General features: G+C 63.1%; 45 protein-coding genes, 11 pseudogenes and 3 other annotated features (2 of these 59 cut by a window edge). Of the genes and pseudogenes, 23 read left to right on the top strand and 33 right to left on the bottom strand.

Annotated elements, in window-relative coordinates; all coding sequences use genetic code 11:
• From LEL84_RS15180 to LEL84_RS15140, 9 genes are all read right to left on the bottom strand, one after another.
• A protein-coding gene (locus LEL84_RS15180; RefSeq protein WP_226512029.1) for a lipopolysaccharide biosynthesis protein crosses the window boundary here: on the bottom strand, positions 1-476 show its 5' portion. It extends 808 nt beyond the left edge of the window; 476 of the gene's 1284 nt are visible here — the first part of the coding sequence; it begins with the start codon at positions 474-476; the stop codon falls past the left edge of the window.
• Entirely contained in the window at positions 473-1459 is a 987-nt protein-coding gene (locus LEL84_RS15175; RefSeq protein ID WP_226512028.1) for a glycosyltransferase family 2 protein, read from the bottom strand. The genes LEL84_RS15180 and LEL84_RS15175 overlap by 4 nt, the downstream gene beginning before the upstream one ends.
• A gap of 42 nt (positions 1460-1501) precedes the next feature.
• Positions 1502-2332, bottom strand: coding sequence for a family 16 glycosylhydrolase (locus LEL84_RS15170; RefSeq protein WP_226512027.1), 831 nt, complete (start codon positions 2330-2332; stop codon positions 1502-1504).
• Positions 2333-2519: 187 nt separating this feature from the next.
• Positions 2520-4733 (bottom strand): hypothetical protein, encoded by a 2214-nt coding sequence (locus tag LEL84_RS15165; RefSeq protein ID WP_226512026.1) that lies wholly within the window; start codon positions 4731-4733, stop codon positions 2520-2522.
• 2 nt (positions 4734-4735) lie between these two features.
• A complete protein-coding gene (locus LEL84_RS15160; RefSeq protein WP_226512025.1) occupies positions 4736-5920 on the bottom strand; it encodes a DegT/DnrJ/EryC1/StrS family aminotransferase in 1185 nt (394 codons plus the stop codon).
• The gene (gene rfbF, locus LEL84_RS15155) at positions 5917-6684 is read right to left on the bottom strand and encodes a glucose-1-phosphate cytidylyltransferase (RefSeq protein ID WP_226512024.1); all 768 of its coding nucleotides are present in this window, start codon (positions 6682-6684) and stop codon (positions 5917-5919) included. Before rfbF ends, LEL84_RS15160 begins: the two co-directional genes overlap by 4 nt.
• The gene (locus tag LEL84_RS15150) at positions 6681-7715 is read right to left on the bottom strand and encodes an NAD-dependent epimerase/dehydratase family protein (RefSeq protein ID WP_226512023.1); all 1035 of its coding nucleotides are present in this window, start codon (positions 7713-7715) and stop codon (positions 6681-6683) included. Before LEL84_RS15150 ends, rfbF begins: the two co-directional genes overlap by 4 nt.
• Entirely contained in the window at positions 7712-8818 is a 1107-nt protein-coding gene (locus LEL84_RS15145) for a glycosyltransferase family 4 protein (protein ID WP_226512022.1), read from the bottom strand. The genes LEL84_RS15150 and LEL84_RS15145 overlap by 4 nt, the downstream gene beginning before the upstream one ends.
• 3 nt (positions 8819-8821) lie before the next feature.
• Complete coding sequence (locus LEL84_RS15140; RefSeq protein ID WP_226512021.1) at positions 8822-9673, bottom strand: glycosyltransferase family 2 protein; 852 nt, start codon at positions 9671-9673, stop codon at positions 8822-8824.
• A 714-nt stretch (positions 9674-10387) separates the two neighbouring features.
• On the opposite strand from LEL84_RS15140, the gene LEL84_RS15135 reads away from it, so the two are divergent.
• Entirely contained in the window at positions 10388-11680 is a 1293-nt protein-coding gene (locus tag LEL84_RS15135) for a TetR/AcrR family transcriptional regulator (protein ID WP_226512020.1), read from the top strand.
• On the opposite strand, the gene LEL84_RS15130 is transcribed toward LEL84_RS15135, so the two are convergent.
• From LEL84_RS15130 to LEL84_RS15100, 7 genes and pseudogenes are all read right to left on the bottom strand, one after another.
• Positions 11668-12627 (bottom strand): phosphotriesterase, encoded by a 960-nt coding sequence (locus tag LEL84_RS15130; protein ID WP_065631354.1) that lies wholly within the window; start codon positions 12625-12627, stop codon positions 11668-11670. The two genes, LEL84_RS15135 and LEL84_RS15130, sit on opposite strands and share 13 nt — an antisense overlap.
• 123 nt (positions 12628-12750) lie before the next feature.
• A complete protein-coding gene (locus tag LEL84_RS15125; protein ID WP_058253433.1) occupies positions 12751-14190 on the bottom strand; it encodes a purine-cytosine permease family protein in 1440 nt (479 codons plus the stop codon).
• Positions 14191-14932: 742 nt separating this feature from the next.
• Positions 14933-15457 (bottom strand): annotated as a pseudogene (locus LEL84_RS15120) (IS630 family transposase); the annotation flags it as partial.
• 34 nt (positions 15458-15491) lie between these two features.
• A pseudogene (locus tag LEL84_RS15115) lies at positions 15492-15800 on the bottom strand (integrase core domain-containing protein); the annotation flags it as partial.
• Positions 15801-15804: 4 nt separating this feature from the next.
• Positions 15805-17004: an IS30 family transposase gene (locus LEL84_RS15110; protein WP_101819295.1), complete on the bottom strand. Its 1200-nt coding sequence runs from the start codon at positions 17002-17004 to the stop codon at positions 15805-15807.
• A 283-nt stretch (positions 17005-17287) separates the two neighbouring features.
• A pseudogene (locus tag LEL84_RS15105) lies at positions 17288-18261 on the bottom strand (IS3 family transposase); the annotation flags it as partial.
• 49 nt (positions 18262-18310) lie between these two features.
• Positions 18311-18793: pseudogene (locus LEL84_RS15100) on the bottom strand (IS630 family transposase); the annotation flags it as partial.
• A 29-nt stretch (positions 18794-18822) separates the two neighbouring features.
• Here LEL84_RS15100 and LEL84_RS15095 point away from each other — a divergent pair.
• The 7 genes from LEL84_RS15095 (at position 18823) to LEL84_RS15065 (ending at position 25286) form a co-directional block, all read left to right on the top strand.
• Positions 18823-20121 carry an LLM class flavin-dependent oxidoreductase gene (locus tag LEL84_RS15095; RefSeq protein ID WP_068970850.1) on the top strand — a complete coding sequence of 433 codons (1299 nt, stop codon included), beginning with the start codon at positions 18823-18825 and terminating at the stop codon, positions 20119-20121.
• Entirely contained in the window at positions 20118-21212 is a 1095-nt protein-coding gene (locus tag LEL84_RS15090; protein ID WP_004022072.1) for a hypothetical protein, read from the top strand. Before LEL84_RS15095 ends, LEL84_RS15090 begins: the two co-directional genes overlap by 4 nt.
• Positions 21213-21482: 270 nt before the next feature.
• Positions 21483-21800, top strand: coding sequence for a transposase (locus LEL84_RS15085; RefSeq protein ID WP_004022138.1), 318 nt, complete (start codon positions 21483-21485; stop codon positions 21798-21800).
• Positions 21761-21889: a sequence feature (AL1L pseudoknot), on the top strand. Its footprint overlaps the gene before it by 40 nt.
• Positions 21803-22543 carry an IS3 family transposase gene (locus LEL84_RS15080; RefSeq protein ID WP_159369739.1) on the top strand — a complete coding sequence of 247 codons (741 nt, stop codon included), beginning with the start codon at positions 21803-21805 and terminating at the stop codon, positions 22541-22543. Its footprint overlaps the feature before it by 87 nt.
• Positions 22544-22712: 169 nt before the next feature.
• Complete coding sequence (locus LEL84_RS15075; RefSeq protein WP_101819295.1) at positions 22713-23912, top strand: IS30 family transposase; 1200 nt, start codon at positions 22713-22715, stop codon at positions 23910-23912.
• Positions 23893-24264: an integrase core domain-containing protein gene (locus tag LEL84_RS15070; RefSeq protein ID WP_065632759.1), complete on the top strand. Its 372-nt coding sequence runs from the start codon at positions 23893-23895 to the stop codon at positions 24262-24264. The genes LEL84_RS15075 and LEL84_RS15070 overlap by 20 nt, the downstream gene beginning before the upstream one ends.
• Positions 24265-24662: 398 nt before the next feature.
• A complete protein-coding gene (locus LEL84_RS15065) occupies positions 24663-25286 on the top strand; it encodes an acyl-CoA dehydrogenase family protein (protein ID WP_226512019.1) in 624 nt (207 codons plus the stop codon).
• A 67-nt stretch (positions 25287-25353) separates the two neighbouring features.
• Here LEL84_RS15065 and LEL84_RS15060 read toward each other — a convergent pair.
• Positions 25354-25596: pseudogene (locus tag LEL84_RS15060) on the bottom strand (MMPL family transporter); the annotation flags it as partial.
• A 4-nt stretch (positions 25597-25600) separates the two neighbouring features.
• Positions 25601-25726: pseudogene (locus LEL84_RS15055) on the bottom strand (TetR family transcriptional regulator); the annotation flags it as partial.
• Between the two features lie 108 nt (positions 25727-25834).
• Between LEL84_RS15055 and LEL84_RS15050 the strand changes: the two are divergent.
• Positions 25835-26311 (top strand): PaaI family thioesterase, encoded by a 477-nt coding sequence (locus tag LEL84_RS15050; protein WP_004020623.1) that lies wholly within the window; start codon positions 25835-25837, stop codon positions 26309-26311.
• 5 nt (positions 26312-26316) lie between these two features.
• Here the strand turns inward: LEL84_RS15050 and LEL84_RS15045 are convergent, their stop codons facing one another.
• The gene (locus LEL84_RS15045; RefSeq protein ID WP_004020622.1) at positions 26317-27342 is read right to left on the bottom strand and encodes a helix-turn-helix domain-containing protein; all 1026 of its coding nucleotides are present in this window, start codon (positions 27340-27342) and stop codon (positions 26317-26319) included.
• Between the two features lie 99 nt (positions 27343-27441).
• On the opposite strand from LEL84_RS15045, the gene LEL84_RS15040 reads away from it, so the two are divergent.
• The 6 genes and pseudogenes from LEL84_RS15040 to LEL84_RS15015 all read left to right on the top strand — a co-directional run.
• The gene (locus tag LEL84_RS15040) at positions 27442-27762 is read left to right on the top strand and encodes a 2Fe-2S iron-sulfur cluster-binding protein (RefSeq protein ID WP_004020621.1); all 321 of its coding nucleotides are present in this window, start codon (positions 27442-27444) and stop codon (positions 27760-27762) included.
• Between the two features lie 26 nt (positions 27763-27788).
• Positions 27789-29180, top strand: a complete 1392-nt coding sequence (locus LEL84_RS15035) for a cytochrome P450 (protein ID WP_004020620.1) — start codon at positions 27789-27791, stop codon at positions 29178-29180.
• Positions 29177-30376: an NAD(P)/FAD-dependent oxidoreductase gene (locus LEL84_RS15030; protein ID WP_014928948.1), complete on the top strand. Its 1200-nt coding sequence runs from the start codon at positions 29177-29179 to the stop codon at positions 30374-30376. The genes LEL84_RS15035 and LEL84_RS15030 overlap by 4 nt, the downstream gene beginning before the upstream one ends.
• Positions 30373-31044, top strand: a complete 672-nt coding sequence (locus tag LEL84_RS15025) for a transglutaminase-like domain-containing protein (RefSeq protein ID WP_004020618.1) — start codon at positions 30373-30375, stop codon at positions 31042-31044. Before LEL84_RS15030 ends, LEL84_RS15025 begins: the two co-directional genes overlap by 4 nt.
• A gap of 111 nt (positions 31045-31155) precedes the next feature.
• A complete protein-coding gene (locus tag LEL84_RS15020; RefSeq protein WP_172622077.1) occupies positions 31156-32169 on the top strand; it encodes a BtrH N-terminal domain-containing protein in 1014 nt (337 codons plus the stop codon).
• Between the two features lie 300 nt (positions 32170-32469).
• Positions 32470-32817: pseudogene (locus tag LEL84_RS15015) on the top strand (transposase); the annotation flags it as partial.
• A gap of 142 nt (positions 32818-32959) precedes the next feature.
• Here the strand turns inward: LEL84_RS15015 and LEL84_RS15010 are convergent.
• Positions 32960-33781 (bottom strand): annotated as a pseudogene (locus tag LEL84_RS15010) (IS256 family transposase); the annotation flags it as partial.
• Positions 33782-33812: 31 nt separating this feature from the next.
• A protein-coding gene (locus tag LEL84_RS15005; protein WP_226512018.1) for an IS3 family transposase occupies positions 33813-35095 on the bottom strand; the annotation gives its coding sequence in 2 pieces (ribosomal slippage) (positions 33813-34807 and positions 34807-35095; 1284 coding nt in all).
• Positions 34689-34817, bottom strand: a sequence feature (AL1L pseudoknot). It overlaps the preceding gene by 129 nt.
• A 148-nt stretch (positions 35096-35243) precedes the next feature.
• Here LEL84_RS15005 and istA point away from each other — a divergent pair.
• Positions 35244-36485 (top strand): annotated as a pseudogene (gene istA, locus LEL84_RS15000) (IS21 family transposase); the annotation flags it as partial.
• 63 nt (positions 36486-36548) lie between these two features.
• Positions 36549-37313, top strand: coding sequence for an IS21-like element helper ATPase IstB (istB, locus tag LEL84_RS14995; RefSeq protein WP_004021756.1), 765 nt, complete (start codon positions 36549-36551; stop codon positions 37311-37313).
• 56 nt (positions 37314-37369) lie between these two features.
• Here istB and LEL84_RS14990 read toward each other — a convergent pair.
• From LEL84_RS14990 to LEL84_RS14950, 9 genes and pseudogenes are all read right to left on the bottom strand, one after another.
• Positions 37370-37876, bottom strand: a pseudogene (locus LEL84_RS14990) (transposase); the annotation flags it as partial.
• A gap of 243 nt (positions 37877-38119) precedes the next feature.
• Entirely contained in the window at positions 38120-41161 is a 3042-nt protein-coding gene (locus tag LEL84_RS14985) for an RND family transporter (RefSeq protein ID WP_033206569.1), read from the bottom strand.
• An 86-nt stretch (positions 41162-41247) separates the two neighbouring features.
• Positions 41248-41874 (bottom strand): TetR/AcrR family transcriptional regulator, encoded by a 627-nt coding sequence (locus tag LEL84_RS14980; protein WP_004021759.1) that lies wholly within the window; start codon positions 41872-41874, stop codon positions 41248-41250.
• A 300-nt stretch (positions 41875-42174) separates the two neighbouring features.
• On the bottom strand, positions 42175-42927 hold the full coding sequence (locus LEL84_RS14975; RefSeq protein WP_004021760.1) for a TetR/AcrR family transcriptional regulator: 753 nt from the start codon (positions 42925-42927) through the stop codon (positions 42175-42177).
• An 85-nt stretch (positions 42928-43012) separates the two neighbouring features.
• Positions 43013-43918 (bottom strand): alpha/beta fold hydrolase, encoded by a 906-nt coding sequence (locus LEL84_RS14970; RefSeq protein WP_226512017.1) that lies wholly within the window; start codon positions 43916-43918, stop codon positions 43013-43015.
• Positions 43908-44981 (bottom strand): ferredoxin--NADP reductase, encoded by a 1074-nt coding sequence (locus LEL84_RS14965; RefSeq protein WP_004021762.1) that lies wholly within the window; start codon positions 44979-44981, stop codon positions 43908-43910. The genes LEL84_RS14970 and LEL84_RS14965 overlap by 11 nt, the downstream gene beginning before the upstream one ends.
• A complete protein-coding gene (locus LEL84_RS14960) occupies positions 44978-45847 on the bottom strand; it encodes an SDR family NAD(P)-dependent oxidoreductase (protein ID WP_004021763.1) in 870 nt (289 codons plus the stop codon). Before LEL84_RS14960 ends, LEL84_RS14965 begins: the two co-directional genes overlap by 4 nt.
• 47 nt (positions 45848-45894) lie before the next feature.
• Positions 45895-47415 (bottom strand): flavin-containing monooxygenase, encoded by a 1521-nt coding sequence (locus LEL84_RS14955; protein WP_004021764.1) that lies wholly within the window; start codon positions 47413-47415, stop codon positions 45895-45897.
• 161 nt (positions 47416-47576) lie between these two features.
• The gene (locus LEL84_RS14950) at positions 47577-48545 is read right to left on the bottom strand and encodes an AurF N-oxygenase family protein (RefSeq protein ID WP_004021765.1); all 969 of its coding nucleotides are present in this window, start codon (positions 48543-48545) and stop codon (positions 47577-47579) included.
• A gap of 133 nt (positions 48546-48678) precedes the next feature.
• Between LEL84_RS14950 and LEL84_RS14945 the strand changes: the two genes are divergently transcribed.
• The 6 genes and pseudogenes from LEL84_RS14945 to LEL84_RS14920 form a co-directional block, all read left to right on the top strand.
• Complete coding sequence (locus tag LEL84_RS14945; protein WP_004021766.1) at positions 48679-49017, top strand: DUF4873 domain-containing protein; 339 nt, start codon at positions 48679-48681, stop codon at positions 49015-49017.
• Between the two features lie 82 nt (positions 49018-49099).
• Positions 49100-52132, top strand: a complete 3033-nt coding sequence (locus tag LEL84_RS14940) for an RND family transporter (protein WP_014928953.1) — start codon at positions 49100-49102, stop codon at positions 52130-52132.
• A 239-nt stretch (positions 52133-52371) separates the two neighbouring features.
• On the top strand, positions 52372-52689 hold the full coding sequence (locus LEL84_RS14935; RefSeq protein ID WP_004022138.1) for a transposase: 318 nt from the start codon (positions 52372-52374) through the stop codon (positions 52687-52689).
• Positions 52650-52778, top strand: a sequence feature (AL1L pseudoknot). (Overlaps the previous gene by 40 nt.)
• Positions 52692-53432: an IS3 family transposase gene (locus LEL84_RS14930; RefSeq protein ID WP_014928955.1), complete on the top strand. Its 741-nt coding sequence runs from the start codon at positions 52692-52694 to the stop codon at positions 53430-53432. Its footprint overlaps the feature before it by 87 nt.
• 169 nt (positions 53433-53601) lie before the next feature.
• Positions 53602-54801, top strand: coding sequence for an IS30 family transposase (locus tag LEL84_RS14925; protein ID WP_101819295.1), 1200 nt, complete (start codon positions 53602-53604; stop codon positions 54799-54801).
• A 4-nt stretch (positions 54802-54805) separates the two neighbouring features.
• Positions 54806-55096: pseudogene (locus tag LEL84_RS14920) on the top strand (IS3 family transposase); the annotation flags it as partial.
• Positions 55097-55215: 119 nt separating this feature from the next.
• Here the strand turns inward: LEL84_RS14920 and LEL84_RS14915 are convergent.
• The 3 genes in view from LEL84_RS14915 to LEL84_RS14905 are tightly spaced (at most 29 nt apart) and all read right to left on the bottom strand, a layout consistent with a single transcriptional unit that may run on beyond the window.
• Positions 55216-56856 carry a long-chain fatty acid--CoA ligase gene (locus tag LEL84_RS14915; protein ID WP_014928958.1) on the bottom strand — a complete coding sequence of 547 codons (1641 nt, stop codon included), beginning with the start codon at positions 56854-56856 and terminating at the stop codon, positions 55216-55218.
• A 29-nt stretch (positions 56857-56885) separates the two neighbouring features.
• Positions 56886-57614 (bottom strand): hypothetical protein, encoded by a 729-nt coding sequence (locus LEL84_RS14910; protein WP_223258800.1) that lies wholly within the window; start codon positions 57612-57614, stop codon positions 56886-56888.
• A 6-nt stretch (positions 57615-57620) separates the two neighbouring features.
• Positions 57621-57671 carry the 3' portion of an MlaD family protein gene (locus LEL84_RS14905; protein WP_004023297.1) on the bottom strand. It continues 906 nt past the right edge of the window, so 51 of the gene's 957 nt are visible here — the last part of the coding sequence; the start codon falls outside the window, past its right edge; it ends in the stop codon at positions 57621-57623.

The raw sequence follows: 57671 nt of genomic DNA, 5'->3' as shown, positions 1-57671 counted from the left end.
ACGGCGGCCACATTGACGATCGGAAGCCAGCGCGAGGCGTGCAGTCCGATCAGAGCGGCGTCCTTGAGTACGAACAGCGCCATGACGACGGACCCGCAGGCCACCAGCACGACGGTCGCCACCCGGTTCTCGAGCATGTCGCCCGCGATCATCCCGCCCATCACGCCGAAGACGGCGGCCGAGCCGATGGTGATGAGCAGGCCCTCGAGCAACCGTTCGCGACGTGGGCAGTCGGGCGTCGACAGCATCGCCTTGTAGGCACTTCCCACCCCGTACGCGGTGATGGTGCCGACCGTCGTGACAAGTGACAACAGCGCGGTCTGGATGCCGAGCGCATGTGGAGGGATGACCCGGGCCGAGACCACCCAGAAGAGCATTCCCGCCCCAGCCGTGACGAAGAAGCTCGCCACCACGGCGACGGAGTCCACCGTCATCGCCCTCGAGCCGAGCATCACCGGCCTGCTCACGATGCTCATGTCTGAGGACTCAACGCGCTTCGCGCCTCGGTCAGCATCGCGAAGAGGTAGCCCAGAGCTGCTGCGACGACGGTCCCCGCGAGAACGGTGCAGCGTCCGAGTCCTCCGGGATCCGTCCGGCGCTTCTCGGCCGTCACACTGTCACGAAGGTAATGCAGGACGGCCGCCGGGACCGTCCTGGCGAGATACGAACGCTCCGAGCTCGTGGCGTCCGCTGCCCCGACGAGGCCACTGATCTGTCGTTTGGAGACGCCCTCGCCGAACGACCGCCGCAAGACGTAGCGGACGTTTGTCCTGGCGCGGCTCACATGGTGTCGCACACGGACATCCGGGTCGAAGATGATCTTCGCAGCCGGGTCAGAACGGGCGATCCGGATACACAACTCGGTCTCTTCGCAGCCCACCGGCAGCGTGCCCACCCGTCCGAGGTCGGTGTCGAATCCCCCGACGTCGAGCAAGGTCCGGCGACGGAACGCCATGTTGCACCCCATCAGGTTGCGGACCGGCGCCGGCGCGGTCGGCAAACCCGCGTAACTGCATCCCACTGTCCAGTCGCATTCCCGGGGAAACCAACGGGGTCGGTCGCCGGGCCACACCGGCTCCGCGTATCCGCCCACCGCCGCAACATCCGAATCGGTGAACTGCCCGGAAAGTCGCCGGCGCCAGCCGGGTTCGACGACGGCATCGTCATCGACGAACCCGACGATCTGACCGGAGGCGAGACGGGTGCCGCAGTTGCGGGCACCGGAGAGACCGCGCTTCTCGTCGTTGGCCACCACCCAGATCAGGGGCTTGAGCGACGAGGCGAACTCCCGCCTCGCCAGGTCGAACAGCTCGTCGTTGTGGTCGATCACCACGATCAGTTCATCGTCGTCGGTCAGTTCGCGTTCGGCGGCGTCGACCGATCGGATCAGGTCAGCCCATCGGTCGGTGGTGTAGGCACAGATCACCACCGACAACTTGCCGATGTCACTATTTCCCATCAATCCTCTTCAGTTCCGGTCGAAGTCTTCGGTCGTGCAGTGTCATTCCTCGTACGACCACACCGCAGCCCAGTCCACGAGAACGCGGCCGCGGTTGTTCCCGTCGCCTCTCGTCTCGGTCTGCAACTGCCAGCGCATCGGAGTGGCCGGGACCCACTGCGTGCTGTCCAGAACCACGGTGTCGTCTAGCAGGTACCGCACACGCCCCGGCGACCATTCGATGGTGTAGGTGTGCCAGTCGGTGAAGCGCGCCCCGATGTTCCGGGACGGGATCTTGCACCCGTCGCAGGAACCTTCGCCGGCGAAATGCTGCCATCCACCAACGGTTCTCGACAGCCAGCCTTCGGGGAAGTCGAGTTCGCCGTCCCGCGGCCACTGTTCCGATTGCGGCCACAGGAGCCATGCGACGTAGTACTCGTCGAGGTCTGGTGTGTCGACACGCATCCGGACCGAGTAGCGCCCGTAGGTCTGGTACTGGCTACCGGTGTCGAGTATCGGTGATGCACTCGCCCCTGCCGGAACCCCGTCGACGTTGTGCAGATCGAAAACGAGGTACCCGTTGTCCACACTCAGTACCTCATCCGCTCGATACGGCCGACGGTCGAAGGTGTCCGGGAAACACCGCGGATAGGTCAACCACTGCTGACCTTCCGCGCCGGTGTACACGACGTCGTACGGGGAGCACTCGTTCGCCCAACTCCCCACCGGCGCATCACGATCGAAGTCGTCGAAGAACACCTGCTTCCAGCCGGGGAGGTCCCCGCGAGGAAACCCCCGCGCCGGTGTCATCCCACATCCGACGATCGGGGCGAGGAGAACCACCGTCAGCAGTTGCAGGAATGTCCGGAACCAACCACCTCGCGCACGCGTCATATCCGGCCCACCATGTAGAGCAGGGCGGAAGCGCAGGCGATCGCCGTGGTCGTGATCGCCACGACGGTGATGACCTGTGACACGCGATCGGTGGACACCGCTCCCCGTGGAGGGACCCGATGCTCGCGCCGAACGGTAGCGGCTACGAAAAGAGCTGCGGCCGTGACGAACAGCAGGACGGTCGCGATCATGGCGCGGTCTCCAGATCGACGTCGGGCGCCCCCAGACGCTTCAGCACGTGGACCTCTCCGTCGTCGTAGGCGGAGACGAAACCGTCCCGTTGCACCATCAGCGCGAGTTGTCGGGCGACCTCGTCCGGGCTGATCCCGTACCGGTACTGCAACAGCTTCTCGTCCTCCTCGGATACCAGCAGATAGTCGATGTCCTCAGCCGCAGTGCATTCCGCCAACTCGCGCTGTTCGGCGATGCACGAGGCCCCGATGTCGTAGGCCCGCGGCAGTCCGATCGTCGAGCCGTGCCCCCAGTACGCGATCGCAGACGACGGCGCCTGGGCCACCAGCTCGTCGGAAACCCGCACGGTGGCCGGCCGCGAGTACTCGAACGAGGTGTTGAGCGCACGATTGGAGACCCCCAACACCGCGACCACGAGAGTGACTGCGACCGCACTGATCGCGAACACGGTGGCGGGCAAGCGCGCGGGACCTCGGATTCGACGCGCCGCACCGTCCACGGCTAGCGCGGCCAGTGCGGCCAGCGCGGGTGACGCATACAGGAAGCACCGTACGAGCACCTCGCCGCCGTAGCTCTGCACCACGACGAGCGCGAACGGGACCAGGGACAGGACGGCGAGGGGTGATCGGAATCGGCTCTTGCCGAGACGGAACCAGCCGATTGTGGCCACCAGGAGGAGCAGGGCGGTGCCACCGATCCTGAGGTACTGCATCCGACCGTAGACCGGATCCCCGGTGATTCTGTCAGACAGCGCGGAGCTGACACTCGCGGTGACGTCGCCGATCTCGGTCAGGATCTGATCGAGGTGCCCCAGCCAATACCCGCTCGCACCGAAGGTGAACCACGCACTGAACAGGAGCAGCCCGGCCAGCCAGAGCAGTTTGTGTCGTGTGGACCCGACGAGGGCGAGCCCCGCCAGGGCGGCAATGGTCACCATCGGGGTCAACTGGTGACTGACCACCATCGCGGCGACGAGGACGATCATAACTCCCTCGACCGCGTATGAGAATCCACGTCCACGACCACGTGGTCGTCCTGGCACGCGTCGCCATGCGCGCCAGAAGCCGACGGGCGGGAGGGGTGAGACCCTCAGCTGCCAGATCAGCACAGCCACGATCGTCACGTACAACTGCATCGCGAGCGCCTGGGGCGCAAAGTAATCCTGCTGATACCAGTTGAAGAGAATGTAGATGGTGATGGTCCCCCATCCGACGCGCGCGCTTCCGGACACGCTGTGTCCGAGTGCGTACAGGGGAAACATCAGCAGAGTTCCGAAGATCAGCGACGCGCTGGTGAGGAAGACCGTGCTGTCGTCGAGCCCACCCGTCCTCATCACATGCGCCGCGCCCGCGAAGAAGCCACTCCAGCTGATCCGGCCGTCGACCGCGGGCGGCAGCGCGCCGAGCTCGGAGTACCAATCGGTCAGGAACCGGTGCACGTAGGCGGTCGGGAAAGGCGGTGTGCCACTGGACCATGCGACCGGCATGCTCATGTAGACGATGAGCATCACGTTGGTCGCGGCGAGACCCGTCCGGTGCAGTCGGCGTCGACGATACTCCCGGAACAGGGCCACGCAGAGCGCAGCCAATCCGATGAAGTAGGTGATCCCGAGAATCGGTACGAGCCCGTACACACCTGCCTGCTCGGGATGCAGTCGGGCGACGGCGATCAGGAAGAGGACGAAGGCGGCCACCAGCAGTGCCGCGGTGACCCGATCGAACGTCCGGACCGACGTGATCACCGCCGACGCCGCCGCTCCCGCGCCAGCGCGCAGGTCGGACGACGGATGCGGGCATCGCGCTCTGATGATTACCCCGGTTGCGACGGCAGCGATCACGAGGATGACCCCCTGCGCGAGCAGCGGATGCCAGAAGCCGGCGAGGAGCGAGGCCAGCCCGATGATGGCGGTCGTGCTCAACGACAAGGCGATGGCGACGCTCGGCAGCAGTCCATTGCGCGGCCACCCGAACAGCCCCGCGATCGGTAACCCGGGGAGAACCAGGGTCACACTCACCACCACCACGGCACGGAGCCCCTCGGGCAGGAGCGGAGCCACCCCGGACGCCGTCAGAACGCACATCAGCGTCAAGACCGCGATCGCGATCATCGACAGGAGCGCGACGACGGCCGGTGCCCGGTCAGGAATCGAGTGCGCAGCCGGCGGACGCGGTACCGCCCGCGCGATCGCGCCCTCGAGTCGGTGAACCACGCCTATCCGCCCGTGCCCCGACCCGAGCCGATCGCGGGACGGTAGAAGGAGGTCACCGCGGAGACAACCCGGTCGAGATCCGCTTCGCTCATATACGAGTGCAGCGGAAGGGTCAGCACCCGGTCGGCAGCGTCTTGGGTCACGGACAAGTCACCGCGTCGGCTGTTTCGGTAGTAACTGAACTCATGCGCCCCCTGGAAATGAATCCCGGTGGCGACCCCGGCGGACTTGAGGTGTTCGACCAATCGGGCGCGTTCGACGCGACCGCCGGTCCTGATCACATAGATGTACGGAGCTACGTCAGACCAGTCCGTGTCGAACAGCTCGAGCTCGGGGATGTCGGAGAATGCCGAATCATAGAACCGACAGTAGCTTTGGCGATTGGCGACGAATTCGTCGACCCTGGCCAGTTGGGACAGACCGATCGCGGCGGGCACCGAGCCCAGATGGCACCGGTAGCCCTGCCGCACGACGTCGAAATCCCAGTTGCGCTGGTTCCGGTATCGCGCGTCGGTGTCGGAGTCGATACCGAGATGCCGAAGCTCACGAAGCACCTGCAGGTCAGCCGGATCGGAGGTGACGATCGCCCCGCCCTCGAGCGTCGTGATCATCTTGACCGGTCCGAAGCTGAAACATGTGATGTCACCGTGTGATCCGATACGGCGACCCGCCCGGACGCTCCCGAACGCGTGCGCCGCGTCCTCGATCACCCGCAGCCCGTGCTCGCGCGCAATGGCCATCAGCTCATCGAGATCGCACGGGAAGCCGAGGTAGTCGACCACCAGGATCGCCTTCGTGCGAGGCGTGATCAGCTCGCGCACACGCTGCGGGTCGATGTTGAGGTACCGGGGTTCGACGTCACAGAAGACCACCTCGGCTCCGGTCCGTGTCAGCGCCTGATGACCTGCCACGTAGGTGAACGACGGACAGATCACTTCGTCGGACGGGCCGAGTCCGATCAGCCGGGCCGCCAGATGGAGGGCTTCGGTACACGAATTCGTGGACACGACAGTTCTTTCGGACGCACCGAGGTAGGTTCCGACTTCTTCCTCGAACTGTTTGCTGAGTGCACCCATGCCCAGCCATCCGGCCGCCAGGGCATCGACCGCAGCCTGCTGGACATCCTCGCCCAGGTAGGGGCGGTAGACGGGCACCGTCGAGGTGGCTCGATCCATCGACATCGTCATGACCAGCACCTCCAAGGCGCCTCGCCGCGCTCCCAGAGATCGTTGAGGAAGACCTTGTCCCAGATGGTGTCCATCCCGCGCCAGAAGCCGTCGTGCTGGTAGGCCGACAACTGGCCTTCCGCCGACAAAGTCTCCAGCGGTTCCTTCTCCAGCAGGGTGGCGTCGCCCGCGATGTAGTCGAGGATCTTCGGCGACGAGACGAAGAACCCGCCGTTGATCCAGCCGCTGCTACCCTGCGGCTTCTCGACGAACCTGGTCTGCGGCGACGAGACGTCGAGGGTGCCGAACCGCCCGGGCGGCTGCACGGCCGTCACCGTCGCGATGCTGCCCGACATCTCGTGGTGCGCCAGCACCTTTCGGATGTCGATGTCGGCGACACCGTCACCGTAGGTGAACGAGAACGTCTCGTTGCCGATGTGCTCGCGAGCGCGGAGAAGCCGTCCGCCGGTCATCGTATCGAGCCCGGTGTCGAGGAGGGTGACGCGCCACGGCACGCCGTTCGACGAGTGGTTCTCGATCGCACCGGTGCCCAGATCCACGGTGACATCGCTGGCGTGCAGGAAGTAGTTGGCGAAGAACTCTTTGATCATGTAGCCCTTGTAGCCCAGCAGCACAACGAAATCCGTGACGCCGGCGGCCGCGTAGATCTGCATGATGTGCCAGATGATCGGGCGTCCGCCGATCTCGACCATCGGTTTCGGCCGGTCGACGGACTCCTCACTGATCCGGGTGCCTCGTCCTCCGGCGAGGATCACCGCTTTCATGACCGATCACCCGTCCATCGCAGATCGGCGTCGAGCGCGTCGGCGTCGAGGAGCTCGCGCAGGACTCGCAGCCGGACGAAGTCGTTTCCGTTGAACTGGTCCGCGCTCAGGCCCGCGTCGACGTAGGCGGCGTGGATCTCCGCGATGCCGGTGGCCAGGGTCCACTGGGGCGAATAGCCCGGTAGCGACGTCTCGATCTTGGTGAAGTCGACGACGTAGTTCCGGATGTCGGCGACGACGTCGTCGGCGAAGGCCACCTCGCAGTCGGGCACGATGTCGGCGACCATCTTCGCCACATCCCGGATCTGGTGGTTGTCGCTGTTGCGACCCACGTTGTAGACCTCGTTGTGTACGGTCGCCGGTGGCGCCTGCAAGACTGTGACGATCGCGTGCGAGATGTCGCGGACATGGACGAGCGGTCGCCAGGCGGCGCCATTGCTCATCAGCAGTACCTTCCCGGACGTGACGGCGTGCCCGACGAGGTTGTTGACCACGACATCCGTGCGGAGGCGACGGGAGATCCCGTACGCGGTGGCGTTCCGGAGAAAGGTGGGGCAGAAGGCGTCGTCGGCCAGCACGCTGATCGCCTGTTCGGCAAGGACTTTGGATTCACCGTACGGAGTGACGGCCTCCATCTCGGCATCCTCGGTGAGCGCACCCTCCGCGCCGGCCCCGTAGAGGCTGCACGACGACGAGAAGACGAAGCGGGCAACTCCGGCCGCCTTGGCGGCCCGGGCGATGCCGACACTGGCCTCGAGATTGATGTCGTAGGTGAGCTCCGGGTTGAGTTCGCTGACCGGATCGTTGGACAGTGCCGCCAGGTGCACTACGGCGTCGAAGCCTGCCAGATGCTGCTGTTCGACATCACGGATGTCCATGTCGAGCGTGGGTACGCGCAACGGTTCCGTGCGGAAATCGCGGTCCCGATAGTAGTCGGTGTCGAGCCCGACGACGTCGTGTCCGGCGTCGACGAGCATGGGGACCAACTCGGCTCCGATGTAACCGAGATGTCCGGTGACGAGAACCTTCATCCCCGTCCTCCTGTTCGTTGGCTGTCGAGGTGCCGAGTCGGCGCCTCAGTGAACACCGGGGCGATCCCGGCGTAGATGTGTCTGATCTGTTCCGTCATGCGGACTTCGCTGAAGTCATCTGCCACGGCGAAAGCTCTGTGCGCGAGTCGGTCCCACGACGTCTTGTCGGTCAGCACGTCGTTGATCCGGTCGGCACGGTCGTCTGCGTGCGGGTCGATGGCGACACCGCACGACCTCTCGTTCACGATGTGTGCAATCTCGCCGCACGGGGTTGTCGCCACCGGCGTGCCGCTGGCCAGTGCCTCCAGCGCCGACAGCGGTAGTCCCTCCCACCGCGATGTGAGCAGGAACATCCGGGACAGGGCAACCTGTGCGCGTGTATGCGCGTGCGTGTCCCCGACGCTGATCTGGACCACGTCCTCGAGACCCAGTTCTCGGCGTCTTCGGAGGAAGTCGTCCTGCAGCGGGCCCCTACCGGGAGAGATCCACAGGCAACGAAGACTCTCCCGCCGCTCCGAGACTTCCTTCACCAGTTCGAGGAACAGCAGCGGGTCCTTCTGCTCGTCGAACCGCGCGACGTTCACGAGATCGTATGGCCTGTCCTCATAGGCGGCCACCGTGGCGGCCAGCTTCCGTACTCCGTTGTGCACGACCGAGACCCGATCAGCAGTCACGTGCGGGAAGTTCGCGAGCAGGGATGCCCGGACCGCACCGGACACCGCGACGATCCGCTGCGTGCGATACGACAGGCCGCGATGGTCGGTGAGCACGTTGTGTACGTGTTCGACCGTGGCGGAACCACGTCCGAGCGCAGCTGCGATCAGTCCGAGAAATCTTTGCTGACAATGGATCACGTCGGCGGATCGCAGTACGCGGAGTGCTGCGGAGTCGGTGAGACGAAGCCGTCGGATGCCGGCATCGGCGAGCCGATGGTCCCATTCACCGGTCGCCAGCGACAGCACGTCGACCTGATGCCCCTGGCCCGCGAAGTGGGTCGCGACCTGCAGGATGAAATGACTCACCCCGCCGGGGCTCATCCGATCCGTCATCACCACGATCCGACCACGCCGCTCACCGACGTCGTCGACCTTGATGGAGGTCACGGGTCAGCCGGCCGGGTGACCCGAGGAGGCCTGGGCGGCGCCTCGATGATTGCCATCAGGACGTATCGCCGCCGGCCGCTTGCCACCTCGCGCCTGCCACACAGTGCGCAGCACACGTCGGCCGTCGGAGATCGCATTCAGATTGGAATGCCCTGTGCGACGGGGCATTTCCAGGCTCGGAACCTCAGCGATCCGCAGGCCGGCCTGCACCGCGCGGACAGTCATCTCGGCCTCGATCTCGAAGCCGGTCGCCTGCAGATCCAGAAGATCCAGGTATCGCCGATGGAAAGCGCAGAAGCCGTAACACAGATCGGTCAGCTCGGTTCGGTACAAGCTGTTGAAGAACGCGAGCAACCCGTAGTTGCCCAACCGCCGGAACCGGGTGATGTCGAGTGACCCGCCCCCGCCCATGAACCTCGAACCCTTGACGAAGTCGTAGCCGTTCTCGAGGAAGTGCAGGAAATGCGTGATCTCCTGCGGGGCCATACTGCCATCGGCGTCCATCATGACGATCATGTCGGACGTCGCGGCGGCGAAACCGGTGCGCAACGCACTACCCTTGCCAGGTCCGCTCTGTTGCACGATCTTGATGTCTGGACGGCAGCTTCGCGCGGTGATAAGTGTTGCGTCAGTGGAGTTTCCGTCGATGAGGATGATCTCGTCGATCCGCTTGGGGATCTGTTCCAACACCCAACCGATGTTCCGTGCTTCATTGCGGACCGGAATGATGAGGCTCACCGTGGATGTCGTCGGGCCGAGATCTCGGTACCCAACGAATGATCCATTGCTGAGTCGATGCTGGGCATCTGTTGGTTGCGCCGCAACAGTTGCGGTCCCGTTGTTCTGGCCGGTCATTTCGATCACTGTGTCCATTCCCGCGCACGGTCCAACCACACGTGTGTGTACGAGACTTCCCCCCGGAAGCATCGACTGAACGAGTCGAGCGAGTGCGCGTTCTGAAGTAGAGAGACAGGGCCGTCCTCCCCGACGACCCAATTCGCACACTAGCAGAGGATTGGCGAGATGGGGAGGCGTACAGCGCACCTGTGGAGCTTCGCAAAGTGAACGGATTCCGAACTCGGAACGCGCCGCAGCGCAACCGAACTCGTGCTTGGCCTATGTACCTGACGGTACGGACAGGCATCCTCCAGCCGCGGAGCACACGTCCCGGGTTAATGGCCGATACACGTGGTAACGCACTACATTCCGGCCGCGAAGACGGGATGAAACCCCAGCACAGCGGCCGGTCTTCACACGAGGTCGGCGGATTCAGTGAGTCGCCGTTACACGCGCTGCGTCGTCGATCCGCGACTCACAGCTGGGTTCGAAGCGTCGTCCGACGACCGCGGTCTGCGGCCCCGAGCCGGAGACACACGCCTACCGCCGCGTGGCAAGAGTCGTTCGGTTTCGATCTCAGATTCGCGAGTGTGATACGCGGCACTGTTGGGATCCATCCGGCGGGCTCCAACGAATGAAAAGTGACCCCCGAGGTCGTCAGACACGAGCAGGAAAGGCTGCCGGCGCGCGATGAACTCACCTACACCTCCGTCTCCGTCACGGTTGGTGCCGATGTCCGCGCCTCGAGCCGAGAAGCCGGGGCGCCCCCCGGAACCGCGGGTCGAGCAACTCATCGCGGAAGCGACCGCCCTCTTTCAGGACGCCGGCTACCGGAATGTAAGCGTCGAGGAGATCGGCGCCGCCGTCGGACTGACCGGGCCGGCGGTGTACCGGTATTTCCCGACCAAGCAGGACATTCTGGCGAAAGCGCTGGCGACGCAGGTGCAGGGGGTACGCGCACTCCTGACCCAAGCCGAGGAGCGCAGCGAATCGCCGGCGGAACAGCTCGGCGTGTTCTTCGACCTGCTTGCGACCAGGGCGGCGCACGGCGACGTCTCGACACTGTGGACCCGCGAGCGACGCCATCTGCACCGATCCGGTCTCGACGACATGGACGCGCACCACCGCACGCTGATCGACGCATTGGCGTCGAAGTTCGACACCACCGAGGCCGGCATCGACGCCCAGACCGCGAAACTTCGCGCGACCGCGGCGGTCAGCGTGTTCTCGAGCACCGCGGCGATGCGGGGTTCGCTCACCCCACGACGGCTCACGCAGATCCAGCGGGCGGTCGTGGACTCGATCCTGAGCTGTCCGCTTCCCCGCGGGGCACAGTCCCGCGCGCGGTTCGCCGATGGATCCAGCCGACGGCCCGCTGCGCGGCGTGATCGGATACTCGCCGCCGCGACCCGGATGTTCTTCGCGCGCGGATTTCCCAACGTCCGAATCCACGAGATCGCCGCCGGAGCGGATGTGTCGCCGGCGACGGTCTACCAGGAGTACGCGGGAAAGACCGACATCCTGATGACCATCATGCGTCGAGGTCTCGAGAATCTGCACTGGATATCCGTCGACGCACTGGCGGAGTCCTCGGCGGTCGAAGCGCTGGACGTCCTCGTGGGTGTGTTCCTCGACTACTCGCTCGGCCCGAACGGTCGAGTGTTGGCCATCGCCCTCCAGGACATCGTGTATCTGCCGGAAGCAGACCAGGTCTCACTTCGCCGGACGGCGTCGGACTACACCGCCGAGTGGACTGCCGCCATCCTGGCCCGTTCACCGACCCTGACGCACGCCGACGCCAACGCGCTCACGCAGGCACTTACCGGATTCGTCTACCAGGTCATCTCGTCGCCGGAGCTCCGCTCGCGGCCGGGCATCGAAGGCGAGTTCCGCGCGCTGGCATCCGCCATCCTGAGCCCGGTCGAACTCTGTGGCGATCCCGGTACCCAGGGCCGGAGTCCGCGCCGACTCGCAGATGTTCCGCGAAGCCAAGTGGTCCCCGCACCGCGCCGCTACTCGAAGTAACGTCGCGGCACGTCGACGAGCATGGTCGTGATGTCGGCCTGGCTCACCCCGGCTTCGCGCAGCGCGGGCAACACGTCCTCGCTGATGTGCCGGTAGTTCCACTTCGGGAGTGCCTGTTTCTTGGCGTCGTGGTCGAACCAGTCGATGAAGCAGGCGGCGTCGTGCGCCAGTGCCATGCGGTCGGCGTAGCCGCGCTTGCACAGTTCGGCGACCGTGTTCACGCGCTCGTCGAACGGCAGGAGAAGGTCGAGCCCAAAACGATCCATGCCGAGGATGGAACCGGCGTCGGCGAGCTTCATCAGGTAGTCGAGGTCGACGCTGTCACCGGAGTGGCCGATGACCACCTTCGTCAGGTCGGCCCCTTCCTCGGCGAAGATCTTCTGGGCGACCAGTCCCGACTGACTGTGCGGATCGGTGTGCACGGTGATGGGCGCGCCGGTCTGGGCGCTGGTCTGTCCCACCGCGCGCATCACGCGCTCGACACCCGGTGTCAGTCCCTGGGATTCGATGGCGCACTTGAGGAAAGCCGCCCGCACACCGGTGTCCGCGATGCCCTCGGTGAGATCCTTCGTGAACAGGGTGACCAGCGGCTCCGGGACGTCGAAGAGCATTCCCGGTCCCGCGTAGTGGAATTGGAACGGGATGTCGTTGTAGGTGTACAACCCGGTCGCGACGACGATGTTGAGGTCTATCTGTTCGGCAATCCGCTGGATGCGTGGGATGTACCGGCCGAGACCGAGAACCGTCGGGTCGAGGATCGTGTCGATCCCGAGTTCCTTCAGTTCGGTCAGGTCGCGGACAGCTTCGGCGACCTTCTCGTCCTCGTCCCAATCGTCCTGATAGTTCTGCCGGAACTCCTCGCCGACGACGAACACATGCTCGTGCACCAACACGTTCCCGAGGTCAGCGGAATCGATCGGGCCGGTCGCGGTGTGGACGGTGGCCATGGAACCTCCTCACCAGGAGGCCGCGTTGCCTCCACTGCGCCGAACCCTAGTCGACGACCTGATGCGGCAGGCGGCTTTCGCCCGTCGTCGCCGCCGACCGCCACGGCTCTGGCGGGACGGGCTTCAGGCAGCGCGTGGCGCGGTGAGTTTCTCCATGGTCCAGTAGGAGGTGCCGGCAACGACTGCCCCGGCGAGCCACGACAGGTCGATCCCGCCCAGTGCGACCGCAACCGGCCCCTGCAGTGCCGGCAGCATCCCGTACATGAACATCCAGGTCGCGGTGACACCGAGAGCGAGTGCGACGAGGGCGGTCGGCCGGACCATCGGCAGGACGCTGTCCGCCGGTGTGGCGAACAGACTCTCGGCGTCGATCTGTTGCCGCGCGATCAGGAACCAGTGCACGAGAACAACGCTGCCCCAAGGGCTCAACCAGCCGACGATCGACACCAGCCAGAAGTCGATGGTGGTCGCGAAGTCGCTATTGAGCACGAAGTAGACGACGACCGCCATCGCCACGACGCCGATGATCAGGTTCAGCACGCGCCGGTCGACGCGGATGTCGAGCGCCTGCGTCGACACCGTGCACGTGTAGATGTTGAGGATGTTGGTCGCGAGCGGTCCGTGGATCACCAGCAACAGAACCGGCAGTGCGAGAACGCCGTAGGCGTCGACGATGATCTCACCCGGGTCGGCGGAGTCGCTCAATGTCGCCAGGGACGCACCCAGCACTCCGAGCCAGACGACCGGGATGAACTGCCCGAGTGCACTGGCGAGAAACAGCCTGCGCGACGGGACGTCCCGGGACACGAAGCGCGAGTAGTCGCCGGCGTAACCGATCCACGTCAGACCCCAGCCGATGCCGATCGCGGTCATCACCGCCGTGATCGCGCCGATGTGGGCCGATCCCGTGAGCTCCGGAGCGGTCGTCTGTCCCCAGTCGACGTCGAGGCCGACCCACGCGACGACGGTCATGACGAGCAGGATCGCGACCGTCGGAGGCACCGTCCATCGTTCGAACGCGGAGATCACCCGGTACCCGAACCACGCGATCGTCACCTGCATCCCCATGATGACCGCGGCCACGACGATCCGTGCGGCGTTGTTGTCGAGGTCCGGGTCGACGAGTCCCATCTCGCCGAGCAGCGCCATCACCAAGTCGAGAACGATCCAGGTGTTGACCGCGCACCAGCCCATGCAGACCAGGGCCTGGACGGCGGCGGGAACGTAGGCGCCGCGGCGTCCGAAGACGGCTCGCGACAGCACCATTCCGGTGACCCCGGTGCGCTGACCGATGACGACGAAGACGCCGAAGATGGTCATGCCGATGGCATTGCCGACGACGAGGACCGCCACCGTCTCCCACAGCCCGAGGCCCATCGTGACGCCGAGTGCACCCAGCACCCAGTTGATCGGCGCGATGTTCGCACCGGCCCAGATCCAGAACTGTCCGCGCACGTCATGGGTCTTCGCGGACTCGGGGATCAGTTCGAGTTCGGCCTCGGCCTGCGGGCCCGAATGGCCCGGTCCGGGTGCCGACGGGGTCGCGGCGTCGAGTGCGGTCATGGAGTCCGTCCAGGAAGTGTCGGCCCCCGATTGGGCGGGGTGCGTTCGGGCATGGCGCGCGACGATGCGCAGTGCATCCATGGTGGTCGCACCGCCCGTCGCGCGATACCTACAGAACGTTCGCACTCCTCGGGTACGGAACGGACAGAATGTCACACCTTCGGCGTTTCTCGCACAGCCAACTGGACTGTCCGGGCTTCTCGCGCTGACCGATCTGGAGGGCGATGCGTTGTTCGGCGGCGTCGGCGATGCGTAGCTGTTCTTAAGCCCGGTAGGCCAGGGCGACGTCGTGGTCGCGGCCGGTTTGGGCGTCGGCGGCCGCCGGGGTTGTGGCGCACGAGGGTTCCGAGGTCACGGCGGCATTGTCTGCAGGGGTGGCCCTGGGTGTCGGTGGGGATCGCGCAGCCGGGCAGGGCGCAGCGGGGGAAAAGTTCGGCGGTGATGGTCACGATGGTTCCTCGAGGTGGCGGGTGTGAGCGGGGCCGGGGCGCTGGGCCGCGACCGTGAGAGGTCGCGGCCCACCGCTGGACGGGGTCTAGTCGGGTGGCACGTCGACGGCATCGGTGTCCCCGGCGATGACCTTCTCGACGTCGGAGAGGGTGTACTCGTTCCGCAGGATCAGCTTGGAGAACGCCTCGACGGCCGAACGGTTCGTGATTGCTCCACAGTTTCGTCATTGATGACGAAATGACCTGATTTTCTCCAAGATTCGCCGATAACCTACGTTATGACATAATTCCCGCTAGTGTTCTGAGTCATTAATTCGTGTGCAGTAGTGGGCGATGGAGTCGAGGATCTGGTCAGCGGTCTTGACCCACACGTAGGGGCGGGGGTTGTCGTTCCAGGTCTCGATCCATGCTCTGATGTCGGCGTTGAGCGCTCTCACGGTGCGGTGGGTGGAGCGTTGGAGCTTCTTGGTGGTCAGTTCGGCGAACCAGCGTTCGACGAGGTTCATCCAGGATGAGCTCGTCGGGGTGAAGTGGACAACGAATCGTGGGTGCGAGGTCAGCCATCGTTTGACCGCGGGCGTCTTGTGGGTAGAGGCGTTGTCCATGACCAGGTGGACGTCGAGCTCGTCGGGCACCTCGGCGTCGATCTTGCGGAGAAACCCGATGAATTCTGTTGCCCGATGCCGTGAGTGAAGCGAACCGATCACTTTTCCCGACGCGATGTCCAACGCCGCGTACAGACTGGAGGTGCCGTTGCGCACATAGTCGTGGCTGGCCCGTTGCGGGGTGCCCGGGAGCATGGGAAAGATCGGCTGGGTGAATCACCCTAGGGTTTTGTGCCGCCTCCAGTGTGGGCTGGTCCTCGGGGCCGAGGCCAGCGTAGTGGAGCGTTTCGAACTCGGTCGGGGGAATCTGGCCGATACTCGAGTGCAGCCTGCTGTTGTTGTACCAGTCGACCCAACCAGCGGTCGCGAACTCGACGTCGGAGATCGTCCGGTACGGGCCGGAGTGGAAGATCGTGGTCCGGATGCACTCGGTCTTGTACAGCCCGTTCACCGACTCGGCCAGAGCGTTGTCGTAGGCGTCTCCGACCGACCCGATCGACGCGGCGATGTCTTCGAGCCGCAGCCGCTCAGTCAGTGTAACCGATGTGTACTGGGCGCGTTCAATCGGTCGATGCAACACTGGGTTGTTGTAGCGAGTGTAGTTGTTCGCCAAAGACTTCGGCGGGAGTTTTCCATCCAAGGACTTTTCTAGGACGGTTGTTGAGGGTGTAGGCGATGGCCTCGAGGTCCTCAGCTGACCACCGCGACAGATCAGTTCCCTTAGGAAAATATTGGCGCAGAACACCATTGGTGTTCTCGTTGGATGGTCGCTGCCACGGTGAGTGCGGATCGGCGAAGAACACCTGCGTTCCGGTGTCCATCGCGAACTGGGCGTGAGCGGACAGTTCCTTGCCGCGATCCCACGTCAACGTTTTGCGCAACTGCTGCGGCAGCGCGGCGATCGACGCTGTCAGTCCTGCATTCATCGCGATGGCACCGTAGCCACCGAGTGCGGGCCCGTTCTTCACAGGCGGCTGCTCACCCCAGCCCTGCTGGCGTGGCAGATGCACCAGAAGTGTTGCACGACTACGACGTTCAACGATCGTGCCGATCGCCGATCTCCCAGTTCCGATAATCAGATCACCCTCCCAGTGCCCGGGGACGGCACGGTCCTCGGCCTCGGCAGGGCGCTGACTGAACACGACATCGGAGGTGACGTGACCCTGCGGCTTGTTGCGCGAGCGGGCCCGCGGCTCCCTCAGTGCACGTCCGGTGCGCAGGCACGCGACCAGCTCACGTTTGAGCGCGCCGCGGCCCTCGATGAACAGGGACTGGTAGATCGCCTCGTGACTGATACGCATGGATTCATCATCGGGGAAGTCGACCTTCAAACGCTGGGAGATCTGCTCTGGACTCCACGCCAGCGACCACCGCCGGTTGGCCCGGTGCGGTTTGTTAAGCCCCTTCCATGGCGGTGGCGTGGGGCCCGCAGCGATCGTGCCATCGGGACGGCGGACAACGCCGGCCAGGCGGTCCTGTACGTACTCCCGCAACTCGACGTGGGCCACGAGCTTCGCTGTTTTCGGGCGCTTGGCGGCCTGCTGGGCTTTCCACTGCGCCACCAACGCCCGATACTCGAGCTTCCCGCTCCTGGTTGCGGCGTTGCGCCGTAGCTCACGCGAGATCGTGGCCGGACTCCGCCCGATCCACCGTGCGATCTCACGCACCCCACGATCCTGGGCGCGTAGCAGCGCGATCTCTTCCCGTTCGGCGAAGGATAGATAGCGGCCCGAAGGCTCATCCAGACTCAGCGGCCTCATGCCGCCAGCGTGGCGGAACCAGCGTGTACCCACCGGCACCGACACACCGACAGCGATCGATGCCTGTGCCGTGCTCACCCCCGTCGCGACCACCCGCCAAAACTCACGTTGCACCTGCCGCGACGGCTCCGGCCGCCCCGGCGATCGCATCGCCGGCCGAAGTGCACGATCAGCACGCCACTGCCGACGAACACCTACCGCCACATCGCTGGTCCTCCGACTCCAGTCCGCCGTAGCCACCGCAAACACCTCCATGATCATGGTGTTGCGACGACCAGTTGAATCCGCCCTGACTTCCAGCATCCGAATGATGAATCAGCTCAGCAGCTTTCACCGGATGACCCTCTCGTTTCCGCTGCCACAGCGCCATCCGAAGCGGGACCGTCACCAGCTCCACCGTCTTCGACGTCGAGGCGTGCCACGCCACGATCCGACGTGAGAACACGTCGATGATGAACACCACGTACACCCACCCCGCCCACGTCCGGCAGTAGGTGAAATCGGTCACCCACACCCGGTTCGGCTCGACGGCACTGAACTGTCGATTCACCAGATCCTCCGCACGTACACCATCAGCGGACCGCACGGTCGTACGGACTCCCTTGGACCTTCGAATCCCGTTGTGGCCTAGCACTTTCATCGCTCGATCAACGGCGCCATAGGACACCCCGGGCAGTGTTGTCCGATGCAGATGGGCGCGCATCTTCACCCGCCCGTAGAGGCCCTCCGGAGTCATCTTCCGCCGGCCGTCGTCATCGGTGCGCCAGACCACGGTGCGCACCGCATCGACGACGTGGGCATCGGAGACGGTCCGAGCGGCAGGCGTGCGTGTTCGCGATGCCCGGTAGGTTCGTGCGGCAATCATGCAGCCCTGCTCACGCAAGACCCGACAGATCGACTCGACCGCAAAACCGTTGGCGCGCATCTGATCTATGAACGCCACGATCATCGGTTGCGGCGGTCGAGTTCCCCCGCGAAGAAAGTCGTCGCCGCTTTCAAAATGGCAACGTCCTCTCGCAATTGCTTGTTCTCCGCCTTGAGTCGCTTGATCTCAGCGGACTCCTTCGACGTGGTCCCCGACCGGGCGCCGGCATCGACCTGGGCCTGCACGGCCCACCGACGTACCGTCTCCCCACCGACACCGACCTGCTTGGCGATCGCCTCTGCCGCGGCAGTCAACGACGTGTACTCGCCGCCGTGCGCCTCCGGCAAACGCAAGGCCCTCGAACGGACCTCCGGATCGATCTTCTTAGGCATGTGCTCATCCTTCCTGACTCAGAAGGAAGCGGCATCAAACCAGGGGTGATTCACGGACCTTCTCGGTGAACAAGGGATCTCTCGACAGCTTCCACGAATCCTGTTTGTGCGGAGCCAATCCGAACGCCCGCCACACACGCGACACGGTTGACTGTGACATGTCGAGATGCTCGGCCATCGCCCGCGTCGACCAGTGTGTCGCATTCTTCGGAGTGGTCTCGAGAGTCGCGGTGATCAAGTTTTTGATCTGCTCGTCGTCGACGGTGCGAGGTCGCCCAGGCCGGGGTTCGTCGAGCAACCCCTCGCAGCGGTGCTCGACGAACCGGCCTCGCCAGCGCCGCACGGTACTGCGATTGAGGCCGAGTCGTTGTGCCACTTCAGTATTCGAACCGCCATCAGCGGCGGCGAGAACGATTCGTGAGCGCATCGCCAAACCCGAGGCCGTCGTTCGCCGACGCGCCCACCCTTCGAGCTCACGGCGCTCGTCATCAGTCAGAACAATATCCACTGCTCGCGGACCCCGGGTTGCCATTCCCTAGCCTAACAACCGAACGGAAATTAATGACTCAGGACACTAGATCCGCAGCAACTAACGATTTTCTTTCCGGTGCATACTATAAGAAGATCGCTCAGACCCTTGAACGCGGAAAGTTTGATCTTCTTTTCCTTCCGGATGCTCTCGCAGTCGAGGACAGCTACGGCCATGATCTGCAAACAGGCGTCGGACTGGGCGGCCAGGGCGCGATCGCACTCGAGCCCGCCACGGTGGTGGCGACGATGGCCGCCGTGACCGACCGGTTGGGACTTGGAGCCACCATCTCCACCACGTATTACCCGCCGTTTCACGTCGCCCGTATCCTGGCAACGCTGGATAACCTGTCCGACGGGCGGGTGTCGTGGAACATCGTGACATCGCTGAACGATTCAGAGGCAAAGAACTTCGGAATCGATGCTCATCTTGAACACGACACCCGTTACGACCGCGCGGACGAGTTCGTCGAGGTCGTACGTAAGCTGTGGAACTCGTGGGACGATGATGCGCTGCTGTTGGACAAGATCTGCGGCCGGTTCGCTGATCCTAAGAAAGTTCATTACGTCGATCACCGTGGTGACTGGTTCGACGTGCGCGGCCCCCTGCAAATCCCCCCTTCAAGTCAGCGCGAGCCAGTACTCCTCCAGGCCGGATTGTCGCCTCGCGGTAGACGTTTCGCGGGCCAGTGGGCCGACGCCGTGTTCAGCATCTCGCCGACGCTGGAGATGATGCAGCGCACGTACCAGGACATCAAGGGGCAAGTGAGTGCCGCGGGTCGCAACCCCGACGCCACGAAGGTTTTCACAGCTGTCATGCCCATACTTGGGGAGACCGAGGCGATCGCACGCGATCGCCTCGAATACATCAACGGTCTCGTCCACCCCGAGGTCGGTCTGTCGACGTTGTCGAGTCATAGTGGAATCGACTTGTCCGCCTTCCCCCTAGACGCGAAGTACTCCGACATCGTCGCGAGCTTGGGGGACGCGCACATCCCCACCATGCTCCACATGTTCTCCACGGTTGCGAGCGACGGCGAGGATCTGACACTGGCCGACCTTGGAAAGCGTTATGGCACGAACGTGGGTTTTGTCCCGCAGTGGGGAGGAACGCCCACCCAGATCGCCGACAGACTGGTCGAGTACTTCGATGCGAGAGCGGCTGATGGGTTCATCATCTCCGCCGCCTATCTGCCCGGCGTTTACGAGGACTTTGTCGACCAGGTGGTGCCGCTGTTGCAAGAACGTGGGGTATTCCGCGACGAGTATGAGGGATCAACGCTGCGCGACCACCTCGGCCTGGAACTGCCAAGCGGGGCGGCGGCGCTGTGACCGACACCAGCTCAGCGGTCCACACCCTCGCGTACAGCAACTGCCCTGTTCCCAACGCCCTGCTGGTTGGCCGCGAGTCGCAGTTGCTCGCCGAGGCTGGCATCAATCTGGACGTGCTGGGAGGGCCGCTGGGCTCCTTGCACTTCACCTACGATCATCCCGCTTACACCCGATTCGGCGGAGAGATCCCGCCGTTGGTGAGTGAGGGCCTGCGTGCACCGGGTCGCACACGCCTCCTGGGCGTCACCCTGTTCGAGGGAAAGCTGGGCTTTTACGCGGCCGACCCCACCCTGACCGCACCGGAGCAACTGGCGGGGCATCGTGTCGGCGTATCCGCATCGGCAATCCGGATCCTGCGCGGCGACCTTGGTGACTACCGACAGCTCGACCCGTGGCGCCAGACTCTCGTCGCACTGGGCACTTGGGAGGCGCGAGCCCTGCAGCACACCCTTCGTCACTCCGGCGTAACAGTAAACGATATCGAGCTCGTACCCATTGAGACGGCGGGAGTCGACTTACCGCAGGACCGACTCAGCGCATCGGCATCAGTGAACGGTTCGGACCTCTTTCCCGCCGTCGGGGCCCATCAGGCACAAGTCTTTGCCGGGGGGACGGTCGATGCGCTATTCAGCTGGCTTCCGTGGTCCGCGGAGTTCGAAGACCTCACCGGTGTTAGACCGCTGCGTGACCTGAGCTTGGACAGGACAAGCCACTACGCCAGCGTTTGGACAATCAGCGCGCAACTCGTCGATAAGAACCCGTCACTCGTGCAGCATCTGGTGGATACGGTGGTCCGGGCAGGCTCCTGGGCGCGCGATCATCTGACCGAGACAGTCGCGATTCATGCCCGCAACCTCGGTGTTAGCGAGACTGCGGTGACACGCGGTTTCGGCGAGCACTTCACCGACAACTTAGTACCCACCCTCGACCACGATGCGCTCACTGTCCTTGCTGCGACACAGCGGTACCTGGTCGACCACGATCTGGTGGATAAGGCGATCGACCTGACTGATTGGTCGGCCCCGGAATTTCTGCAGACGAGCCTGCGTACATGCGCGGCCGGCACATCAGCGATTGGAGAATACGAATGACAGTCACCGACGACACGGCGGCGGCCACCGACCGGCGGGCGGGCGATCCTCTCGCGGTGGCTCGAGACCTTGCTGCAAGCTGGCGGGAGGGAATCGTCGAACGGGATCGCGATGGGGGGCCAGCCACCCGTGAGAAAGAGGACTTACGCCTAAGTGGTCTGCTGGCGCTCGCGGTACCCGAGGAGCACGGTGGTTGGGGCGCAGATTGGCCGACGGTCTGAACCGCCCCGGGTCTGTCGGAGGCTCTCGAACCTGTGAAGGATGGAGAGCATGGCAGCACCACGCAAGTACAGTGAGGAACTCAAGGACCGGGCCACCCGGATGGCATGTGAAGCGCGACGAGATCCCGATTCGTCGAGAGGTGCGATCAAGCGGATCGCCGATCAGCTCGGAGTCCATCCCGAGGCGTTGCGCAATTGGGTTCGTCAGGCCGAGATCGACGGCGGGGTCCGCCCGGGCACCACGAGTGAGGACGCTGACCGCATCGCGGCGTTGGAGCGGGAGAACCGTGAACTGCGGCGAGCGAACACGATCTTGAAGCAGGCTTCGGCTTTCTTTGCGGCGGAGATCGACCGCCCACAGCGCTGATCGTGGTGTTCGTCGCGGCTCACCGCGATGAACACGGAGTCGATCCGATCTGTGCGGCATTGCGCGATACGTCCGCCCAGATCGCTCCGTCCACGGTACGAGCCCACCTGAGCCCCCAGAAGACCGAGGCGCCTCGTGTGGTGCGTGACCGGGAGCTCCTTACCCAGGTCCGCGCGGTGCATGCCGACAACCTCGGCGTCTACGGTGCCCGCAAGGTGCATGCCCAATTGCGCAGACAGGGCCATAGTGCTGCCCGCTGCACCGTCGAGCGATTGATGAAAGCCGATGGGCTGCAAGGGATAGCGAGACTCAAGACACGCAAGACCACGCGCAGCGAGGGAGCTGAAACACCCCGGCCGGCTGACCGGGTCAACCGTCAGTTCACCGCGGCGGCACCGAACGCGTTGTGGGTGGCGGACCTGACCTACATCCGCACCCACTCGGGCTGGGTGTACGCGGCGTTCGTCCTGGACGTGTTCTCGCGGATGGTCGTCGGCTGGCAGGTCTCGACCACCATGCACACCGACCTCGCCCTCGACGCCCTGAACATGGGATTGTGGGCACGGTCGCGTGCCGGCCACGACGTGGCCGGGCTGATCCACCACTCCGACCGCGGAGTGCAAGGCGGATTCAACTGGTCGTCGCAACACCATGATCATGGAGGTGTTTGCGGTGGCTACGGCGGACTGGAGTCGGAGGACCAGCGATGTGGCGGTAGGTGTTCGTCGGCAGTGGCGTGCTGATCGTGCACTTCGGCCGGCGATGCGATCGCCGGGGCGGCCGGAGCCGTCGCGGCAGGTGCAACGTGAGTTTTGGCGGGTGGTCGCGACGGGGGTGAGCACGGCACAGGCATCGATCGCTGTCGGTGTGTCGGTGCCGGTGGGTACACGCTGGTTCCGCCACGCTGGCGGCATGAGGCCGCTGAGTCTGGATGAGCCTTCGGGCCGCTATCTATCCTTCGCCGAACGGGAAGAGATCGCGCTGCTACGCGCCCAGGATCGTGGGGTGCGTGAGATCGCACGGTGGATCGGGCGGAGTCCGGCCACGATCTCGCGTGAGCTACGGCGCAACGCCGCAACCAGGAGCGGGAAGCTCGAGTATCGGGCGTTGGTGGCGCAGTGGAAAGCCCAGCAGGCCGCCAAGCGCCCGAAAACAGCGAAGCTCGTGGCCCACGTCGAGTTGCGGGAGTACGTACAGGACCGCCTGGCCGGCGTTGTCCGCCGTCCCGATGGCACGATCGCTGCGGGCCCCACGCCACCGCCATGGAAGGGGCTTAACAAACCGCACCGGGCCAACCGGCGGTGGTCGCTGGCGTGGAGTCCAGAGCAGATCTCCCAGCGTTTGAAGGTCGACTTCCCCGATGATGAATCCATGCGTATCAGTCACGAGGCGATCTACCAGTCCCTGTTCATCGAGGGCCGCGGCGCGCTCAAACGTGAGCTGGTCGCGTGCCTGCGCACCGGACGTGCACTGAGGGAGCCGCGGGCCCGCTCGCGCAACAAGCCGCAGGGTCACGTCACCTCCGATGTCGTGTTCAGTCAGCGCCCTGCCGAGGCCGAGGACCGTGCCGTCCCCGGGCACTGGGAGGGTGATCTGATTATCGGAACTGGGAGATCGGCGATCGGCACGATCGTTGAACGTCGTAGTCGTGCAACACTTCTGGTGCATCTGCCACGCCAGCAGGGCTGGGGTGAGCAGCCGCCTGTGAAGAACGGGCCCGCACTCGGTGGCTACGGTGCCATCGCGATGAATGCAGGACTGACAGCGTCGATCGCCGCGCTGCCGCAGCAGTTGCGCAAAACGTTGACGTGGGATCGCGGCAAGGAACTGTCCGCTCACGCCCAGTTCGCGATGGACACCGGAACGCAGGTGTTCTTCGCCGATCCGCACTCACCGTGGCAGCGACCATCCAACGAGAACACCAATGGTGTTCTGCGCCAATATTTTCCTAAGGGAACTGATCTGTCGCGGTGGTCAGCTGAGGACCTCGAGGCCATCGCCTACACCCTCAACAACCGTCCTAGAAAAGTCCTTGGATGGAAAACTCCCGCCGAAGTCTTTGGCGAACAACTACACTCGCTACAACAACCCAGTGTTGCATCGACCGATTGAACGCGCCCAATACCGAGCCATCCGCTACACCGAACGACTGGCCGAAGCCGAAGCGGTGACATCTGTTGGCTCCAAAGGGGATTCATACGACAACGCGATGGCTGAGGCGTTCAACTCGCTGTTCAAAGCCGAATGCATCCGTAACCCCGTGATGCGCCCGCGAGGCGGCTGGGCAGGTGTGGGCGAGGTCGAGATCGCCGTCGCTGAGTACGTCGAATGGTTCAACCACCGCCGCCTGCACGGCGAGATCGGACACGTCCCACCCGTCGAGTACGAGAGCGCCTACTGGTCGACCCACACCGTCACCAGCTACCGTGAGAACCCGGTCCCCGCAAACGCTGGAACCAACTAACCGAGCCTCCAGCAAACCCGGGGCGATTCAGTCTTCGCAGTAATCCGCGAGATTGCCAAGGTCGACGGCTCGCTTGGCCACCTCTACGGATACCACCTCGTGTGTGCAGCCTTCATCGAACTCCTCGGCTCGCCGGAGCAGCGCGACGCCACTTACCGCCGCGTGGCGCAGGGTTCCTGGACGGGGAACGCGTTGAGCGAGAACAACAGTCACATTCTCGACTGGAAGGTGCGTGCAACCCCACGCGACGACGGTGGTTACGTGCTGAACGGGACCAAGCATTTCTGTAGCGGGGCGCTCGGATCCGATCTGCTTCTGGTGTTTGGCGTGGCGCAGGATGATGACTCACCCGAGCGGTCGGGAATATCACAGCGGTCATACCCACCGACCGAGGGGGAGTGCGTCCCAACAATGACTGGAAAGCCCTGGGGATGCGGCGGACCGACAGCGGTACAACGGACTTCAAAGATGTTCAAGTGCTTCCGCACGAGGTGTTGGGGGCTCCGAACAGCGTGATCACCGACTTTTTCGGCTATAGGCGCGCCAGCCTATTCGGCCCGTTGGTGCAACTGATCTTCTCGCACGTCTACATAGGAATTGCCGCCGAAGCGCTGGACTCCGCTCGCGAATACACGCTGGAGCACGCACGGCCATGGACCCCTGCGGGGGTTTCTGAGGCCACGCAGGATCCATACGTAGTTCGGACCTTTGGAGAGCTTGCGATTAAACTACAAGGCGCTGACGCGGCGGCCCGCGATGCGTCGCACGCGGTGCAGCGGATCTGGGAGAAGGGTGATGCTTTGGCACCCGCCGATCGGGCCTCGCTGATGGTTCAGGTGTCGGGGGTGAAGGTCTTGGCCACCGAGGCGGGTCTGTCTATAGGCAGCCGGATCTTCGAGGTCATCGGGGCGCGTGGGACACACCCGCGTTTGGGGCTGGACCGGTTCTGGCGCAACATCCGGACGCACAGCCTGCATGACCCGGTGGCCTACAAGATTGCCGACGTCGGCCAGTACTTCTAGAACGACCGTGATCCCGTCCCAGGCTTTACATCCTGACAAGTTCGACAACACACATCGGCGATCCCCCCACCAGGTCGCGGGCGGAAGCGACATCGGCGGTGGTGCCACGAAGTTCCTGGACAAGCTCGTCGTAGCGTGCACGCACCGTCGGGGTGAGGCCGCCACGGTTCTCCATGGCGATAAACGCCGTTGTCTTGGCGCCTTTCTCCCCGAACGCCGTGCCCATCCGGTCGAATGACTGAAACGACGGCACTCCCGCAGGGATCGGGTCGACCGACTGCTGCCGCACGACTGTCTCCAGCTGCGGGAACGCTCGTGACCGCCTCGACGGTGACAGCCTCCACTCCCCCGCTGCGCAGCAACACCGCCGTGGCGTCGAGCAGACGGTTCCGGGAACGAACCCGCCGCGGATCGACGTCGTCGAGGCCATTGATGCTCACCGCCACCAGGTCTCCTCACGCTGTTGGTCCAGCGTGGATGTGGCATTCTACCAACGATACCGTTGGTAGTGGTCTGCTACCGGCACGAGCATCGATTCGAGGACTGTGATGTCAGCACCCACCAAACTGCCCGCACACTCCCCATCGTGCATGGGCTGCGGGCCGGAGAATGCCAGCGGCCTGCAGCTCGAGGTGTACCGCGACGGCGACCGCGTTTTTGCCGATCACTCTTTCACCACCAAGCATTCCGGTGGACCAGGTTTGGCGCACGGAGGCGCTATCTCGGCCGCGTGCGACGACATCATGGGATTCACGCTGTGGATCGCCGGCACCCCGGCCGTCACGCGCACGTTGACCGTCAAGTACCGCCGACCGGTACCCCTCCACGTACCAGTACGTCTTACGGCGTGCATCGACGAGGACGCCGATCACATCCTGCACATCGGGGCGAGCGGGACTGTGGACGGCGAGACCTACTTTTCCGCCACCGGCGAGTTCGTGAAAGTCGATCTCATGCACTTCGCGCGCTACGCCGACACCTCCACGGTAGACAGCTTTTTCGTCAATCTTCTTCGCGCGGACTGACCTGCTCAGATGCCCGGCGCTGCCTGCCGATTCGCCGGTGCGCGGCGAAACCGCGTCGGGGAGCATCCGACCCACCGTGTGAACGCATGAGAGAAGCTGGCGGCGTCGGAGTACCCCAGTTCTGCGGCTATCTCGCCGACACCGATGCCCGGATCCAGCAGTCGCGCGGTGGCCCGTTCTTGGACGAACTGCTGCCGCAGGCGACGCAGGGTGGTGCCCTCGGCGTTCAGGCGTCGCTTGAGTGTGCTCACCGATATCGACAGCTCCGCCGCGATACGAGCACCGTCAGCGCGGGCAGGGTCGGCATCGAACTGTGCGCGGACCAGCTGCGTGTAGGAACTGGGCCTACGCTGTTCGTAGACGCGTCGAAGCTCGGCAATACCGATCCGGTAGGCCACGGGGTCGGAGAAACGGCACACGTCGTAGAGCACGGCAGCCGGTATGTGCACGAACGCCGCGGGCGCGTTGAAAACGATCCGATGGCCGATCTCACCCACGGCGATCAGGTCTGCCGGCGCCTGGCATGTCAGATGAAGCTCCACGGAGGGGACGGCACCGGCGAGCATGTCCACCAACCGCAGGACAGCCAGACCACCGTAGGTGACGGCGAAACAATCGGTGCCGGCGCTGTCGGTGCGCCCGGCCAGAGCGATCGTCAGTCCAGAATCTCCGTGCTGGAACTCGGTGCTCAGCGCGGTCGATATCAGGGGCAAGAACTGAAGCAGTTGAACAACTTCGACGACGGAACCCGCACTGACCAGCGGCAAACTGATGGGGCCGAACGAGGTGAGCTGAGCGTGCTCGGCGAACGCTACGCCCAACCGGAATCCCTGCTGGGAATCCATCGCCGGATACACCTCGTGAAACCACCGGACAGGCACTTGGCCCTGTCGCGCAATGACGACCGCGAGATCGACGCCCTCGCGGGCCATGATGCGTTCGAACGCTCGGGTCTCCGCCGCGCCCAAGGCGCCGCTGTCGAGGAGCTGGGCGAACGCCAGCGGCGGCATCCCCGACTCGACAAGGCTCATATGAGCCAAGTTAACAAGACATCGCGACGTCCGAACCTGGATCGACCACATTCGCCGCGCGCACACTCATCTCTACGACCCAGGAACAAGGAGGTGGCCATGGCCACGATCACCTACGTGACCCACGACGGCGAGGACTACCCCGCGCCGGTGATGCCCGGCAGGTCACTGATGCAGACCGCGGTCGACCAGGCGATACCGGGCATTGATGGCGACTGTGGCGGTGAGGCGGCATGCGGAACCTGCCACGTCGTCGTCGACAGCGCGTGGATCGACACCGTCGGCCACAGCACAGACGTCGAAGAAGGCATGTTGAGCATGCACCCCGAGCGTGAGGCCAACTCGCGGCTGTCGTGTCAGATGACCGCGCGCGAAGAGTGGGACGGGTTGACCGTTCACCTCCCCGAGTTCCAGTTGTGAAGTGAGAGAATGAGAGCGACTTTCAGATGAGCATTACCACCGCGATCGCCGAGAAGGCGCAGTCCATGATCCCGATCGATCTGCAGATCCGTGGCGCTCACGTCTATGACAAGACCCGCCGGATCGTCACCCGAACCGACGGCAAGAAAATCTTCACCGAGACCCCCATCCCGCCGGTCGAGGACGTCGAACTCACTGACATCGATCTGAGCAACCCATTTCTCTACCGACAGGGCATGTGGCGGTCCTACTTCGAGCGTGTGCGCAATGAGGCGCCCGTTCACTTCCAGCCCCGCAGTCCCTTCGGGCCGTTCTGGTCGGTCACTCGACATGCCGACATCATCGCTGTCGACAAAAACCATGAAGCGTTCTCCGCCGAACCGTTCATCATCATCGGTCGGCCCCCGCGTTTCATGGATATCGCGATGTTCATCGCCATGGACCCGCCGCGGCACGACAAGCAGCGCGCCGCCGTCCAGGGAGTCGTCGCACCGAAGAACCTGCGCGAGATGGAGGGCCTCATCCGGTCTCGCGTCCGGGAAGTCGTCGAGGAGCTACCGCTCGACGAACCGTTCGACTGGGTCCAGACCGTGTCGGTCGAACTGACCGCGCGGATGCTCGCGACATTGCTCGACTACCCCTACGAGCAGCGCCACAAACTCGTCCAGTGGTCGGATTTGGCCACGTCGATGGAGCAGGCCAACGGCGGACCATCGGACAACGACAAAGTTTTCCGCGAGATGGTCGCGATGGCACAGGGCTTGAGTGCGCTGTGGCGAGACAAGGCCGCGCGGACCGCGGCAGGCGAGGAGACCGGATTCGACCTCATCACCATGCTGCAGAGCAACGAGGACACCAAGAACCTTCTCGACAATAGCCCGATGGAGTTCCTCGGGAACCTCGTGCTGCTGATCGTCGGCGGCAACGACACCACCCGCAACTCGATGAGCGGCGGAGTGCTGGCTCTCAACGAGTTTCCCGAGCAGTTCGAGAAACTCAAAGCCAATCCGGATCTGATTCCCAATGCGGTGTCGGAGATTATCCGGTGGCAAACCCCGCTGGCATACATGCGTCGGGTCGCCAAGAAGGACGTGATGCTCAACGGTCAGTTCATCCGCGCAGGTGACAAAGTCGTCATGTGGTATGCCTCCGGCAACCGCGACGAGCGAGTGTTCGACCGCCCGGACGAGCTCATCATCGATCGGTCCAACGCTCGCAACCACATCGCGTTCGGTTTCGGTGTGCACCGTTGCATGGGAAACCGTTTGGCCGAATTGCAGTTGCGCATTCTCTGGGAAGAACTTCTCGAGCGCTTCGACGACATCGAGGTGGTCGGTGATCCGGAGTACGTGCAGTCCAACTTCGTTCGTGGGATCAGCAAGATGATGGTCCGTCTGACTCCCAAGCCGGAGACGTGAGTACTGATCGGGTCGTGATCGTCGGCGCAAGCCACGCGGGCGCACAGCTGGCGGCCAATTTGCGCAAGGAGAAGTGGGCTGGGGCCATCCTGCTGATCGGCGACGAGGGCCGCCTGCCGTATCAGCGGCCGCCGCTGTCCAAGGCATACCTGGCTGGCGATTGCCATCTCGACGATGTCGCGATTCGGAGCCGCCAGTTCTACGACAAGCAACGGATCGAGCTCGTCGACGGGACCGTGACCTCGATCGACCGTGCCGAACGAACCGTCACTCTTGGCAACAACGACGCGGTGTCCTACTCGAAGTTGGCCCTGTGCACCGGCGCTCGAGCTCGCGCACTGCCGGTCCCCGGCGCCGACCTGCCGGGCGTGCACTATCTGCGCACCGCCACCGATGTCGAGGCCATCCGCGCCGCCGCGGTCCCGGGTTCGCGGGTCGTCATTGTCGGCGGCGGGTACATCGGCCTGGAGACAGCGGCCTCGCTTCGAACCCTGGGTGTCGAGGTCACCGTCCTGGAGGCGGCAGGACGCGTACTCGAACGTGTCACGGCGCCCGTCGTGTCGGAATTCTTCGATCGAATTCACCGCGAGAAGGGTGTCGAGGTACGGACCGACGCAATGGTCGAAGGGTTCCGCGGCGACGAACGAGTCGACGGCGTTGTCCTGTCCGGGGGGGAGACGCTGGCCGCTGACCTGGTCATCGTCGGCGTCGGCGTCATTCCGAACACGGAGCTCGCAGCAGCTGCGGGCATCGACGTCGAAAACGGCATCCTCGTCGACGACCGCGCTCGTACCAGCGATCCTGACATCGTCGCAGCCGGCGACTGCGCCAACCACCGAATCGAGCGGTACGGGCGACGTGTTCGTCTCGAGTGCGTGTCCGCAACAACCGAGCACGCCAAGATCGCGGCGGCCACAATCTGCGACAACACAACCGGTCGCGCCGCACTGCCATGGTTCTGGTCCGACCAATACGACCTCAAACTCCAGATCGCCGGGCTCAACACCGGATACGACGAGGTGCTGGTCAGCGGCAACCCCGCCCATGGCCGCGACTTCACCTGCTACTACTTAACCGCCGGAGAACTGATTGCAGCTGACTGCGTCAACAGACCCGCTGACTTCGTGACCGCCAAGCGCGCCATTGCACAACGAGCGCCGATCGTCAGGTCCGAATTGATCGGAGCGGCCCCATGACCACATCACCGACAAATGCGGTCAGCCCGGCGGCGCTGACGGGTTCACGCTTCCTCGACATCGAGCACGCCACCGTCGCAACCTTCACACGCGAAGCCGTCGGCAACGCGACCACCGACAAAGACAAAGCCGGCCGCCTGTTCACCGCGGTGCGCGACGCCATCCGCTACGACCCGTACACCGTCTCCAACGACCCAGAGCACTACCGGGCCAGCCATGTAATCGAATCCGGGCGTGGATACTGCGTCCCCAAGGCCGTCGTGCTTACCGCCGCATTCCGCGCCGCCGGGATCCCAGCGCGGCTAGGCTTCGCCGACGTCCGTAATCACCTCCAAACGGGCGCCCTACGTGAGCTGATGGGAACCGACGTCTTCGTCTATCACGGGTACAGCCACGTCTACATAGACGGACGGTGGCTCAAGGCGACACCCGCGTTCAACTCGGAACTGTGCGCGCGGTTCGGAGTCGCCCCGATCGACTTCACCGGCGACAGCGACGCGTTGCTCCACGCTCACTCCGCGGACGGCTCAACACACATGGAGTACGTCCGCGAAAGAGGTGTGTACAACGACCTGCCTCTCGACAACATCCTGGTGGCTCTCAAAGAGGCCTATGGCCCTCTTATACTCACGCAGCGTGCGACGTCACTAGATGCATTCCACGCCTAACCCGGTCTGCCTCAGTCGTCGGCCCGGCAATCGACAATTTTCGTACCGCCTCAACACAGGAGGATCGTGTCAGTGTCCGGCCCCTCGATGATCGACCCCTACCCGCACCGAATGGGTGGCCACTGTGGGTCCGGTGCGATGCGAGACCTCATGGAGTGGACCGGGCTCGGTTACGACGGCCCACCCGACGAGGGCCTCGTCTTTGCCCTCGGCGGAGCCCTCTCCCTCACCTACATTCGATCAAAAGCGCTGATGCCACCCGTGTACTTAGTCGGACGAGGACCTGATTTTGAGATCGACCTCCCCCGCCGTCTGGGCGGCACCGTCGAGGTGCTTGCCACAGACGACCCGGCCGAGGGTTGGGAGAACCTTCGTGGCGAGATCGATCAGGGACGCCCTGCACTGGTCTGGGCGGAGATCGCAGAACTCCCCTACCTGCGGGTCCAGTTGCGCATGAGCCGCCACGACATCGTTGTAGTCGGCTACGACGAGACGCAAGGCGTCGCGTACATCGCCGACAACGATCGCGAAGACCTTCAACGCGTCCCACTGGACGCACTCGCACGCGCGCGCCGCTCGACCTCCTTCCCGGAGCCAACCCGACACACGCTGTTTCGTATCAATTGGCCACAGACGCCACCTTCGATTCTCGAGGTGGCCGCACAGGCATTCGCACAATCCGCAGCGAGCCTGAGCACCCCAGGCGCATCGACGATCGCCGGGCCCGCAGAACACGGGTCACACGGCCTCGACGCTGCCAGCGCGCTCGCATCCGACGTCTGCAGCTGGGGAGCCCTGTCGACCGACGACCTCGAGATGCATTTATTCAGCCTCGGCGCCTTCATCGAGAAAGCGGGGACCGGCGGCGGCCTGTTCCGCCGACTGCTGGCACAGGGCTGCGACGAAATCGCGCGCCTCACCGGCGATCACGCCACCGCCATCCTTGCAGCCAACGCCCACCATGCGGCGACATCCTGGACTGCAGTCGCACGCGCAGCAGTACAGAAGGATCACGCCTCATCCGAGCGGCTCCGATCCGTCACAACCCTCGCGGCGGCTCTACCCGAGGCGGAAACGACCCTGGAGGCGTCACTACGAAAGGCCGCAGCATCCTTGTCAGGCTAACCGGCCTGTCGCGGCAAGTCCGCGAGGAGGACGCTAAGCAGGGCCGCCGCGTTCACACAAACGCACGCAGGAGCATTACCATCAGCAGGACGCCGGTTCCCGCTGACCCGGGTCCTGTGACATCGACAGGAGGCAACCGGGAAGCCTGCAGTTCTTCTCGCAGCGTCACGTATCCTGGCCTTCGACCACGCCACCGTGCAGGCGTCCACCCGTGATGCTACCGGCGACGCGGACAACGATCGAGACATGGCGCGGAGCCACTTTGCCGCGGTGCGAAACCAGATCCGCTACGACCCCTACACAGCAGCCCGCATCCTCCTCGAAGTCGGCGACGGTTCAGCATTCGCCACCGCAGGCCACCTGGCCGCCTACGCCGGCATCGCACCAGTCACCCACCGATCCGGCACCTCCATCCGTGGCGAGCACCCCGCCCGATTCGGAAACCGCAAACTCAAACGAGCCTTCTTCCTCTCCGCGTTCGCCGCACTGCACGACCCCACCAGCCGCGCCTACTACGACCGCAAACGCGCCGAAGGAAAGAAACACAACGCCGCCCTCATCTGCCTGGCACGCCGACGATGCGACGTCCTCTACGCGATGCTCAAGCACAGCGAGCCCTACCGAACCCCAATCGCTTCAGCTGCTTGACAAACCCATAGGGACACCCCCCGTTCTGGACGACCCCCACCCAGCGTCTCACGCACGCTCACCACGAGCTCGGCGGGAATCGGGCCCCGACGGGTCTGTCCGATATTCGGTGTAAGCGGCGGTTTTCCGATTGCTCGGCGGGTCAGCGTTCTTCGGCTGCGGGCATACGATCGGCGAACGTGATGGCCGGGGCGTTGAGCGCTGGCTTCCAGCGTACGGCCCACTTCGTCTGACCGGTACCCTTCGGGTCCAGCGACCGGGTGACCAGGTAGAGCGTTTTGAGTGCGGACTGCTCGTTCGGGAAGTGTCCTCGAGCGCGCACCGCACGCCGGTAGCGGGCGTTGAGACTTTCGATCGCGTTGGTGGAGCACAACACTCGCCGTATCTCGACGTCGTAGTCAAGGAACGGGATGAACTCCTCCCACGCGCTCTCCCACAGGGTCACGATCGCCGGGTACGGCGTGCCCCATTTCTCGGCGAATTCCTCCCACCGCGCCCGGGCGTCAGCGGCGGTCGGCGCGGTGTAGATCGGTTTGAGATCGGCGCTGATCGTGTCCCAATACTTGCGGGAGGCGTACTTGAAGGTGTTGCGGATCAGATGGATGATGCACGTCTGTACCGTGGCCAACGGGAACGCGGCAGATACACTGTCGGGCAACCCTTTCAATCCGTCACACACAACGAAGAAGATGTCGCGGACACCCCTGTTCTTGAGGTCGGTGAGCACCGCCAGCCAGAACCTGGCCGACTCGCCGTCGCCGTCGCCGGCCCACATGCCGAGGATGTCTTTGTGCCCGTCGAGATCCACCCCGATCGCGGCGTAGATGGGCCGGTTACGCACCTGCCCATCCCGGATCTTGACCATGATCGCGTCGATGAACACCGCCGCGTACACTTTCTCCAGCGGGCGTGCCCACCACGACACCATCTCTTCGATGACCCGATCCGTGATTCGGGAGACGGTGTGAATCGCCCCGGGTTTGCTGGAGGCTCGGTTAGTTGGTTCCAGCGTTTGCGGGGACCGGGTTCTCACGGTAGCTGGTGACGGTGTGGGTCGACCAGTAGGCGCTCTCGTACTCGACGGGTGGGACGTGTCCGATCTCGCCGTGCAGGCGGCGGTGGTTGAACCATTCGACGTACTCAGCGACGGCGATCTCGACCTCGCCCACACCTGCCCAGCCGCCTCGCGGGCGCATCACGGGGTTACGGATGCATTCGGCTTTGAACAGCGAGTTGAACGCCTCAGCCATCGCGTTGTCGTATGAATCCCCTTTGGAGCCAACAGATGTCACCGCTTCGGCTTCGGCCAGTCGTTCGGTGTAGCGGATGGCTCGGTATTGCACTCCGCGGTCGGAGTGGTGGATCAGCCCGGCCACGTCGTGGCCGGCACGCGACCGTGCCCACAATCCCATGTTCAGGGCGTCGAGGGCGAGGTCGGTGTGCATGGTGGTCGAGACCTGCCAGCCGACGACCATCCGCGAGAACACGTCCAGGACGAACGCCGCGTACACCCAGCCCGAGTGGGTGCGGATGTAGGTCAGGTCCGCCACCCACAACGCGTTCGGTGCCGCCGCGGTGAACTGACGGTTGACCCGGTCAGCCGGCCGGGGTGTTTCAGCTCCCTCGCTGCGCGTGGTCTTGCGTGTCTTGAGTCTCGCTATCCCTTGCAGCCCATCGGCTTTCATCAATCGCTCGACGGTGCAGCGGGCAGCACTATGGCCCTGTCTGCGCAATTGGGCATGCACCTTGCGGGCACCGTAGACGCCGAGGTTGTCGGCATGCACCGCGCGGACCTGGGTAAGGAGCTCCCGGTCACGCACCACACGAGGCGCCTCGGTCTTCTGGGGGCTCAGGTGGGCTCGTACCGTGGACGGAGCGATCTGGGCGGACGTATCGCGCAATGCCGCACAGATCGGATCGACTCCGTGTTCATCGCGGTGAGCCGCGACGAACTCCACGATCAGCGCTGTGGGCGGTCGATCTCCGCCGCAAAGAAAGCCGAAGCCTGCTTCAAGATCGTGTTCGCTCGCCGCAGTTCACGGTTCTCCCGCTCCAACGCCGCGATGCGGTCAGCGTCCTCACTCGTGGTGCCCGGGCGGACCCCGCCGTCGATCTCGGCCTGACGAACCCAATTGCGCAACGCCTCGGGATGGACTCCGAGCTGATCGGCGATCCGCTTGATCGCACCTCTCGACGAATCGGGATCTCGTCGCGCTTCACATGCCATCCGGGTGGCCCGGTCCTTGAGTTCCTCACTGTACTTGCGTGGTGCTGCCATGCTCTCCATCCTTCACAGGTTCGAGAGCCTCCGACAGACCCGGGGCGGTTCAGTGTCTTTCGATACCGACGCACCGTATGTTGACGACGCCTGAAAACTGACCCCCTGACGACGGGTGAATTTTGACCCCCCCCGTCTTGTTAGGAGGGTGATTTCAGTGGAGCAATGGGCAGAGATCCGCCGTTTGCATCGCAGTGAGGGTGTGCCGATCAGGGAGATCGCGCGCCGGTTGGGGGTGGCCCGCAACACCGTTCGTGCGGCGTTGGCTTCGGATACCGCGCCGAAGTACTCGCGGCCGGCGACGGGCTCGGCGGTCGACGCGTTCGAACCGCAGATCCGGGCGTTGCTGCGGGAGTATCCGACGATGCCGGCGACGGTGATCGCCGAGCGGGTTGGGTGGACGAGGTCGTTGACGGTCCTCAAAGACCGGGTCCGGGCTATTCGTCCAGAGTTTCGTGGGGTAGATCCAGCCGATCGGGTGATCTATCAGCCCGGCGGCTGTTCACAGTGGGATTTGTGGTTTCCGGACTACCGAATCCCTCTGAGCCACAATCAGTTCGCCATGCTACCGGTGTTGGTGATGACGTTGGCGTTCTCCCGGTACCGGTCGGCGGTGATGATCCCGTCTCGCCAGGGCGGAGACATCCTGACGGGAATGTGGCTGCTGCTGTCGCAACTGGGCGGGGTGACCCGCAAACTGGTGTGGGACCGCGAAGCCGCGATCGGCCCCAAGGGCACACCCACCGCGTTGGCGGCCGGCTTCGTGGGCACGTTGGGTACGCGGCTGGAGCTGGCGCCACCGCGAGACCCCGAGTACAAGGGCATGGTCGAACGCAACAACCGGTTCTTCGAGAGCTCGTTCCTGCCGGGCCGCCAGTTCAGCTCACCGGCCGATTTCACCGCCCAGTTCGATCGGTGGCTGGCCGATCATGCCAACACCCGAGTGGTGCGCGCGATCGGTGATCGACGCCCGTGTGACGTGTTCGCCGAGGACCTCGAGCAGATGACCGGCCTACCTCCGACCGCACCGCATATCGGCTTGAGTAGCCGGGTGCGACTCGGTCGCGACTACTACGTACGTGTAGCCGGCAATGACTATTCGGTGCACCCGTCGGTGATCGGTCGGTTCGTCGACATCACTGCCGACCTGCAGCAGGTGCGCATCCTCTGCGGCGAGGTCACCGTCGCCGACCACGCGCGCAGCTGGGCCAACCACGTCACCATCGCCGACCCTCAGCACGTGCGAGCAGCCAAAGAACTGCGCCGCGATTACCGCCGCCAAGACCTCGCCAACCGGGCCCGAAACGCCGCCCGCATCCGCGCCCACCCTGATGGCCACGAGGTGCCGATCCGGGCGTTACCGGACTACGACGAGCTGTTCGGGGTGAACTTTGCCACCCCGCCCCAAGCTCACCCGCCCACCACATCCACCAGCATTGAAAGGCGAAAGACTGTGTCCGACAATCAAACAGGTAAACAGATCGAGTTCGCGGCGCGGGCGTTGAAGATGCCAGCGATCCGCCGATGCTGGGCGGAATTGGCCGAGCGGGCCCGCACCGACAACTGGACCCACGAGCAGTACCTCGCAGCGATTCTTGACCGCCAGGTCAGCGAACGCGAAGCCAACGGCACCATGCTGCGGATCAGCGGCGCGCGCTTCCCTGCGGTCAAAACACTCGAGGACTTCAACTTCGACCACCTTCCAGGACTGCGTCGTGATGTGATCGCCCACCTGGCCACCAGCACCTGGATCGCCAAGAGCGACAACGTGATCCTTCTCGGACCACCCGGGGTGGGAAAAACCCACCTCGCGATCGCGCTCGGGATCAAAGCCGCACACAACGCCTACCCCGTGCTCTTCGACACCGCCACCGGATGGGCCACCCGCCTGACCGAGGCACACACCACCGGCCGCCTGGCCGCCGAACTCAAACGGCTCCGCCGCTACCGACTGATCATCATCGACGAGATCGGCTACCTCCCATTCGACTCCGACACCGCCAACCTGTTCTTCCAACTCATTGCCAGTCGCTACGAACAAGGCTCGATTCTGATCACCTCGAACATGCCATTCGGCCGTTGGGGCGAAGTCTTCGCCGACGACGTCGTCGCCGCCGCACTCATCGACCGCCTCGTCCATCACGCCGAGGTCATCGCTATCGACGGCGACTCCTACCGCACCAAAGCCCGACGAGAACTCGTCAACACCGACCAGTAACCACACCAAAGGGGGTCAAAATTCAACCGTCGATAAGGGGTCAGTTTTCAGCCGCCGTTGACACCGTAGACATCGGCGAAATGCGCTGAGATCTCGCCGGTTGTGAGGCCTTTGGCATACAGCGACAGCACTACCCGATCCACATCGGTGACGCGACGTTTGCTCTTACCGACAATTACCGGGTCGAAGGTGGCGTTGCGGTCGCGGGGCACCTCGATGGGCACCTGCCCGCACGCGTCGGTCAGGACCCGTTTCGTGCGCGTGCCGTTGCGTGAATTGCCGGTGTTGCGGCCGGCCACGTCATGTTTGTCATAGCCAAGATGTTCGGTCATCTCTTCATCGAGCGCGGCTTCGAGCACGCTCTTGGTCAGCGCTTTGAGCAGCCCGTCAGGACCGGTCAGAGCCACTCCCTGAGCGCGTGAGCTACGTACCAGATCGCTCACCAAAGCCTGCTCGGCCTTCGAGAGCTCACGCACCGCATCCGCGGTGGTGACATCGTGTTCCTGACCGGTCTGAACCGGCCCTGCCACCGGGGCATCCACGCCCCCGATTGTGTCGGTCATCGTCGTGATTCCTCCTGCCCCACGCCGGGGGCGATCAAAACCACTTACACCGAATCAGCGACAGTCCCCAACGCCGCGACGGGCCCTCCTGCGAGTTCTACCAGCGTCAACGACGCGAGGGGCGCTCGCACGTGGGTCGGGTGTGGTGCCGCGGCCGACCGTCGAGCGGGTGTCAGTCGATGAGGTGGGCGCGATGGCTGGATGACTGGCGGGGCCGGTCAGATCTCGGCACGTGCGTGCGTACTAGCGGGACGCTGGATGCGTGTCGGTTCGGGTACTCGGCCACCAGCTTGCTCTGCCGACAAGTGTGGCGATGGTCGGCACGACGATGGTGCGGACGATGAAGGTGTCGAGCAGCAGGCCGATGCCGATGATGAGTCCGACCTGGGTCATGATCGAGATGGATCCGGCCATGAGTCCGAACATGCTGGCAGCGAAGATGAGGCCGGCCGAGGTGATGACTGATCCGGTGTTGGTGACGGTTCTCAGGACGCCGATGCGGATGTTGTTTTGGGATTCTTCGCGTAGGCGAGAGATGAGAAGCATGTTGTAGTCGGCGCCGACCGCGACGAGGACTATGAAGGCCAGTAGTGGTACGGGCCAGGCGATGTCGGTTTTGAGGATGTGTTGAAAGATCAGGACGCCGATACCCAGTGCCGCGGTGTAGTTGAGTATGACGGTGCCCAGAAGGTATAGCGGCGCGATGAGTGCTCGGAGTAGGAGTATCAGGATCAGGCCGACGATGGTGAGGGTGGCCAACGCTAGGAGTCGGAAGTCTTCGGTGAGTAGACGTTGCAGATCGGCGTTGATGGCGGGGAACCCGGCTGTCGCGATGTTGGAGTCCTGCAGGGTTGTGTTCGGTCTGGCGGCGAGTGCGACATCGGTGATTGTGTCGGCCAGTTGCATGGCCTCGGTGCTGTAGGGGTCGAAGCTGGTTTGTATTGCGTAGCGCACGGTATGGCCGTCGGGCGAGACGAACTGGCGAGCGACGTCGACGAAACGGCGGTCTGCGTTGGCCTGAGGTGGGAGGTAGAAGCCGGTTGCTGAGTTTGTTCCGGCGGTCTCGCGGGCGGAGGTTTGTAGTTGTGTGGCTAGCGCGGCCATCCCGGCGAGTTGTTGAAGGTTGCTGTCGATCAGCGCGGATACACCGGCGGCGAGTTGGCGTGATCCCGCCGCGAGTTGACTGATACCTGTTTGCAGTTGGGTGAGCTTGCCGGGAAGGTCTTGGCTGCTGATGCTTCCCAGCGTGGAGCCCAGTGAGTTGACGGTGGAAGTGAGTTGGTCGGTGACTGTTGAGATCGGTGTATCCAGCTGCGCGAGTTGTGTTGACAGCGTGGCGATCTGGTCGAGGGTCCCGTTGCTCAGTAGGGCGTCGAGATTGCGGGTCTGCGCGCGCAGAGCTGCGCACTGCGGGACTTGGGTGCACCAGGGCGCATTATCGAGGATGGGCAGGATCGAGGTCACTGTTGCCAGGGCTGCAGATGTTTGGCGGGTGAGCGCGGCCAGCTGTGGGGCATTCTGAGAAGCGCGATCGAGCGCTGGTGCAGATGCGGCGAGTTGGCGTAGTAGTGGCTGGTACTGCTGAATTTGCTGCCCGGCTGTGCTTGCCTGATCGAGGATGCCGGCCAGGGGGGCCAAGTTGGTGCGTACCTGGGTGTCGAGCTGAGTAAGCCCGTCGGCGAGTTGGAATGCGCCTGTACGGAGCTGTTCGAGGTCACCGCGGCGGTTCTGGCCATCGTCGACCGCACCCGCCAGCCGGTTCCCGATCTGGCCGTTCTGCCAGGACAGCTCGGCTTGCTCGAGCTTGTCCCCGGTGGGACGGGTAACGCCGATGACTCGAGTCACTCCGGGGATCTGGGATACACGTGAGGCCATTTGCTCAAGATCGGCCAGCCCGCTGGCAGTACGGAGATCGATCGGTGCATCTACGACGAGGAACTCGGTGATAGTGACGTCTTGAGGGAAATGACGGTCGAGCAACGCGTAGCCTTCGTTGCTGTCGGTTGTCGCGGGTTGCCCCTCACGATCGTCGAAGGTGATCTGGATGCCCGTCGCGAAGACGCTAAGCACGATTAGCCCGACCAGGGTTAGTGCCAGCAGCGGCACAGGACGCCGCACGACGAGCACGGCGACGCGATTCCAGTACTTTCGGGTCAGATCTCGCCTGGGTGCGCCCCAGCCGAATCGTGCCGCCCACAGCAACACCGGTGGTAGCAGGGTGACCGTGGCGAGGAATCCGATGAGGATGGCGATCGCGCATGCCGGACCCAAGGTGGAGAACACGCTCAGCTGACCAAAGACCATCGCCAAAAAGGCCAGCGCCACCGTGGCAGCTGAAGCCAGGATGACCCGTCCGATAGTTGCTGTCGCGTCCACGAGCGCAACCTCGGTGGTGGCGTCCTGGCGTAGCCGTTCGTGATAGCGACTGATGAAGAAGACTGAGTAGTCGACCCCGGCTCCGAGCAGGATGACGGTCATGAACGCGACGGTGAACTGCGATACCGGCATACCGAGTTCGCCGAGTGCGGACAAGATGCCACGGCCCACGCCGAGGCTGACACCGATCACCAACAACGGCACCAGCGCGGTGAACAGCGATCGGTAAACGATCAACAGAATGATCGCGATAAGCGCCACCGTCGCCAGAGTGATCACGACTAAATCGCTTTCAGCACTGACGATCTGGTCACTGAAAGTGGCTGTCGGCCCGGTGACATGGACAGTGGTGCCCGTACCGTCAAACACGCGCTGCGCGGTTTGGCGCACGGTCTCCACAGCATGCGTGGCCGTTGGCCCTCCCAATGTTCCGGTGACCCCGACAGGCAGGTACCAGGCTTGCCCGTCCTCACTCAAGGCTTGGCCGGCCGTCGTCGGATCGGAAAGCAAATCCCGCACTGACTGCACATCGTCGAAATTTTCGCGCAGCTGCAGAACGAGCATGTCGTAGCGTTCCCGCGCCACGTCGGTGAACCCGTTCGGGTTCTCCATGGTCACGAAAACAGTGGTCTTGGCGCCCTTCTCACCGAACGCACCACCCATCTGATCGAGTGCTTGAAACGATGGAACCCCAGCAGGGATCGGATCAACAGACTGCTGCCGCACCACCGTCTCCAGCTGGGGAAACAGAATCGCCAAGACGATACCCACAGCCACCCACGCCCCGATGACGAGGAATCTGTGCGCCAAGGTGAACCGTGCCAACCGCCCCAATGTCGTGCTGTACTCGCTGCGTTCCGCCAACCGGCGCGCCGCCAAGCGCCCACCACTTGGACGTTGGACCACCATATGCAGCACCTCACCCTCGACCCAGCCCGTCTACGAAACCGACGGTATCGTTACGGTACTAGCAGTACCGTAGATGGGGAAGGAGGTCAGGAGGTTTGGTGTCGCCGGTGGGCCATGAGGAAATCGTCGACAAGCTGTTCGAGATCGCCAACGGTCATCGACCGAATGCCCGTGAGCTTGGCAAAGATCAGCGGGCCCGCGAGCTGGGTGACAGCCATGGTCAAATCGAAGTTGTCGAGCTCAGCCGTGGCCACGTCACTCGTCAAAACTCGATCGAATGGTTCTCGATACTGCTCGACGACTCGACGACGCAGTGGCGCGAGCGCGTTCTGATCCCCGTCGGATTGCCCGGATTGCCGGGGCTGCTCGGGAAGCATTGCCAACCATGCCAGCGTCGTCAACTGCAGCGGTGCATGCTCAATAAGCTCAGCCTGCCGCTGCATCAGCTTCAGCAGGTCATCACGGATCGACGTCGTCGTCTCGGGGGTCTCGGCCTGAGGCAACAATCGCTCGAAGGCAGCCGCCACCAGATCTGTGGAGCTCTCGAAGTGACGATACAAGGTGGTGCGAGCAACACGAGACAGTCGAGTGACCGCCTCCACGGTAACGGCTTCGACCCCGCCACTGTTCAGCAAGGTCACCGCAGCATCCAACAAACGCTGACGCGACCGAACCCGCCTCGGGTCAACATCGTCGAAATCGATGGTTTCCACCCTGGCCACTCCCTACGAAACCAAATCAAGAACCTCTGACTGCACACCAATACCGTCGGTAACAGAACGAAACTGCCAGTGGCGGTACCGATGGAAGGCTCGAGGGGGGCCTTATGAGTGCCGCCACGACTGTGGCACTGTCGTCAACAGTACCGTCTGTAGCGCTCCGCTACTAAGATGAGCGGCGACCAAGGATGATCCCCCATGACAGCCAGCAGTCAGGATTGTGAAATGCGCTCCGTTTGTGTGAGCAGTTCTGCCGCGTGCGTGACACAGGGCGGACCACCCGTACGAAGGGGATCAGACGGCGTCGAGGCGAGTGGCGAATCCAGGGTCGCCTAAGGGCCTGTCCCTATGGAATCGAACGCCTACTGTGGCTGCAGCGCCGTCTATGATCCCCCACGAGGTCTGGCACAGGTGCGCGGCAAACATGTCCCTGCTCATTCCATTCTGCCGACCGTGATCGATCCACCACTGGGTCGCTGATAGGCCAGCCCCCAGAATGGAGGCTACTGCTACGGCGACGGGGGACTCCTCGGCATCGACCTCTCGGAGGCCACGAGCGAACTCGTCGGAAATAATCTCCATTGCCGATCTCAGCTGATCTGCGGCCCCACCCTCGCCGGACTCAGAGTACTGGAACATGTGGTTCGTCATGAGGAAACGGACGACCGCTGGATGTTCATCAACCAAGGATACGTATGCGGACACCGCTGAACGGAAAAGTTCGTCGACGGTGCTGTCTGCCTGTCCGGAGAGCAGAGTTGACTGCGCTGACTCCCACATCATAGAACCCAGACGGGCTGCCACGGCGGAGTAGAGCCCAGCCCTGTCACCGAAATGGCGGTAGAGCTTAGGCTTCGACGCACCAGCCTCTTCCGCAAAATCGTCCATGCTCACGGCATCGCCGAACTTTTCGATCGCGCGTATCGCTGCATCGACGAGTTCAGCTTTGACGACGGCGCGGTGGTCGTCCCAGCGCGTGCTTCGAGCGTCGCGCACACGTCGCTGCACTTTCACCGGGGCCGCGGAGATGCGACGGACTACAGACATGACCTCCTACGTTATCAGGATGGCTGACTTGTCGCGCCAGTGACGCACTAGCCAGTGAACATGGGTTGGGTCGACGAGACCCGCGTCAGGCGGATTTGTCTAATCTGGCCACGGCTGAATTGAAGTCTTCGACGGCCTCTAGGTTGGACATGTGACCGACTTTGTCAAGAAGAGTGAATTCAAATAGAACGCCCTTCCGACCCAGGCGCGCTGCGAGATCCACTGAATGGGTCGCTGGGGTCAGTCTGTCGGCATCACCTACGATGACCGTCGCCGGCACCTCCAGCGAGTCAACCCCCTTACTGACGTCGATTGTCGCCAACACTGAACCCCACATCCCGCGCACCTGTGGTGGGCATCGCAACACGATGTCGGCGCACTCGTCGACTACCTCGGCAGTCGCGCCCGGGCCCAGGGTTCCGTAACGAATCAGGCGGCGAGACAAACGCGTCCCCTGCATCTCGGGTCCGGCGACTGCAAGACTGGCCGCGAAGGCCCGCTCAAGTCTCGGTCGTAGCTGTCGGGGAACCTTGAGCAATGTAGACCGATCCACCAACTGTGATGGCCCGGTGCTTGCCAGTACTACTCCGCGGGCCAGCTCCGAAACCGAGGCGGGGTACTCAGCCGCCCAACTCATGATGGACATGCCTCCCATGCTGTGTCCGACCACGACAGCCTTGTCGGCGGGAGTCGCCACTGCCCGGACTACGGCCTCCATATCATCGGCCAAGAGCTTCGCCGAGAACGGTACCCGGCCCCGGTCGCTCAACCCGTGTCCGCGTTGGTCGTAGACCACCACCCGATGCGTCGCCGCGAACTGCTCGACCTGCGGACGCCAGAAACGTCCCTGACAAGCCCAGCCGTGACTAAAGACTAGGAGCGGAGCATCCCGGCCCGGACCGAATTCCTGAGCGAACAACTTGGTCCCGTCGGAGGAAAGGACCTCGAGGTCACGCGATCCTCGCGACGCACTCGCAAACTTAGAGGTCATCGAAGCTCACCGTGACAGAATCCGTCAGCGGAAGTGCCTGGCATGCGAGCCGTTCACCGTCGGCAACATCACCCTCAACGAGGATGTGGTTCTGGGCCATTTCTACATCACCCTCGACCAGCTTGCATACACACGCGCTGCAGGCTCCTTCTCGGCAGGAGTACGGGGCATTGTGGCCTTGGGCCAGTAGCACGTCGAGCAACGGCGTGTTGCGCGGCCACTCAGTCGTGATGGACTGCCCATTCAGATAGACCGTAGCGGTCGCCACACCGTCGTCGTCACCAAGCTGACGCATCGTGGCTGTATCGAACGGATCCCCGGTCAGTGACTGGAAGACTTCTCGATGTACCGAGGAGTGCTCGACACCGCAGGCCTCCGCCGACTTCTGCACCAGATCCATGAACGGCGCCGGACCACAGGTGAAGATCTGTGCACCGCGGTGCTCACGTATGGCGGACTCGACATTCTGAGGCGTCGGAATACCCATAGCCGACTCCAACCAATGGAAGACGGTGAAACGCTCAGGAAACTCGGAGACGATCTGCGTCAGTTGCCCCCCGTACATGATCGACTCGGCATCGCGGTTCGCGTAGAATAGTGTGACCTCGCCCCCGCCGCACACAAGTGCCGACTTAATCAGCGAAAAGACCGGAGTGATCCCACTTCCTCCTGCGAAGAATAGAAAATCAACGTCGAGATTCTTCGCCGTGAAATGCCCTGACGGCGGGAGGACGGTCAATTCCATTCCCGTAATCGCGTTATCGCACAGCCAGTTCGATGCGTAACCGTTCTCGGTCCGCTTGATGCCGATCTCGAGACGGAAGTCGTCGACGTGAGGCGAGCTGCTCAATGAGTAGCACCGTGCGACATGACCGGTCCGATCAGATGGGATCTTGACGGTGATGAATTGCCCTGGGGTATGCTTGAATTCCTCGACCATGGCGTCGGGGATTTCGAACGAAATGGTAACGGAGTCTTTCGTTTCCTGGATCACTTCCGAGACGGTTAAGGTGCGTGAGCGGGCCGCCGCGGCAGCCGGACGTGAATCGGGTTCGACGGTCACTTGAGGATCCCCTGTCTACGTGCGACCGCGTAACCCGCTCGTGTCAGTGGCGCCGCGATGTCCTGGTAGCGGGGACCGATCACCCGTGCCACGAAGTCGAAACCGCGGGCGTCCGCACCGATCAGCACTCGCGCTCTCTTCTTGTCCATACCTTTGAGGATTGTCGCCGCTGCTTTATCCGGGGTGCTTCGTGCGATCCTGTCGAACAGCGAGGCGACAGTCGCGGTGTCTGCCCCCATGGCGGAAACGCCTCGGGCATTGTTGACGATGTTGGTTTTTACACCCCCCGGGTGCACACATGTCACTGTGACCGGGTATCGACTGATTTTCATCTCCTGTCGGAGCGCCTCGGTGAAGCCTCTGACGCCGAATTTCGCGGCATTATAGGCGCTTTGGCTGGGGATTCCGATCAAGCCGAAGACGCTCGACGTGTTAATGAGATGTCCGTCCCCGGACGCGATCAGGTGAGGCAGAAACGCCTTCGACCCGTTAACGACTCCGCCAAAGTTGATGCCCATGAGCCAGTCGAAGTCTTCCCAGCTCATGTCGACCACGTCGACGCCCAAGGCCACGCCGGCGTTGTTGAACACCATGTCGACGTGGCCCGACTCTGACCGCACTCCGTCGGCATAGTCCTGAAAAGCAGCGCGGTCCGCAACGTCTAGTACGGCGGCGGTTACCGTTGCCCCATGCGTGGTGCGGCAAAGTTCTGCAGTCTCCTTCAAGTGCATCTCATCAATGTCGGACAGTGCCAGTGCGGCACCTCGCTCCGCCAACTGGAGTGCCAGAGACCGACCGATCCCTGACGCGGCACCGGTGATCACTGCCACCTTGCCGGTATAGTCATGCCGATTAGAACTGCTCACCGTCGTCCCACCATCTCTTCGAATCGTGTCTCTCCGTGCGTTCGGGCTCAGGCGATGTCGTACTCGGCGGGCTCGAAATCTTTCGTGGCGCGCCAGTACTGCCATGTGAAGCCCGGCCACACGGTCCGGTTGACGCCCTGCGAGTCGAGATACCAACTCGTGCAGCCGCCGTTGGTCCACACTCCCTTGGCCAGCTTCCGCTGGATGTCGGTGTTGAACTGTTCTTGCACGGACGGGCGTACGTCAACCTTCTCAGCGCCTCGGCTTTCTACTGTGTCGATGGCCTTCATGATGTATTTGATCTGTTGCTCGATCATGAACACCACTGAGTTGTGGCCGAGGCCCGTGTTGGGTCCGAGGAGGAAAAACAGGTTGGGAAAACCCTCGGTCGTGATGCCCAGGTGCGTGTTAATCCCCGTCTGATGCCAGTGGGACGGGAGATCCTCGCCAGTGGCACCTTTCAGGGCGAGCTGATCGAAACCATCAGTCACGTGAAAACCGGTCGCATAAATTATAACGTCCACGAGATGCTCGACACCGTCTGAAGAAATGATGGAATCAGCGGTCACCTTCTCAATCCGATCGCTGATGACAGTGGTGTTAGGTGCCGCAAGCGCCGGGTAATAGTCGTTTGACCCCAGAATCCGCTTACAGCCGATACGATACGACGGGGTCAGTTTCTTGCGCAATGCCGGATCAGAGATGGAGCGTTCAATGTTCCACCGAGCGACCTTTTCAATTGGCCGCATGAGGTTAGAGTGACCGTTGAGGCCGAAGGCCAGGCTCTCCGCACCCCAGTACACCGACCACCTGGCGATACGACGTGCAATCGGGAGTTTACTCAGAAGAGTCCGCAGGGCCGGCGGAACGGAGAAATTCTTGCGGGGTAGGACCCAGGCAGGGGTTCGCTGGAAGACCTTGAGGGACATGGCCTCCTTCTGCACGAAAGGTACAAACTGGATAGCGCTGGCACCAGTGCCGATCACGGCGACACGCTTGCCCTCCAGATCCACCGAATGATCCCACTGTGCGGAGTGAAACGCTTCGCCTTTAAAGTCCTCAATCCCCGAAATTTCGGGAAAATTGGGGATATGCAGCGCACCGACTCCTGACACCACGAACTGAGCAATGTACTCACGTCCGGACTCAGTACGCAGGTGCCACCGCGACTCCGACTCGCTCCAGTATCCAGAAACCAACTTCTGACCGAAATGAATCTTTTGTGTCACGCCACGCTTATCCGCGACATCCTGTAGATACCGCTCAATTTCTGGCTGTGACGACCACACCTTCGACCAGCTACCTCGACTCTCGAATGAGTACGAGTACATCAGCGACGGAACGTCACATGCACAGCCCGGATAGGTATTGTCGCGCCAGGTCCCACCGACGGAGCTTGCCTTCTCCAGAATCAGAAAATCGCTATACCCGCGACGTCTAAGCTGCGCGGCCATCCCGAGACCAGAGAACCCGCTTCCAATAATCAGAATCTTGGTCGAAATCGGGTCGTTGGTTGAATCCGTCTTGGCGGTTGCGCGCGAGGCGCGCCGGGTAGTCGATGATGCCATGTTTATGCTTTCTCCCTCGTAGGTTGGATCGCACAACACATCACCTGCGCACAGTGGCGGCAGGTGATCTGTTGAGGCGGAAGTGATCGCGAAGCCATCGAGAATGCTCCGCACAGGTCTAACTGATGTCGATCACGACGGCTCGGCCGCGTGAACGGAGATCAGCGAAGATCGTCGGGAAGGCTCCGCGTCGCACGCCACATGGCCATTGTGAACTTGCCTTCCAACATTCCCGCCTCATGGAAGAACCGAATCATGGGCTCCGACATAAATTGCAGGTTGGTCCGATAGTTTGGGCTGGTCTGCTGCGCCCACACGCCACGCCAGCGACTAATTCCCACTGCGGGGTACACTTTCGGATTAATGAGCAGCGGGTACGCCAGGTTCGCGATGACGGCAAGCACCCCTCGGTGCCAAGCGCGCGTCGCCTTACGACGACGCTGCATGCCTTCGATCATCTCCAGTCGCGCAAAGGTAATGTGACGGGCTTCCTCAAGGACGTGGATCTTCATGAGCTGGCGAAGCTGAGGCTGCATACTGGGGTCGTTCATCGCCTCGCGCTGGGCGCGGTCCAGGATTTCCTCGATCAACAGCGTAGCTCCAGACACCGACGGCCCGAGAGGGACGAAATGCAGGATCTTCGCGAAGCTCAAGAAGCCCTTAGGAAGCTTGTAGGGGGGCACGCCCGTCTTGTTGATGAGGCGCGCGAACATAGTGGAATGGCGGGACTCATCGCCGATCTCTGTCAACGCGTATAGAGACTTCTGATCGGTTAAAGCCCCCTTCGCCGACATGCGCAGAAGCGCTGAACTCAACAGATTCTCTGCGTAGATGCCGAAACTGAGGATGCTCACGATCTCATGGCGCCCCAACTCGCGACGCTGCTCCTCAGTCATCTTGTCCCACAGCCTGGTGCCGTATAGCGACACTCGATGCTCTGGCAGAAAGCACTTGCCTTCCTCCCAGGGCGACTCCCAGTCGATGTCGATCTCCGCGTCGTAGAACTTCTCCGCGGAAGACCGCAGCAATCGACCCGCAGATCGTTCCATGTCGACGGGCTTACGCCCGTTCACCCGAGCCATGCCCTCCTTCGAAAAGTCGGGGTTCATCTGGACATCCTGCACGGTCATGTCTTCTCCTCGGTCGTTCAAGGCTGGGAGTCGGGGCCTGGCGCCCAGTACCCATTACTCATAGTATCTGGTACTGCTAGTATCCACGAACTGCGATATTTGTCAACGCTCAGTGCGAAGAAGGTAGGACTGCATGTCTGACGACCATGACCTCGACTACTCCGGCGAAGGAACCCTGGTGTGCCGCGGGGCGGAGATCCATGTCGAAGCGAAGATCAAAGGCTATTTCCAGCCGCTGAACGGCCTGTACACCTGGTATGGCCGGATTCAGAAGAATGATGAGCTCGACGGGCTCCTGAAAGGCGCCCGCGCGATCGCTGTATTTACGACCCCCGAGGGCCGAGCGGAGTGTGTCGTCGGGGATCCCGACTTCTGGGGCCGATACCGCATCTCAGGCAAGAGCACTCCGCCATACCACCTGCCCACCACTCTCGAGGAAGTCGAGAACATGGTCGAGCACCACCACAAGTGACAACCATCCACCGCCGCACGGACATTCGCGAAACGGGTCCGCACGATTGGGTCGCCCACTTCAGGTCGAGAGGATATTGCACATGGTGAGTTCGTCTCCCATTCGAACCCGCCCGTCGAGAGGGGGCGAGAAACTCGGCGAGTACAGTCCGACCCTTGAGCGGGTTGCATGGTTTACCCTCCGCCGCAAGGGAATTGTGACGCTGGTCTGGCTCGGCGCCGCCATCGGCTTAGGCCTTCTCTTTCCTCAACTGGAGTCAGTGATACGGGAACAATCTGTGGATCCGATCCCGGCCGGAGTCCCGTCTTTTCAGACCTTGGACCGTATGGGTGCATCTTTCGACGAGCGCGGCGCCAAGACCACAGTATTCGTTGTGATGGAGAACAGTGCAGGCCTGTCCGACAACACCCGCGATCGATATCACGTGCTTGTCGACACCCTGCGGGCGGACGACAGGCACGTCATCGCTGTCCGGGACCTGCTGAGCGATCCCCTCACCGCAAGTCAGGCTCTCAGCAAAGACAAGCAAGCCTGGTATCTGCCCGTGGGAGTGGCCGGCACACTCGGGGGACCCGATACCGCGGAGGCGGTCGCAGCGGTGCGTGAGATCGCTGAGAGTATCTTTCGTGACAGTGGGACGACAGTCCGTGTGACAGGCCCGCCCGCGACCTTTAGCGACCAACTCGCCGTGGGCGAGTCGGATCTGGTCCTGATCACTGTTGCCACCGTGCTGCTGATCGCCGTGATCCTCCTGATCGTCTATCGTTCGGTCTTCACCGCGCTGATGCCGCTGCTTGTCGTGGGCATGAGCTTGGCTGTGGGTCGCGGAGTTCTATCTGGACTGGGCGAGCTGGGCATGCCGGTATCCCAGTTCACGTCAATGTTCATGACCGTCATCATCTTTGGTGCCGGAGTTGACTATTCGGTGTTCCTCATCAGCCGCTATCATGAAGGTATTCGAGCGGGTTACTCTCCTGATGTCGCTATCGCCCACGCGAATGCAACTATCGGCCGCGTGGTTCTAGCGTCGGCGGGCACTGTGGCCCTAGCGTTCCTGGCTATGGCCTTCGCCAAGCTCAGTGTGTTTAACACTTTGGGTCCGGCCTGCGCAATCGCCATAGCTTTCGCATTCTTGGCGACGGTGACATTGCTGCCCCTCGTACTCTCTTTCGCTGCCAAGAAAGGCGCCGGCCTTCCCCGCCGTGACCTGACGCGGGATTACTGGAGAAGAGTCGGAGTCATGGTTATCCGGCGGCCGGTCCCTCTGCTCGCGATCAGTGTGGTCGTGTTGATCGGCCTCGCCATGGTCGCCGCAACAATTCAGATCACCTACGACGATCGCGAGGGGCAGCCACCTGACACAGGGAGCAACGAAGGATACGCGCTTCTCAACCGCCACTTCCCGAAAGACATCATCATCTCAGAATTCTTGGTGGTGGAGTCCGAGAACGACATGCGCACGGCTCAAGGCCTTGCCGACCTCGACCAGCTAGCCTCCCGCGTCGCGCAGATTCCCGGCGTGACCAGGGTCATTGGCGTGACGCGGCCGACCGGTGAGAAGCTAGAGCAGGCGCAATTATCTTGGCAGAATGATCAGATCGGTACCAAGATCACCGAGGAGACCGGTGATGGACAGGCCCGCAAGGGTGATCTGGCCGTCCTGAAGACGGGGTCAGAGCAGCTCGCCGGAGGCCTGGCACTGTTAGAAGACCAGATATCCTCCAACCTCGCTCCGCTGTCGGGGTTGCTCGACGAGGTGTCGTCATTTGGCCCGCAGCTCGACGAGTATCGGCCGCTTGTGAACCAACTGGCGAACGCTGCCCCAAGGCTTAGACAGTTTTCCAAGCAAGCGCCCGAGCTGTCTCAACTCGCACGTCGGGCCCAGTCTGCGGCAGATGCGGTCGCGCCGGCGTTGTCCGCGTTAGACAATCCGTGGTGCCAGCAGATCGCGCAGTGCTCGGCACTGCGCGCGCAAATGGCCGACATCCGGGCACTCGCGGATGATCAGTCGCTTGGGAGGGTGGCTGACTTTGCCGCGCAGCTCGGCCGCGTGAGTGCGCCAGGCTCGACCAACATTGCACAGCTGCAGCGTTCTCTTCAAACGCTGGATTCTGCACTACAAGCCATCGGCGGACAGGACCTCGGGAACAGGCTCTCGCAACTCGAATCCGGCGTCGGCGCACTTGCCGACGGCGCGCGTCAGTTGTCGAACGGAGTCGGTGCTCTGGTGGACAGCAACCTTCAGCTACTCAGTGGACTGGCACAGGTCGCCGCACAGCTTCGGGCTCCCGCACGGGAGGTCGGCGATTCTGACTCGGCAACCGGCTTCTATCTCCCCGCGGATGCGTTCAAGGACCAGCAGTTCAGTCAGGTCGCTCGACAGTTCATCTCGTCCGACGGGAAAACCGTGCGCTATGCGGTACAGACCGCCTACGACCCATACTCTGCCGATGCAATGACGCTGGCGAACGAGCTGTCCAGCGTCGCCGAGAACGCGATGCCGAACACCACTCTGGAGGGCGGACGTGCTTCTGTTGCGGGCTTTCCTGCGATCAATGCCGACGTCCAGCGACTGTTGTCGTACGATTTCAAACTGCTCGGCATAGCCACCCTTCTCATCGTGGGTCTGATCCTGATGCTGCTGTTGCGGGCCGTCGTTGCACCTGTCTATCTCCTTGCAACCGTCGTCTTGAACTACATGGCGGCTCTCGGTATTGGTGTGCTCGTACTTCAACACATCCTCGGTGCCGGGATCGCCTGGCCCGTGCCACTGGTGTCGTTCATTGTCTTGGTGGCGGTGGGCGCCGACTACAACATGCTGCTGGTGTCACGGCTGAGAGAGGAAACGAGGTGGAGCGTGCGGGTCGGCGTAATGCGTACCGTCGCTTACACCGGGTCGGTCATCACCTCGGCTGGGTTGATATTCGCGGCCAGCATGTTTGGGCTGATGGTCGGGTCCATCGATGTGATGGTGCAAATCGGGTTCATCATCGGTGTCGGTTTGCTGCTCGACACGTTCCTGGTGCGGACCTTAGTAGTCCCGGCGCTAGCGGTGCTGCTGGGCACTGCGAGCTGGTGGCCGGGTGACATCGACCGTTTCCGGCTCGCCCCTTGACCATCGCAAAAGTCACGCGGACGGACCCATGGGGATCTGACAAGCGTCGGTCGCTGAATATCCCGACCATTCCGTCAACAGGTAGGAGGGGCATAAGCATGACGCAGCACCGTCGCCCGTGATAGATGAGTTGCGTCCTAATTCAAACGCTAGCTGCACTGACCTTGGTACGCGGCTGGCTGGTGGTTGAACCGCCCCGGGTCTGTCGGAGGCTCTCGAACCTGTGAAGGATGGAGAGCATGGCAGCACCACGCAAGTACAGTGAGGAACTCAAGGACCGGGCCACCCGGATGGCATGTGAAGCGCGACGAGATCCCGATTCGTCGAGAGGTGCGATCAAGCGGATCGCCGATCAGCTCGGAGTCCATCCCGAGGCGTTGCGCAATTGGGTTCGTCAGGCCGAGATCGACGGCGGGGTCCGCCCGGGCACCACGAGTGAGGACGCTGACCGCATCGCGGCGTTGGAGCGGGAGAACCGTGAACTGCGGCGAGCGAACACGATCTTGAAGCAGGCTTCGGCTTTCTTTGCGGCGGAGATCGACCGCCCACAGCGCTGATCGTGGAGTTCGTCGCGGCTCACCGCGATGAACACGGAGTCGATCCGATCTGTGCGGCATTGCGCGATACGTCCGCCCAGATCGCTCCGTCCACGGTACGAGCCCACCTGAGCCCCCAGAAGACCGAGGCGCCTCGTGTGGTGCGTGACCGGGAGCTCCTTACCCAGGTCCGCGCGGTGCATGCCGACAACCTCGGCGTCTACGGTGCCCGCAAGGTGCATGCCCAATTGCGCAGACAGGGCCATAGTGCTGCCCGCTGCACCGTCGAGCGATTGATGAAAGCCGATGGGCTGCAAGGGATAGCGAGACTCAAGACACGCAAGACCACGCGCAGCGAGGGAGCTGAAACACCCCGGCCGGCTGACCGGGTCAACCGTCAGTTCACCGCGGCGGCACCGAACGCGTTGTGGGTGGCGGACCTGACCTACATCCGCACCCACTCGGGCTGGGTGTACGCGGCGTTCGTCCTGGACGTGTTCTCGCGGATGGTCGTCGGCTGGCAGGTCTCGACCACCATGCACACCGACCTCGCCCTCGACGCCCTGAACATGGGATTGTGGGCACGGTCGCGTGCCGGCCACGACGTGGCCGGGCTGATCCACCACTCCGACCGCGGAGTGCAAGGCGGATTCAACTGGTCGTCGCAACACCATGATCATGGAGGTGTTTGCGGTGGCTACGGCGGACTGGAGTCGGAGGACCAGCGATGTGGCGGTAGGTGTTCGTCGGCAGTGGCGTGCTGATCGTGCACTTCGGCCGGCGATGCGATCGCCGGGGCGGCCGGAGCCGTCGCGGCAGGTGCAACGTGAGTTTTGGCGGGTGGTCGCGACGGGGGTGAGCACGGCACAGGCATCGATCGCTGTCGGTGTGTCGGTGCCGGTGGGTACACGCTGGTTCCGCCACGCTGGCGGCATGAGGCCGCTGAGTCTGGATGAGCCTTCGGGCCGCTATCTATCCTTCGCCGAACGGGAAGAGATCGCGCTGCTACGCGCCCAGGATCGTGGGGTGCGTGAGATCGCACGGTGGATCGGGCGGAGTCCGGCCACGATCTCGCGTGAGCTACGGCGCAACGCCGCAACCAGGAGCGGGAAGCTCGAGTATCGGGCGTTGGTGGCGCAGTGGAAAGCCCAGCAGGCCGCCAAGCGCCCGAAAACAGCGAAGCTCGTGGCCCACGTCGAGTTGCGGGAGTACGTACAGGACCGCCTGGCCGGCGTTGTCCGCCGTCCCGATGGCACGATCGCTGCGGGCCCCACGCCACCGCCATGGAAGGGGCTTAACAAACCGCACCGGGCCAACCGGCGGTGGTCGCTGGCGTGGAGTCCAGAGCAGATCTCCCAGCGTTTGAAGGTCGACTTCCCCGATGATGAATCCATGCGTATCAGTCACGAGGCGATCTACCAGTCCCTGTTCATCGAGGGCCGCGGCGCGCTCAAACGTGAGCTGGTCGCGTGCCTGCGCACCGGACGTGCACTGAGGGAGCCGCGGGCCCGCTCGCGCAACAAGCCGCAGGGTCACGTCACCTCCGATGTCGTGTTCAGTCAGCGCCCTGCCGAGGCCGAGGACCGTGCCGTCCCCGGGCACTGGGAGGGTGATCTGATTATCGGAACTGGGAGATCGGCGATCGGCACGATCGTTGAACGTCGTAGTCGTGCAACACTTCTGGTGCATCTGCCACGCCAGCAGGGCTGGGGTGAGCAGCCGCCTGTGAAGAACGGGCCCGCACTCGGTGGCTACGGTGCCATCGCGATGAATGCAGGACTGACAGCGTCGATCGCCGCGCTGCCGCAGCAGTTGCGCAAAACGTTGACGTGGGATCGCGGCAAGGAACTGTCCGCTCACGCCCAGTTCGCGATGGACACCGGAACGCAGGTGTTCTTCGCCGATCCGCACTCACCGTGGCAGCGACCATCCAACGAGAACACCAATGGTGTTCTGCGCCAATATTTTCCTAAGGGAACTGATCTGTCGCGGTGGTCAGCTGAGGACCTCGAGGCCATCGCCTACACCCTCAACAACCGTCCTAGAAAAGTCCTTGGATGGAAAACTCCCGCCGAAGTCTTTGGCGAACAACTACACTCGCTACAACAACCCAGTGTTGCATCGACCGATTGAACGCGCCCAATTCCGATCGCGAAAATTCGTACACGCCTTGAACACTCATGGACTCACGGGGTCGATGGGCAAAGTCGGAGCGTGCGGGGACAACGCAGCGATGGAGAGTTTCTTCGCACTCCTGCAACGCAACGTGCTCGACCGCCAACGCTGGGACACCCGCGAGCAGCTTCGGATCGCGATCGTCACCTGGATCGAACGGACCTACCGCCGCCGGCGCCGGCAAGCCCGCCTCGGTCGGTTGACGCCTGTCGAGTTCGAAGCAATGATCAACACCGCCGCTGCCGCGGCATGACACCCAAACTGTCACCTATCCGTGCAGCAGTCCCCATCGGCAAATGCATTGCTTCTATAGAAGTGTGCCCACCGAACGCTGACGACGTTCGGTGGGCACACTTGCGCCCTATAGCGGCGCTAATTCGATACAACCGGCAGCTCGCCCTGCTCATGCTTCGCGCGTAACACCTTCTTATCGAACTTGCCCACGCTCGTACGCGGTACCTGCTCCACGAACGTCCAGTTCTTCGGGATCCACCAGTGTGGGATCTCCTCCGGGCAATTTCTTAGGCACCACTCGTGAAGCGTGTCAGCCGACACCTTGCGACCCGGTACCGGAACCACCACGGCGAGAGCTGTTTCCTGCCACCGGGGGTCGGGCATCGCGACAACCGCGGCCTCGGCGACATCTGGGTGCGACATGATCCAGTTCTCGAGCTCCACTGACGAGATCCATTCGCCCCCTGACTTGATGACGTCCTTGGACCTGTCGGTCAGCGTCAGGTACCCGTCCGGGCTGATGTGTCCCACGTCTCCGGTCCGCAACCAGCCATCCCGAAACCTCTCGGCGTCCTCGAGCCGGTAGTAGCTGCCTGTGACCCACGGACCCCGCACTTCGAGTTCGCCGACGGACTTGTCGTCACGGGGAACCGGCAGGCCGCCCTCGTCGATGAGGCGCATCTCCACCCCGCAAATTGCCCGTCCCTGTCGCTTGCGGTACGACATTTCCTTTGTGGGGCTGATCCCGGCGGGAGGCCGACTTACCGCTGCAAGCGGGGACGTCTCAGTCATGCCCCACGCCTGGATAATCTGTACGCCGAAGCGGTCCGCAAACCCTTCGATCAACGACTGCGGGACAGGAGCTCCACCACAGGCGACAAGGTCGATTGATGACAAGTCGACACCCGGATTCGCGATACCGTACTGAAGAAGATCGTTCCAGATTGTCGGTACTGCTCCTGCCTTCGTGGGGCGATGCTGTTGGATCAAGTCGGCGAGCGGCGCCGCTTGAAGGTATCGATCAGGCATGAGCAAGTCCGCGCCGGCCATCAGCGACGCGTAGGGCAGACCCCAGGCGCTGGCATGAAACATCGGCACGACGGGAAGTACACGATCGGCTTCTGCGATCGCCAGAGCGTTACCAGTACACGCTGCAATGGAGTGCAGAAACACCGAGCGATGACTGTAGACGACCCCCTTGGGATCGCCTGTAGTGCCGCTCGTGTAACACATACCCGCAGCCGACCGCTCGTCGGGATCGACCCAAGAGAACATTGGTGATTCTGCTGCGAGCGCGTCATGGTATCGCATCACGGTCACGCCGTGGCCGTCGAGCGGGGAGGTGTCGCCGTCGCCGGTAACGAACACAACCCGAACCGTCGCCAAGCCCGGTAAGACCGCCGCCAACAACGGCACCAGCGACCCGTCCACAATGATGACCTTGTCTTCGGCGTGGTTCGCGATGAACTGCAGCTGAGCCGGTGACAACCGGATGTTCAGCGTATGCAGCACCGCGCCCATCGCGGGTACCGCAGCGTACGCTTCGAGGTGCTCCTGGTTGTTCCACAGCATGGTTGCCACGCGGTCGTCGCCGACCACGCCGACCCGGCGCAGAGCATTCGCCAGACGTGCGCATCGCTCTTCGAGATCGCCGTAGGTTGCGTACCGGGCAGAGTCGCTCGCGGAATAAGTAATCACCTGCCTATCAGTATGATTGGTTGCGACGTGACGCAGTATCGATGACACTGTCATCGGCACCTCCTGCATGGTGCTTTTCATCAAATTCTCCTTTCGCGGCGGACGCTGGATCATTCGGCAGGTCCGTAATCCTGGATCTGCCAGCCGTTCTCGGTCTTCAGCACGACTACTTTCAACAGTGTGGGGAGTTCGCTCGGCTGAGGGTTCTGAACATTCTGGGTCTTCTGGGTGGCGAAGACCAGCACCGTGTATTCCCCCCGGTTCTCGCTGGCGCTGCCGGTGACACTGGTCGCCAGTACGCGTCCCGACGCTTGGACCTTGGCCTGTTCCATGATTTGGGTCAGGGTGGGTTCGACATCGTCGTATCGCTTGACCAACGCATCGCTGGCATTCTCTTTCACTTCGGTAAAGAATGCGCCGGTGTTTTGGTAGCTGTAGGTGAGCGACTTTGTGGTGTAGTCCGATGCTGCCTGCGCTGCCTGCGCTCGTTGTGTGGCAGCGTTCTCCGCGGACGTCTTTGCTTCCCTCATGTCAATGTAGAGGTAAGCAAAGAGGCCGGCCAGCACCGCGAGTGCCACCACGAAAGCGCCGGCGGCCACCGCCTGGACGCGTGCTGATCTCCATCGGTGCCTGGCATCGGACGTCGGGGGGCTTGCCTCGTCCGGGGCGGGACCGTCTTGGGACGTCGCAGATTCTGTAGCACCAGTGGCGTCGCTGCGATCTGCTTTGTCGGAAGCCGCAGTCAGCTTATCCTCAGCGCTGCTGTCCTTGGATTCTGGTCCGTTGTCTTGTGCCGTCATTTGCTGCCTTCTGTGAATGCTGGTGTAGGAGGTATCCATCGGGCGTCAGCGAGGTGATGGCGTGACGGCGATCGGAATCTGCGCCTGCCCCCGATG

Origin of the sequence: Gordonia sp. WA4-43 (assembly GCF_020520305.1) — a bacterium.
Taxonomy (GTDB): Bacteria; Actinomycetota; Actinomycetes; order Mycobacteriales; family Mycobacteriaceae; genus Gordonia; species Gordonia hongkongensis.
Note: the sequence above shows the minus strand (reverse complement) of the source record. Positions and strands in the feature narration are given on the sequence as shown.

Excerpts from the sequence above, each read along its gene's own strand:
- LEL84_RS15175 (WP_226512028.1), bottom strand. The coding sequence starts at position 1,459 with ATGGGAAATAGTGACATCGGCAAGTTGTCGGTGGTGATCTGTGCCTAC.
- LEL84_RS15170 (WP_226512027.1), bottom strand. The coding sequence starts at position 2,332 with ATGACGCGTGCGCGAGGTGGTTGGTTCCGGACATTCCTGCAACTGCTG.
- LEL84_RS15160 (WP_226512025.1), bottom strand. The coding sequence starts at position 5,920 with ATGACGATGTCGATGGATCGAGCCACCTCGACGGTGCCCGTCTACCGC.
- rfbF (WP_226512024.1), bottom strand. The coding sequence starts at position 6,684 with ATGAAAGCGGTGATCCTCGCCGGAGGACGAGGCACCCGGATCAGTGAG.
- LEL84_RS15150 (WP_226512023.1), bottom strand. The coding sequence starts at position 7,715 with ATGAAGGTTCTCGTCACCGGACATCTCGGTTACATCGGAGCCGAGTTG.
- LEL84_RS15140 (WP_226512021.1), bottom strand. The coding sequence starts at position 9,673 with ATGACCGGCCAGAACAACGGGACCGCAACTGTTGCGGCGCAACCAACA.
- LEL84_RS15135 (WP_226512020.1), top strand. The coding sequence starts at position 10,388 with ATGTCCGCGCCTCGAGCCGAGAAGCCGGGGCGCCCCCCGGAACCGCGG.
- LEL84_RS15130 (WP_065631354.1), bottom strand. The coding sequence starts at position 12,627 with ATGGCCACCGTCCACACCGCGACCGGCCCGATCGATTCCGCTGACCTC.
- LEL84_RS15125 (WP_058253433.1), bottom strand. The coding sequence starts at position 14,190 with ATGACCGCACTCGACGCCGCGACCCCGTCGGCACCCGGACCGGGCCAT.
- LEL84_RS15110 (WP_101819295.1), bottom strand. The coding sequence starts at position 17,004 with ATGAGGCCGCTGAGTCTGGATGAGCCTTCGGGCCGCTATCTATCCTTC.
- LEL84_RS15095 (WP_068970850.1), top strand. The coding sequence starts at position 18,823 with ATGACTCAGGACACTAGATCCGCAGCAACTAACGATTTTCTTTCCGGT.
- LEL84_RS15085 (WP_004022138.1), top strand. The coding sequence starts at position 21,483 with ATGGCAGCACCACGCAAGTACAGTGAGGAACTCAAGGACCGGGCCACC.
- LEL84_RS15075 (WP_101819295.1), top strand. The coding sequence starts at position 22,713 with ATGAGGCCGCTGAGTCTGGATGAGCCTTCGGGCCGCTATCTATCCTTC.
- LEL84_RS15050 (WP_004020623.1), top strand. The coding sequence starts at position 25,835 with ATGTCAGCACCCACCAAACTGCCCGCACACTCCCCATCGTGCATGGGC.
- LEL84_RS15045 (WP_004020622.1), bottom strand. The coding sequence starts at position 27,342 with ATGAGCCTTGTCGAGTCGGGGATGCCGCCGCTGGCGTTCGCCCAGCTC.
- LEL84_RS15040 (WP_004020621.1), top strand. The coding sequence starts at position 27,442 with ATGGCCACGATCACCTACGTGACCCACGACGGCGAGGACTACCCCGCG.
- LEL84_RS15035 (WP_004020620.1), top strand. The coding sequence starts at position 27,789 with ATGAGCATTACCACCGCGATCGCCGAGAAGGCGCAGTCCATGATCCCG.
- LEL84_RS15025 (WP_004020618.1), top strand. The coding sequence starts at position 30,373 with ATGACCACATCACCGACAAATGCGGTCAGCCCGGCGGCGCTGACGGGT.
- LEL84_RS15020 (WP_172622077.1), top strand. The coding sequence starts at position 31,156 with ATGGGTGGCCACTGTGGGTCCGGTGCGATGCGAGACCTCATGGAGTGG.
- LEL84_RS14985 (WP_033206569.1), bottom strand. The coding sequence starts at position 41,161 with ATGGTGGTCCAACGTCCAAGTGGTGGGCGCTTGGCGGCGCGCCGGTTG.
- LEL84_RS14975 (WP_004021760.1), bottom strand. The coding sequence starts at position 42,927 with ATGTCTGTAGTCCGTCGCATCTCCGCGGCCCCGGTGAAAGTGCAGCGA.
- LEL84_RS14970 (WP_226512017.1), bottom strand. The coding sequence starts at position 43,918 with ATGACCTCTAAGTTTGCGAGTGCGTCGCGAGGATCGCGTGACCTCGAG.
- LEL84_RS14955 (WP_004021764.1), bottom strand. The coding sequence starts at position 47,415 with ATGGCATCATCGACTACCCGGCGCGCCTCGCGCGCAACCGCCAAGACG.
- LEL84_RS14950 (WP_004021765.1), bottom strand. The coding sequence starts at position 48,545 with ATGACCGTGCAGGATGTCCAGATGAACCCCGACTTTTCGAAGGAGGGC.
- LEL84_RS14945 (WP_004021766.1), top strand. The coding sequence starts at position 48,679 with ATGTCTGACGACCATGACCTCGACTACTCCGGCGAAGGAACCCTGGTG.
- LEL84_RS14940 (WP_014928953.1), top strand. The coding sequence starts at position 49,100 with ATGGTGAGTTCGTCTCCCATTCGAACCCGCCCGTCGAGAGGGGGCGAG.
- LEL84_RS14935 (WP_004022138.1), top strand. The coding sequence starts at position 52,372 with ATGGCAGCACCACGCAAGTACAGTGAGGAACTCAAGGACCGGGCCACC.
- LEL84_RS14925 (WP_101819295.1), top strand. The coding sequence starts at position 53,602 with ATGAGGCCGCTGAGTCTGGATGAGCCTTCGGGCCGCTATCTATCCTTC.
- LEL84_RS14915 (WP_014928958.1), bottom strand. The coding sequence starts at position 56,856 with ATGAAAAGCACCATGCAGGAGGTGCCGATGACAGTGTCATCGATACTG.
- LEL84_RS14910 (WP_223258800.1), bottom strand. The coding sequence starts at position 57,614 with ATGGATACCTCCTACACCAGCATTCACAGAAGGCAGCAAATGACGGCA.